We start from the raw sequence: 57671 nt of genomic DNA, 5'->3' as shown, positions 1-57671 counted from the left end.
GTGATAGGCATTGGCTATCGCACTGCAACACAAACTGGAGTTACCAATGCGCAAGGCGAGTATGAATATATCCCTGGTGAGACGGTGACGTTTTTTATCGGTGGGCTTGAGTTCCCACCAACGGTAGCGATTGGTGTGGTGACGCCGCTGAGTATTGCCGCGACAGAAGATGTGACCAACTCTTCAGTTGTTAATATGGCGAGATTGCTGCAAACCCTAGATAAAGATGGTGATGCCAGCAATGGTATTACTATCACTCAAACGGCTATCGATGCTGCGGAGCCCGTGGATTTCAGTTTAAGTACAGCAGATTTTGCTGCGTCATCGGCTGTACAAGCAACCATTGAAAATGGTGGTCAGGACACAGCTGTCACCGCGCTAATTTCTGAAAATGCGGCACTGGAACATCTTTCTGGTGAACTGAGAGACAATGAGGTACAGGTCGGTATTGTTGGCGCATGGGATCAGTTAGATGATAACAGTGGTAATGCTGTTAATGAGTTGCTTAGCTTTGTTTTCTTTGATGATGGAACTTATATCCATTTAGAGGTTGATCTAGAAGAAGCGGACGATGAAATATCAGGAATGGAGTGGGGAACCTATGAACGTGATAGCGCGACCGGTCGAGTATCACCGACTCAAACCTTTGATGAGAATGGTGATACTGGCTTAACTGATTTCACTACCGAGGAAGGTGCGCCAAGGCTGTTTGCACAGGTTGCCGATGGTCAGTTAGTGTTTGACATCGATGAAGATGCAGATGGGACATCTGATGGTACGATCTCATTTAATTCGTTGCCTGATGATGGTGTTATTGGTACCTGGGTCGTTAGAGATCGTAATGATGGGGATGCAGATGAGAATGACCTGTTGATGTTCATTTTTTATAACGACGGTACTTATGTGCACGCTGAAGTAGACTTCGATGATCAAAGTGAAGAGTCTGGGATGGAGTGGGGCACTTATGCGATTGATAGTGAGACCAATCGTATGACGGTGACCCAAACTTTTGATAGCAACGGTGATACAGGCTTGACAGACTTTGCCGAAAATCCTGAACTTGGACTATTTGTTAGTGTTGAAGACAATGTATTAGTGCTGAGTGTTGACGAAGATGGGGATGGGGTCGTAGAAGAAACGGTTAACTTCATTCGCCAATAGGCTTATAGAGTTAATGTTAAGCACCTCTGTGGCTTATTGAGGTGCTTTTTTGTTTGTGCAATAAACTTATTTTACCTTGTTGTGACGTTTAACGAGATTGTCGGTAACATCGGCAAGGCTTAGGTCTTGGTCTTCAAGCAATACCAATAGGTGGTAGATGAGATCCGATGCCTCATCGATTAACTCTGCTTTGTCATGAGTCGCAGCAGCTAACGCGGTTTCTAACCCCTCTTCGCCTACTTTTTGAGCGATACGCTTAGTGCCACGCTCAAATAGATGGGCGGTATAGCTAGATTCTGGGTCATCACCTTTACGAGAAGCGATCAGTTTGCCTAAGTTGTCGATAAATGGGTGTGCATCCCCGTCTGGCCAGCAACTTTCTCGCTCGAGGTGACAGGTTGGTCCATTTGGGATCACCTGCACCAATAAGCTATCATTATCGCAATCCGTGTCGATAGCCACTAAATTTAGCGTATTACCAGAGGTTTCACCTTTGGTCCACAAGCGTTGCTTGCTGCGGCTAAAAAAAGTCACGTGCTTAGTGGTTAAGGTTTTAACTAACGCTTCCTTATCCATATAACCCAGCATCAGCACCTTACCCGTTAAATGGTTTTGTATTACCGCAGGCAGCAAGCCTTGCTGTTTGTCCCAATCAAGTTGACTAAAATCTTCGATGTTTTTCATTGTTTATCCTTCAATTGGGTTAGACGCGCATAGGTATCGCGTTGCTGATGAGGTAACGTTTAAGTGCCTGAATATCGATAATTCCCTTATGGAATACGCTAGCGGCGAGGGCTGCATCAACGTTAGCCTCGGTAAACACACGCTTAAAATGTTCCATGGTGCCAGCACCGCCAGAAGCGATAAGGGGAACATCGCAGATGGCGCGTACCATTGATAGTTGTTTAATGTCATAACCTTGGCGCACACCATCTTGGTTCATGACGTTCAGTACAATTTCTCCGCAGCCACGTTTTTGAACCTCTTCAACCCAGTCTTGGGTATACCATTGGGTATCTTTAGTCGCGGCTTCATCACCAGTAAACTGCTTAACCTTGTAGCTATTGCTGTCAGCGTCATAGAAGGAGTCGATACCAATAACGATACATTGGCGACCAAACTCATCCTGCAGGCGATCGATTAGACTAGGATTGCTTAAGGCTGGTGAGTTAATCGAGATTTTATCGGCGCCAAAGGCAAGTTTTTCTCGCGCTTGAGCAATCGTTTTTATTCCGCCCGCAACACAGAAGGGGATATCAATCTGCTCGGCAACCCGGCTCACCCAACTTTTATCAACCACACGGTCGTGCGCGCTGGCGGTAATGTCATAAAACACCAGTTCATCGGCGCCCTCAACGGCGTAACGTGCGGCCAGGGGGACTATGTCGCCGACAATTTCATGGTTACGAAACTGGACGCCTTTAACCACTTTACCTTCGCGGACATCAAGGCAGGGGACTATGCGTTTGGCCAACATTGGATAGCCTCCTCGACACTAAAGTTTTCAATTAATAGGGCTTTGCCGATAATAATACCGTTGGCGCCACTGTCTCTTACTGCGGCAACGTCCTCGAGATTAGCAATACCACCAGACGCTTGCCATGTAATATCGGGATAAAGCTGCGCGATCTCTTGGTATAATTCGGTGTTACTACCTTTCAGGGTGCCATCACGACTAATGTCGGTCACCAGTGCGTGTTTTAGGCCATAAGGTGTAAAGGCTTCCACTAAGGACTCTAAGGTTTTACCGCCACCCGATTGCCAGCCTGACACGGCAACGATTTTCTCGCCCTCTTCATTGATATTGACATCGAGTGCTAAACAGATGGCGTCGCTACCATATTTGGTAAACCAACTTTGCACCAGTGCCGGCTCTTTGACCGCGAGTGAGCCTATCACCACTCGTTTGACGCCAATCTCCAGCAGCTCCGCTACTTGGGCTTCGCTGCGAATGCCGCCGCCCACTTGAATATTGGCTTTAAGCCCGTTCACTAGTTCAGCTATCAATGCTGTTTGGCGTAGGTCGGGATCTTTGGCGCCTGTAAGGTCAACGATATGTAGCCACTGGGCGCCTTGTGCTTGATAAGATTGCAACTGTGATAGCGGGCTTAAGGCAAAGGTGGTTTGCTGGTTGTAGTCCCCTTGATAGAGGCGAACCACTTGGCCGTCGATAAGATCGATTGCGGGGATAATCATTGGGCAACCTCCGATCTTTGTAGATTTAGACTGTTACTGGTCATTTTCATAAAGTTTTTCAGGATCTGAGCGCCAATGGCGGCACTTTTCTCTGGGTGGAACTGCACGCCCATAAAGTTATCCTTGGCGATGGCCGCACTAAAGGGCTCGCCATATTGACTGCTAGCAATGGTGTATTGGCTGATCGGAGCACGATAGCTATGCACAAAATACACATAACTCCCCGGCGCTATACCACTAAAAAGTGGGTGCGCCGTTGTAGTGATTTGATTCCAACCCATATGGGGCAACGGCAAACCTTGGCTATCGAGCTCGCCGATAGCAGTGTCTATAATGCCAAGACATTGGCAATCGTTAGTATCGCTGCCTCGTTCCGTTGACTGCGTCGTTAACAATTGCATCCCCAAACAAACACCTAGTACTGGCTGCGTTAAGCCTGTAATGGTATCGATTAGCGCTTTATTATTGAGCGATAGCATGGCCGATCTTGCCGTACCAACACCAGGTAGCACTACTCTAGTGGCCGCTTTAATGGCGTCAATATTATCGGTGACGGTCACATTGGCCTTGATTCGCTCAAATGCATAGCGCACCGAACTTAAGTTGGCGCAATCAGTGTCGATTATGACGGTGGTGTCTTGAGCGGTTGTCATAGCACACCTTTGCTCGATGGCAGCGCATCGCCTTCAATCTTAACCGCTTGGCGTAGGGTACGACCGAGCACTTTAAATAAGCTTTCTACTTTGTGGTGATCATTGTCGCCGTTGGTGGACAAATGCAGAGTACAGCGCAGACCATCAGCAAATGAGCGGAAAAAATGTGGCACCATTTCGGTGGCCATCTCGCCCACCATCTCACGTTCAAATTGGCCATCAAACTTGATGAACGGCCGCCCTGATAAGTCCAGCAGACAAGTGGCACTGGCTTCATCCATAGGGATGCTGAAACCAAAGCGAGCGATACCGCGCTTGTCACCTAAGGCTTGTCTTAGTGCATCACCAATGGCTAAGGCGGTATCTTCGACGCTGTGGTGATCGTCAATCTCTAAGTCTCCATCGACGCTTACATCCAGCTTGAAGCTGCCATGGGTGGCGATTTGATCTAGCATGTGGTCAAAAAAGCCAATGCCTGTATTGATGTCACTTTTCTGTTGGCTATCTAAATCTACCGTGACGCGGATGTCGGTTTCTTTTGTGGTGCGCACAACGGTTGCAACACGATTAGTGCCCAAGAGGTCGTCGGCAATGGCATCCCAATTAAGGTTTTCACGGTTATATTGCAGCCCTTTAATTCCCATGGCGTCAGCAAGGCCTAGGTCAGTTTCTCTATCGCCTATGACAACAGAGCCAGTAAAGTCGACACGGCCTTCGGTAAGGTATGATTTAACTAAACCCAGTTTAGGCTTACGACAACTACAGTTTTCATCATTAAAATGTGGGCAGATCAGCACGTCATCGAACACTACCCCTTGGCTGGATAATATCTGCATCATCATGTTCTGCGGCGCGTCAAAATCATCTTTAGGGAACGACGGGGTGCCTAATCCATCTTGGTTACTGACCATGACTAGACGATAGCCTGCACCTTGAAGCTTAAGTAGCGCGGGGATCACTTGCGGTTCAAATACCAGCTTGGACAAACTATCAACTTGCTTGTCGGTGATTGGCTCTTCGATGATGGTGCCATCTCTATCGATAAAAAGGATCTTTTGTTTCATCTTTATTCTACCTTCAATTTCAATTCTTATTCTGTGCCACTAGTTAGGGTTATATGGGTCAATATCTGTGCTTCTCGGCGATTAATCAATAAGCAGATTGATTAACGTATCCGTTTGTTCATCACTGGCAAAACTAAATCGAATGCTGTTGGCTAGAACGGGATCTTTATAGGCTCGCGCGACAGCGCCGCCTTGCTTAAGTTTGTTTTGGATCTCGGTGACATTGTCAAAGGTCGCCAATACAAAGTTGCCATTGGCGGGCAGGACTTGAGCGCCGATGCGCAGCAAGGCTTCACTGAGTCGTAAACCATTTTGTTTAAGTTGGCTAACCTGTTGTTTCATGGTGTCGATGCCTTGTGGGCTTAGCGCCTCGCAAGCAAGGTTGGATACAGGCAAAGGCACTGGGTAGGGCGCGATGACTCGCATCACCATCTCAATGATCATCTCATTGGCGAGCATAAAGCCACAGCGAGCGCCCGCCAGCGCAAATGCTTTGGATAAGGTGCGCAGCACGATGAGATTGTCAAACTGATTGATAAGGTTGGCAACACTGTAGTCGGGGCAAAACTCGATATAGGCTTCATCGACAACGACGAGAGCATCAGGCAGTTTTGCGATCACCTGCTCGATCACCTCTGGGTTAATGACGGTGCCAGTGGGATTGTTGGGATTACAAATAAACACCAACTTGGCATCATCAACTTGCACATCGATGTCGTTTGGCAGTTGATATTCATCATTAAGACGCAGGGCATTAACACCGACATTAAAGGTTTGTGCGCTAATGGCGTACATGCCATAGGTCGGGCCAAAACAGGCAATGCTATCTTTGCCTGGTACACAAAAGGTACGAATTAACAGCTCGATAGCTTCATCAGCACCGCGACTGGTGAGGACTTGACCGGCAGTCACACCTGCATATTTGGCATAAGCATTAATAAGTGCGGGTGGCTGACATTCAGGATAGCGATTGAGGCCGTCGATATCACTATTGTTAAACGGTGACTCATTGGCATTGACCCAAACCTGTCCTTCACCACCAATGCGGCGCGCAGACTGATAGGGCTGCAGCGTCAGCAGCTCTGGGCGTGCTAGTCGCTCGGCAATAGTTAACTTCTGCTCCATAATTAAGCTCCCTTATCCGTACTTGTTGCCGCTTCAATGCTAAGCAAACGCACCGCGATAGCATTTTTGTGGGCATCGAGTTGCTCGGCGCTGGCAAGCGTCATTACGCTTTGGCCTAGTCCCATTAAGCCCTCTGCACTGAGTTCTTGCACGGTAAAACGACGGCAAAAATCGGCAAGTGATAGACTAGAGACGGCCCTGCTATAACCGTAGGTGGGTAACACATGGTTAGTGCCACTGGCATAATCGCCCACCGACTCTGGTGTGTAGGCCCCTAAAAATACCGAGCCCGCAGCGCGAATTTGTCTGAGCAGTTCACGAGGTGCACAGGTCTGAATAATTAAGTGTTCTGGGCCATAACGGTTGGACACTTTCGCGGCTTCATTCATATCGCTAACCAGTAAGGTGCGGCTGCAACTTAGCGCCGTCTTCGCGATATCGGCTCTAGATAACAGGGCAAGTTGTTGTTGCAGCGCTTGATTGACCTCATTAGCGAGTTTTTGGCTGTCGGTGACCAGCATCACTTGCGAGTCTGGCCCGTGCTCCGCTTGAGACAATAGGTCGGCGGCGATAAAATTGGCGTTCGCGTCTTTATCTGCGATAACTAAGACCTCTGAAGGCCCAGCTGGCATATCGATACTTACCACACAGCGACTATCTTGGGATACTAGACGTTTAGCTTCGGTGACATAACGATTACCTGGGCCAAATATTTTATCGACAGCAGGTATCGACTCAGTGCCCAGTGCCAAGGCGGCGATGGCTTGGGCACCACCGACTTGAAAAATCTCTGTGATCCCACATGCATTGGCTGCATAGACAATGGCATCATCAATGGGTGGTGGACTGACGAGCACACGTTGCTCACATCCCGCAATTTTGGCTGGCAGTGCGAGCATCAATACCGTAGATATGAGCGGCGCACTGCCTCCAGGAATATAAAGCCCTACTTTCTCAATGGACTCACTACGAAGCTCGCAGCGCACACCCGCTTGAGTTTCAACATCAATGCCTTGAAAGGCTTGTGCTTTATGGAAGGTCTCTATGTTGCCCATAGCTTGTGCTATGGCGCTCTTTATCTCATCGCTGACTCTCGCGCAGGCGGCTTCTATCTCCATGCCAGACAGTGCAAGTTCATCCAATTTGACGTTGTCAAACTGTTTTGAAAATTGCTTGAGCGCGACATCACCCTCGTTAGCCACTGTATCAATAATGTTTTTGACACTCTGCTCTAGTGCCAAATCGCCAACGAGGGGAGAGCGCTGCAGTGCTTGTTTTTGCTCACTAAGGTTTAACGCTCCCCAATTGAGTTGTTGCATCTCGACCTTCATTGCATCGGTACTCGTATTTAGCGTCATAGTGTTAACCCATCATTTTTTCGATTGGCATGACAAGGATTGAGCTTGCCCCTAACTTAGTGAGCTCCTCCATGGTGTCCCAAAACAGATCTTCTGTGCTTACCGCGTGGATGGCCACACGATTGGTGTCATCGTTCAGTGGCAGTACGGTTGGATTTTCAGCGCCTGGGAGCAGTGCAACAATTTGGTCAAGGGTTTCGGTAGGCGCGTGCAGCAGAATATATTTACTCTCTTTGGCTCGTACAACGCCATTGATGCGAGAAAGAATCTTGTTGATTAAGGCTTGTTTGTCGGGAGTTTGCTCTTGCGTCGACTGAATGATGCAGGCCATAGATTGGTAGATCACTTCAGTTTCGTACAAACCATTGGCTTCGAGTGTTGCGCCTGTTGATACCAGATCGCATATGCCATCAGCAAGCCCTGCACGAGGCGCGACTTCAACTGAGCCTTTTAACATACAGTCTCGGTAGTTAATGCCTTTTTCCTGCATGTAGCGGCGTAACAGGTTCGGATAAGAAGTCGCTATGCGAAGCCCCTCTAGTGAGGTCGCGTCTTGATAACTAAATTCGGTTGGTACAGCAAGTGATAATCGACACGCACCAAAATCAAGTTCTCTTAACTTAAGGCATTCAGCAGGTTTACCGATGGCTTGGCGCTCAATTTGCTCCTCTTCGAGCACGTTTTCGCCGATGATGCCTAGATCAACGACACCATCCATGACTAAGCCTGGAATGTCATCATCGCGTACGCGGAGTAGGTCGATTGGCATATTGTCTGAGTGTGCGATAAGGCGCTGTTCGTTAACGTTAAATTTAACGCCACAGCTTTTTAGTAGCTTTTGAGACTCTTTAGATAAGCGGCCTGACTTTTGGATCGCGATACGTAATCTGTTTGACTCTGACATAACTGACTTCCTCTGTGTTGATTCAATAAAATTAATTGTATAAAAACAAAATCTTAAACTTAAAACTAAAAACCCCCGGAATTCCTTCCAGGGGTTTTTGATCTCATTTGAATCAACCGCCAGAAGGAAATAGTCCTCCGGCAGTAAGCGTCCGAAGGCTACCGCATATGATGGTGATGATGGATAGTATTCAAACGCTGGGTCATATTCTTTTCTCGTATCGATAATTTAGTATTTGGACGATGCTTTCGCCTAAGTTGTATTTAAACTAATCAAGACTGGATGTTTATGCAACCCTTATTTTACTGCATTGAAAAATATTCAGCTTGTTTGCGTAAACTTGTTATCCAAACCCCTAACTTGGTAGCGGCCTCAACTTGTACTCATAGATAAAACACGGATAATGCCTGCATCACTTTACATCAGATAGAACATGGACCTAGATTGACCAGCAGATTAACCCAAGAGGTACAGCAGATATTTGCTAATGACGGCGTCATTGCCCAACTAGTGAGTGGCTATAGCTGCCGACCTCAACAGCAACAAATGGCATCGTCAGTGAGCGAGGCCATTTGGCATGGTCAAAATCTGGTTGTGGAGGCGGGAACGGGGGTGGGTAAAACCTATGCCTACCTTGTGCCCGCGCTGTTAAGCGGTAAGCAAGTGATTGTCAGCACGGGGAGTAAAAACTTACAAGAACAGCTGTTTTTTAAAGACTTACCCGCACTGCAGCAGATGCTCGATATCAAACTGAAGGTTGCGTTACTGAAAGGGCGTAGTAACTACCTGTGTCAGCGCAATATGGAACGCCAACTCAGCGGCGCTGATGTGATGGATAGCCAAGTGTTAGATGATCTTTTGCGGATAAATCAATGGGCTGGGCAAACCATCGATGGTGATATTGGTGGAATAAATACGGTTTCAGAAAACTCAGCGGCGTTGCCGTTAATCGTTAGCTCAAAAGAGACTTGCATTGGTAAAGCCTGTGAGCATTATGAGCCCTGTTTCACCCGTAAAGCCCGGCAAAAGGCGATGGAAGCCAAGATTATTGTGGTCAATCATCATCTATTTTTGGCCGATAGTGTTCTAAAAGAGACCGGGTTTGCCGAGCTATTGCCCGATACCGATGCGGTTATTTTCGATGAGGCTCACCTTCTGCCCGATATTGCTGTGACTTATTTTGGTCAGCAACTGACTATCAAAAGTTTACTTAATCTTATTGAACAATTTGCCAACCTTTATCGCCAATCTATGGCGGACTCGCCGCAGATAGCAGCCATGACGGCGCGCTGTTTAACCCAACTTGAACAATGGCAATCTTTAATGTTTGCAACAGAGCAAGTGGATTGGCGTTACTTACTCAGTAATCGAGAATTGATGGCCGCCTCATGGGGATTGCTAGAGGAGCTAACTGCCTATAAAAATATGTTGTTTGGATACCTTGGCCGTAATGAAGAGTTCGATGATTGTGTTGAAAAACTCGATGCTTACTTAAGTAAATTGGCGGTATTTTTCCAATGTGACAATCACAATAGCGCGTACAGCGTCGAATATGGCTATCGACATATCGTGCTGCGTATTTCACCTATCAATGTGGCCAAAGAGTGTGAAGCACTGTTTCGAACTGACACCAGTTGGATCTTTACCTCAGCGACCTTACAAATTAATCGTGATCTTGGCTTATTTACCAAAGCGCTTGGGCTTAATACTGCTAACACCTTGATTTTAGATAGTCCGTTTGACTATGGCCGCCAAGCACTATTTTGTGTACCTCGTCATCTCGGGAGCGTCAGCCAACATGATAACGCCACTAAGCAGCTGGTTGATGTGGCGATAAAAGCCATCAATGCCGCTAAAGGTCGTACTTTCATGCTGTTTACTAGTCATCGAATGCTCAATCAGGTGGCGCAAGCGCTGCACGGTCGAGTGCAATATCCTCTATTAGTGCAGGGCCAGGCTGGTAAACAAACCTTGCTGAAAAAGTATCGTCAATTGGGCAATGCGGTCTTGTTGGGGACGGGGGCATTTTGGGAGGGGGTGGATGTGCGCGGTAAACTGTTAAGCTGCGTCATTATCGATAAACTGCCATTTATGTCACCCGATGACACCTTGTATAAGGCAAGGGCCGAAGGGGTAATGCGTGAAGGGAACGATCCTTTTATGAGTTTGTCCTTGCCGCAAGCGGTTATCACCTTAAATCAAGGCGTAGGTCGATTGATACGTGATGAAAAAGATCGCGGTGTATTGATCTTGTGTGATAACCGTATCGTTAATCGCCCCTACGGACAGGCATTTATCAACTCTTTGCCACCCATGCGCCGCACCCGCAATTTGGACAATGCGGTTCGTTTTTTAGAACACATTGATTAAGTTCGTTTCCAATTATTCATCTTGATTATTGAGCTAACGACAAGCCATTTAGGCTAGTGAAACAGAAAAAGTAACCCTGTTTCACTATCCCTATCACTATCAATTACAATAACTATCACTAAAACTTTAGTGCAGTTTCATTCTTGGGCGCACGACTCGCATCACTTTTTCTGCTACCCATAGGGCGAAGGTTTTAGGGACGCCATGAATCGCTTTTTGGTGCATGCGATAAAGGGAGATATACATAAAGCGGGCAATTTTACCTTCTACAAACATGCTGTTTTTCGTGAGGTTGCCCATTAAACTACCCACTGTACTAAAACGTGATAAGTTTACTAACGACCCATGATCGATATATTCATATTCATTCAAACTTTTACCATTGATTTCATTAAGAATATTAGCTTCGACACATTGAGCCATCTGATGGGCGGATTGCGCTCGCGGTGGCACAAAACTGCCATCAGCTTGCTTACAGGCGCAGCAGTCACCGATCACATAGAGTGAGTCGTTGGTGAGACTTTGCAGTGTCGGCTTGACCAATATCTGATTGGCGCGATTAAGCTCTAATCCATCTATCTGTCTAATGAACTCTGGCGCTTTAACGCCTGCCGCCCAAAGCATGAGGTGTGCATCGATAAGTTCAGATTCTGAGGTTAAAAAGCCCTTGGCTGTGGCTTCGCTGATACGGGTGTTTTGCCTGACTTCTACCCCAAGTTTGGTCAGCTCGCGAGTGGCTGATGCCGCAATTCGCTCTGGTAGTGCAGGGAGGATGCGAGGCCCAGCCTCAATCAAACTAATGCTGAGTTTATCGGCGGTCATTTTGCTTAAGCCGTAGACTTTAAGCAACTCGGTGACATGATATAGCTCTGCTGACAACTCAACGCCAGTGGCGCCGCCGCCAACAATGGCAATTTTTAGCGCGCCGAGTTCATCCGATTGATGGACTCGGGTAAAGCTGTCTAACAATGCGTCGTGAAATCGATTAGCCTGCTGGTGGGAGTCTAAAAAGTAGCAATGCTCTTGTACTCCAGGCGTGCCAAAATCGTTACTTACGCTGCCTACAGCGAGTACCAATTTATCGTAACTCAATTGTCTGCTAGGTAATAGTGATTCGCCGTTGGCGTTAACTATGGGGGCTAAAGAGATACATTTTTGTTTTAAATCGATATCATTGAGTTCACCCAGTTGAAATTGGTACCCATGCTTTACGGCGTGAGCTGAGTAAACTACACCATCGAGATCGGCATCAAGCGAGCCTGTTGCGACTTCATGCAGTAGAGGTTTCCAAATATGGGTACGGTTTTTATCGATTAAGATAATCTCAGCGTGGCCTTTTTTACCCAATTTGTGTCCCAACTGGGTGGCAAGGCCGAGTCCACCGGCTCCACCGCCAACAATGACAATCCTTACTTGCTCACTACTCATACTCGTTTCCTGTGTGATTTTAGGTCGTTACTCAACATGATTTCTATGGCTATATCGGGTTTGAATTAGGCCTGCAATAACGATTAGCACGCAGCCAACCAATTGATCTACTGTAAGATATTGTGAAAACAGCGTCCAGCCGAGCAGCACTACTGTAACCGGTTCCATATAGGCTAAGGTGCCAAAGGTTGCAGTGGGCAGCTCGCGTAATGCTTTAACAGCCAGCAAGATAGCTAAGAAACCAGGGAAAAACCCGATCAATAACAGCCAGCCCCACTGTTCAATGCTGGGAACCACTGCTTGATTAAGCGCAAAAGGCAGTAAACAGCATGCGCCTATAATGAGCTGGACTAAGGTACTTTGATAGGGAGTAGTGTGTATTGAGCGGCGATTAACCAGCATAAAACTGCTATAGCTAAGCAGCGCTAAAAGTGCGAAGCCATAGCCTCGCCATTGCTGTGGATCGTCTGTTAGCGAAGATAGACTAGGTAATATAAAGACCACCCCCATGAGTGCCGTAACAATAGCGGAGAGGGTAAACCTATTGAGCTTTTCTGCAAACAAGAAATGTGCCCCTGCGGCGGTGAACAGTGGTGCTAAATAGATCACCATCACCGCATTGGCCATGTTGATATAGTTAATGGCTTCAACGTAAAACACCATGAATCCAGCCAGCATGGCACCGTTAATAACATTGTGTTTACTGGGGCAGTGAAGAATTTGGCGATGTTTGCCTGTGATAACCATATAAGCTAATAAACACACGGCGCCGATGAATAGGCGGTAAAACGTTACGGTTGTGGCATCGAGCATGCTTGCTTGTGCCAGCGCACCAATTGTACCCATTAGCACCGCAGAGCACAGTGCAAAGACTATAGCGCCTTGATGCCAAACCTTTGAGGCGTTCGATACTGGTGAGCTATTCAATGCGGTTCCTTGATGTAAAGTAAAAAAACAGCTTTGCTGATGAGTATCATCAAGCTGTTGTACGTATTAACTATGGTTGAATCGCCAATGGCTACGCTGATATGGTAGCGAGTAATTGCTGTTATTAACATGGGTTTTTATTTGGAGCAGATATGTCGGCATGGAGGTTGGCCACTCACAACGAGGTGAGTGAAATATGGCAAATTCGAACACGCGCCATACTAAAGGGGTGTGCGAGCCACTATTCGCCCGACTTATTGGTGCGATGGAGTGGTGTCGAGATGCCTGTGCATTTCAGCAATGTTTTATTGAATAATCAGGCGATGGTATTGGTAGATGACAGCGACCAATTGATTGGTTTTGGCTTTATTGACCGCTCAAGTTCGAGCCTAGAAGCTTGTTTTGTCGATCCCTGTTTTATCGGTGAAGGTCATGGGAAATGCCTAGTCAGGGCTCTTGAGGCTCAGGCTATCGATGCTGGCTTAAACGCCTTGTCCCTGTCTGCATCACTTAATGCCGTGGTGTTTTATCAAGGGCTAGGCTACACGTTAGGGAATTTTTCACCTTGGGAGCATCCCGCAGGCTTTACGATAGACGCCTATGCCATGTATAAATCCTTAGTTTAAGGTTCGCTATATCGCGCGCGACTTTGTCACTAAGTTTTTGGCTATACCTTAGCAAGTTTTACGTTATAATCGACTCATTATTAGATGGTGGTCGTAGAGACGCGTACCGTTGCTGTCGTGGCTTGCTTTTTTGTGAAAGGCCTACCTCGATCTGACGCACATTGTTATACGTCCCAAAAATTTGGTTTGATTTAATGCCTGTAAACACAGATAAGCTTGCCCCTCTGACAATTCTTGCGCTCGATACCTGTACCGAGTCGTGTTCGGTTGCGCTGCGCCATCATGGACGAATCTATGCCCAGCAAGCGGACGCACCACGTGAACACAGCCAGCGTCTGTTACCTATGGTTGATGCCGTACTTACTGAGGCGCAACTTTCCCTGAGTGAAGTAGCCTTAATTGCCTATGGCCGCGGCCCAGGGAGTTTCACTGGTATTCGTATTTGTACCTCAATGACCCAAGGTTTAGCTTTAGGACAAGATCTTCCCGTTGTGGGCATTTCTACGTTGCAAGCGATGGCGCAAGCGGCGATGGATGAGCAAGGTGCTCAACAAGTGGTTGCCGCTATCGACGCGCGTATGGGCGAAGTGTATTGGGGAGAGTTTGTCTGTGAAGCAGGCATTGCCACGTTAGTGGGCCGTGAGCGAGTCTGTGCCCCTGATGCGGTGAGCCGCGATTTAAATTATCACTGTGAAGTGGTGGCTTGTGGAACAGGGTTTGACGCATACCCTGAGTTGGTTATTGACGGTATGACGATATCTAGCTTAGCTAAGTTTCCTGAGGCCAAGTATATGTTGACCTTAGCAGCGCTTGCTCATAGCAAGGGACTGTCGACCGATGTAGACGGTCTTGCTCCGGTATACCTCAGGGATACGGTTACCTGGAAAAAACTGCCTGGTCGCGAATAAATTGGTGTACGCTTAATTGTGGGCCAAGTGAACAACGGCAACATTGTTGTTAATAGGAGATGTTAATCGATGCAAGTACATACCGGGTCTGTCCTCCCCAGTGCTATGCACAGCGCAACAGCCATAAGTGATGCTATTGCGCCGGTTAACCATTCTCGTCCTGTCCTAGAAGCTGAACAGGCTCGAGCGCAGCAAGCACAACGACAACAAGTGTCTGTCGATGCTGAGGGACTAAATCGACAGACGGGCATTATCGCTAAGCAAGACTTGGATGCTAAACTGGATGCCAAGCTTGAATATGAGCGCAATACCCAGGCTAAACAGGGCGCCATATCAAGCTATTTGTTGAATGAACATGCGGAACAGCGTGAAGCGATCTCGCAAATGGTGGGTATCGATACCTACGCATGATCGATAGTTAACCATCATTAACAACGACCCACAACGCTATTTCCCCCTGCTTATTGGTTATAAAGTGTGGGGAATGTTACTACTTCAACATGAATGAACGGATACCTATGTCCATCGATTCACATCACACTCAACCCATGCACTCCCACCGCGCTCAGCACCTTAAAGCCTCAGGCTTACCCAGTCGAAGCCAATTTTTTATCGAGTTATTACTGGCAGTGGTATTGATCCGACTGCCATTTATCAGCGTGCCGTTTAAGTGGTTAGAGAGCTACTTTCATGAGCTATCTCATGGTTTGGCCACACTCTTTACCGGCGGCGCGGTTAGCCATATCCAACTTTTCCCTAACGGTGCTGGCCTCTGCTTTAGTCAAGGCGGCTGGCCGATTCTGATTGGTTTTTCAGGTTATTTTGGTGCAGCACTATGGGGCTATCTCATTTTTAATCTGGCGACATGGACGCGTGGGATTAAAGTGAGTTTAGCCTGTTTAGGTGGGGCTGTATTATTAACCGTCCTGTTTTGGGGCCGCGATCTGCTCACCATTGCTATTCTTGCTATGCTAGCCATTGTGTTTCTATTGCCGCTTAAATTGAGCCACAGTAAGGTTTTGACCATCTCGTTACGCATTATCGCCTTAATGGTGATGCTGAACGCGTTGGCAAGCCCAACTTATCTGCTGGGCTTAGGTCAAAAAGGTGATGCGGTGATGTTATCTCAGCACACTTGGATCCCAGCATGGATTTGGGTAGGAGTCTGGCTCTTAACCAGTTTGTTGATGTTGTGGTTATGCTGGCGACGAGTTGATGCGAATGCCGAATCAGCTACAAGGCGCAAATTGTAAATCAATGTTATTTTAAGTTTTATTTAGTCTTATAGACTGTTAGGTTTAGACTTTTCAGGGAGAATAATAATGAAGAAACAGACAATAGCAGCCGCAATCGTGTTCTCATCACTCTTGAGCAGCAATGCATTGGCACACGGTGATCTCAATCATGAAATGAGCGCCGCGTTAGGCAATGAATTAAGGCAAGCTAAAAACGTCACGCGCGACCAATATCGCCATCCTGGTGAGACATTGGCCTTTTTTGATATAAAACCTACCGATACCGTAATCGAGCTCTGGCCTGGTGGGCGTTGGTATGCTGAAATATTAGCCCCCTATTTAGCAAAAGAGGGCCACTATATTGGTGCAAATTTTGATGCGAACCCACCAGAAGATGTTAAGGCTCCTGCCTATCGCGTGCGCTTGGGTAAAGCACTTGATACCTGGATTAACGATAACCAAGACTCACTTGGCAAGGCATCTACCTTTGCTTTCGATCCGCCTCGTTTAATCAGTATGGGTGATAATAACAGTGCCGATGCAGTGCTGACTTTCAGAAATCTTCATAATTGGGCGATGGCTGGTCAACTTGAAGCGGTATTGGAATCTGCATATCAAGTGCTTAAACCCGGAGGGGTGCTAGGTGTCGTTGAGCATAGAGCAAAAGCAGGTATGGATGCCAAGTCCGGTTATATGCTGCAAGATGAGATGGTTGCCCTTGCTGAAAAAGTAGGCTTCTCATTGGTAGCTAGCAGTGAGATCAATGCTAATGCGGCAGATACTAAAGATCATCCCAAGGGGGTTTGGACCTTACCACCGAGTTTACGTTTAGGTGATCAAGATAAAGAAAAGTATTTGGCCATAGGTGAGAGTGATCGCATGACCTTAAAATTTGTGAAAAAATAACGATAAATGCCTGACAACAGATCTGCATTATGGCAGTCTAGCGGCCCCGAAAATGAGGTAGTCATCGCGCTACCTCATATTCGTTTGGGGGCCAGATTGTGGGGGGATGACGGCAAACCTTTGCTGCTCGCACTGCACGGTTGGTTAGACAATGCCAATAGTTTTGAACCATTGGCTGCGCACCTCAAGGATTATCAGCTGCTGGCCATAGACTGGCCTGGTCATGGTTTTTCGGCCCATAGACCCGGTGCATATCCGCTGCACTGGATTGATTACCTTTATGACTTAGAGATGCTGATTGACCACCTGTCTAGTCAAACATCGATTCATGCCGTAATAGGGCACTCCTTAGGAGGCATTGTCGCATCGGCCTACAGTGCAGCATTTGCTAATAAGGCACCTTATTGGGTGTTTATTGAGGCCGCGAGTCCATTGGTTGAATCTGCGGATAAGAGCAAAGCACGATTAGTTCGTAGTTTCGCTATGCATCGTAAAATGGCTCTTAGCGAACGTCAACAACCGTTGTATACCACCTCTGATAGCGCTATTACAGCGCGCCATCGTTTGACAGGGCTGGACAGGGTCTGGTGCCAATTATTGATTGAGCGCAATATGCAGCGAGTAAATGGGGGCGTGCAATGGCGCAGCGACCCAAGGTTAAAGCTAGACTCTCCAATGCGTTTAAACCTCGAACATGTGACGGGATTGATGCGCGATCATCAAGCCAATGTATTGCTGATAAGCGCCAATGAGGGTTACAAAATAGCGCCAGATATCGCAGAGCAAGTTAAAAGTTGGTATGGAAAATTGTCGCATGTGGCTCTTGATGGTGATCATCATCTGCATATGGGCAACAGTAAAATGGTCGCTGAGCAAATTAATGCATTTATTGCGTGATTTAGCTCGAGACAATGAATCGTAAAAGGATGATAAAATTGGGCTAGGATTTTTGCTCTAATTATGTGATGATGATCAAAATTAAAACGCCCGTATGATTTTTGGGCGTTACTTACAATATTTATAAGTCAGTGTTTAGTTTCCCGTTTTGGAAATGATTAGCGAACGGATGCGTTTGCAATAACTCTGCTTGGGGATTTAGGAGAGACTAGTGGAACAGCTTTGGACGAACAATTTACCCGACGATGTGCCATCCGTTATCGATGCAGAACAATACAGCTCATTGATCGATCTGTTTGAAAGCTCGGTAAGCAAATATGCTGATCAGCCTGCTTTTGTCAATATGGGTGCCATGCTGACTTACCGTAAACTTGAAGAGCGAAGCCGAGCATTTGCGGCGTATTTGCAAAACGAGCTTAAGTTGGAGAAGGGCGATCGTGTTGCGATTATGATGCCAAACCTGCTGCAATATCCCATTGCTCTGTTTGGTATTTTGCGTGCAGGCATGGTGGTCGTTAACGTTAATCCGCTGTATACCCCACGTGAACTTAAACATCAGCTAAATGATTCTGGTGCCAAGGCGATTGTCGTGGTGTCTAATTTTGCCCATACCCTAGAGCAAGTCGTTGATCAAACGTCTGTAGAAAGCGTGATATTAACCGGTCTTGGTGATCTGTTGAGTGCGCCAAAACGCACCTTAGTTAACTTCGTGGTGAAGTACATTAAGAAAATGGTGCCTAAGTATCACTTGCCTCATGCCCTATCGATGCGTCAATCATTGTCTAAAGGACGCCGTTTGCAATATGTTAAACCTACGGTGACCAAAGATGATATTGCCTTTTTGCAATACACTGGTGGTACGACAGGTGTATCAAAAGGTGCCATGCTAACGCACGGCAACATTGTTAGTAATTTATTACAGGCCGATGCGGCTTATTCGCCACTATTAGTCGATGGTAAAGAGTTTGTGGTGACGGCATTGCCGCTTTATCACATCTTTGCTTTGACGGTTAACTGTTTGCTGTTTTTGCACAAAGGTGCAAATAATCTATTGATTACTAATCCGCGTGATATTCCGGCGTTTGTATCAGAATTAAAGAAGCATCCTTTTACGGCATTAACCGGGGTAAACACCTTATTTAATGCGTTAGTGAATTCAGAGGAGTTTAAAGGGCTAAACTTTGACAACTTGAAGCTGTCAATTGGCGGTGGCATGGCTGTGCAGCGAGCGGTAGCGGATAAGTGGCAAGGGATCACTAAGACTAAACTATTAGAAGGTTATGGCTTAACTGAAGCCTCACCATTGGTGACATGCTGCCCTTATAACTTAGCGGGTTACAATGGGTCAATTGGCTTCCCTGTGGCCAATACCGATATGCAAGTTCGTGATGAGGAAGGGAATGTATTAGCCCAAGGGGAAACCGGAGAGCTGTTTGCCAAAGGGCCTCAAGTGATGAAAGGCTACTGGCAACGTCCTGAGGAAACGACGAAAGTCATTGACGCCAACGGTTACCTAGCAACTGGTGATATTGGCTATATGGATGAGAAAGGTTTCTTTTTTATCGTCGATCGTAAAAAAGATATGATTCTGGTCTCTGGATTTAATGTATTTCCAAATGAGGTCGAAGAGGTCGTAGCACTGCATCCTAAAGTGCTTGAAGTTGCCGCCGTTGGTGTGCCCCATGAAGCAAGCGGTGAGCTCGTAAAGATTTTTGTGGTCGCTTCTGATAAATCTTTAACCGAAGAGCAGCTTATTAAGCACTGTCGTCATCATTTGACGGGATATAAAATTCCTAAGCTGGTAGAATTTAGGGATGAGTTACCTAAAACCAACGTCGGTAAAATCTTAAGACGTGAGTTACGCGATGAGGCCAAATCTGCGTAATTATAATATTTAGGTTCCAAACGACCATTTGGTTATCTCAAAACCGGCTGATTAAGCCGGTTTTTTTATAGCTAAAAAAGAAGTGCTGGGGAGATAAGATTGTTAACGTTTCAATATATTGAAGATGATGCAAGTTTAGCGAAGCTTGTTGAGCAATATCGTCAGGCGAGTGTCTTAGTGTTAGATACTGAATTTGTACGGACTCGGACCTATTATGCACAATTAGGCTTAATTCAAGTCTACGATGGTCAGTCGTTAGCGTTAATCGATCCCGTTGCGATAAGTGATCTTAGTGGTTTTTGGGCGCTGCTTGAACGAGATGACATGGTCACTGTACTGCACTCCTGTAGTGAAGACTTAGAGGTATTAGCCCGCTATGGCCAATGCCAGCCCAAAGTGTTGTTTGATAGCCAGATTGCTGCAGCACTATGCGGCTTAGGCCATGGGCTAGGTTATGCAAAGTTGGTGGAACATTGCTTAGAGGTGTCACTGGATAAAGGCGAGTCTCGTACCGATTGGCTAAAGCGCCCACTGTCTGATGCACAGTTGCATTATGCGGCTAACGATGTTGAATATCTCTATCAACTCTATCCACAATTAGTTGATAAGCTCAATGCAACCGATCGCTTAGCATGGGTTTACGAAGAAGGAGAACGGATGACCCAAGGGCGGCTCGATGCCCCTGATGGTGAGACGGCTTATCTCAAAGTTAAAAATAGTTTCCAGTTGTCGCCTAAGCAGTTGGCCTACCTTAAAGTGTTGGCAAAATGGCGCTTAGACAAAGCATTAGAGAAAGATTTAGCGCTTGGTTTTGTTATTAAAGATCATGCCCTGATTGCGTTGGCGAAGAAACAGCCGAAAACCAGTGGCGATATCTTCAGAATGACCGAACTGACTGAGCAGGAAAAGCGTGTCCACGCTAAAGCCATTGTCGCTATTCTGGCTACGGCAGATCTGGATAATTTACCAAAAGCGATTGATGTGATCGCGTTAAAGCCAGGTTATAAGTCAGCGTTTAAGACGATTAAAACTGCGTTACAAGCCGTTGCAGAAGCGCAAGATGTCCCAATGGAGCTGATTGGTTCTAAGCGTCATATCCATGAGTTTTTGCAATGGATTTGGGACGACAAAGCTGGCGAAAAGCCACTTTTACTGAGCGGCTGGCGCAGTGAACTAGTGGAAACAATACTTATGTCTCTTGAACTCTAACAACAAAAAAGCCCTCTTATGAGGGCTTTTTAATTTTACAAACTGTCAGTTATTTCTCTGGCAACGTCACATTAAGCTCAAGTACTGAGAGTTTATCGTCATTTTGATCGAGTTGCACAGACACTTGGTCGGTGTCGATCTGCACATATTTACGGATCACCTCGATGATCTCTTGCTTCATTGCAGGAAAGTAATCGGGTGCATCACGCTCACCACGTTGGTGTGCCACGATGATCTGCAGCCGCTCTTTTGCTGTGACGGCCGTGGTGGGTGCTTTTTTTGTTTTAAAGTAATCGAGTAGAGACATAATTAGCTACCAAATATCCTTTTTAGGAATCCTTTTTTCTCTTCGTTGACGAAACGCATCTCAACCTCTTCACCAGTAAGACGTGCTACTGCATCGCTATAGGCTTTACCTGCATCACTTTCTTGATCTATGATCACTGGGATACCTGAGTTTGATGCTTTTAACACCGCTTGAGATTCTGGGATGACGCCCAGCAAGGGAATAGCCAAAATTTCCTCAACATCAGCGACGCTCAACATCTCACCTGTGGCAACACGAGCTGGGGAGTAGCGAGTCAGCAATAGGTATTCATTTACAGGCGCTAACCCCTCTTCTGCACGCTTAGACTTACTCTGTAACATGCCTAAGATTCTGTCTGAGTCACGCACTGAGCTGACTTCTGGGTTTGTGGTAACGATTGCAGTGTCGGCAAAGTAAAGTGCCATCATCGCACCGGTCTCAATACCTGCAGGCGAGTCACAGATAATGTACTCGAAATCTTTACCTAAATTCTCTAGGACGCGTCCGACACCTTCTTTGGTTAACGCATCTTTATCGCGAGTTTGCGATGCAGGCAGTACAAAAAGGTTTGGGGTACGTTTATCTTTAATTAGCGCCTGGTTGAGATTCGCTTCACCATTAATGACGTTGACAAAATCGTAAACCACACGGCGTTCACAGCCCATAATCAGGTCGAGATTACGTAATCCGATATCAAAATCGACAACGACGGTTTTATGCCCTTTTAATGCCAGCCCAGTTGCGATTGCCGCGCTTGAAGTGGTTTTACCCACTCCACCTTTACCTGAGGTGACAACAATAATTTGTGCCATTTATAATATATCCTTTTGTTTTTATAGCGATAATGTTTCGGCGGTGAGCGCGTCACCCGCTAATCGAATACAACCGCTTTTACTCGTGGCGTGAGCCTGAAGATTTTCGGTTAACCAATATTGTCCCGCAATGGAGACAAGTTCGGCATCTAATGATTGCGCGATAATTACGGCGTTTTTATCACCATTGGCTCCCGCCATCGCTTTACCTCTTAGATTACCGTATATGTGTATGCTGCCGTCAGCAATCACTTCGGCACCGTTCCCTACGGCACCAACAATGATCAGGTCACCATTTTGCGCATAGATCTGTTGGCCTGAACGAACATTCTGTCTAACGATTTTAGTGGTTTTTGGCAATTGGGGCTGAGTTTCACTCTGCTTCCCCGATTTGATGATGGCTAAGCCTAGCGCTTTTGCTTGCTTGATCAACGCTGTTGGTGCACTTGTCACGCCAACAATAACCAGTTGGCGGGAAATCAGTAAATCTTTTAGCCCAGCAAGGTTATAGTTTGCATCTGTGATGGCGCCAAGATTGACCACGAGCGGAGCGCCAATAAAAAACTGTGGGGCAATGGCCAGCTTACTATCGAGCTCATTGGCTACCGCTGCTAAATCAGTATGATTGATATGGATCACTGACAGCGTAAAAGAGGAGCCTTTTAATTCGAGGCTAGGTTTCTGCATTCCTAAATTTGCTCTTTATAAATTAAACCGACTAAAGCCAGTTCGTTATTATTATAATCCCAATGGCCCATGTTATAGTGTGCCGTATTAGCTGGCAAGTTGAATAAACTGGAAATTTACCTCGATATGATCTGTGCTGTATATAAGAGTCGATTAAAAGCGGATAGCTACCTTTTTGTAGAAAAACGCAATGATTTTGAGCGAGTGCCTGAGGCGTTGATGGCGATGTTTGGCGCACCGCAATTGGTGATGATGTTGCCTTTAGATAAACGTCAGCATCTTGGTTTAGCGGATATAAACAAAGTTAAAGTTGAACTAGAGCAGAAGGGGTATTATCTTCAATTACCTCCACCTCCTATTAATCTACTCGAAGAATACAAAAAAGAGATAGGTTATAGTAGAGACTAGTTGGCAATTAGGATAGTGCATGTTTTTAAGAATCGTAATACTGACATCGTTAATCATTAGTACTAGTTTAACGACGACCCAGGCGCAGGAGCGTCAGAGTTTTGATGACTACCTCAACGAGCTAAAAGCGCAAGCGCTGCAAGAGGGGGTGGCACAGGCGACTATCGATCAGCTATTTCCTCAAATTAAATTGTTTAAAAAAGCGGTGGTCAATCAAGATGAAGCATCATCGCCGCAAACCCTCGAACAATATCTTCCCAATGCGGTCTCTGAGTCATTGGTTGCGAACGCTCGACAGCTGTATGCGGGCCACAAAGCTCAGTTTGATAAGTTAGGTAAACAATATGGGGTACAACCTCGTTTTGTGATCGCGTTTTGGGGCATAGTTTCTCAGCTCGGAGCGGATGTTGGCGATTATCCTGTATTAAGTGTGACCGCTTCTCATGCTTACCGAGACGATGATGCTGCGTCAAATCTATCTCAGTTTTTTGAGGCATTAGCGTTAATAGAGTCCCGTGGGCTCAAGTATCATAACTTACTTAGCACTTGGTCAGGTCGTATGGGCTTTGCTCATTTTACAGTGAGTGAGTTTGCAAAGCATGCAATTGATGGTAATGGCGACAGTGCTATCGATATTTGGACCAACCTTGATGATGCATTTGCCTCAACGGCAACCTTGCTTAAAAAAGCGGGATGGAACGATCAGGCAACTTGGGGGCGACAAGTTCAAGTCCCAGCTGACATAGATAACAACCTGATTGGCATTGAGACTAAGCGAACGTTCGCTCAGTGGCAGGAAAGCGGCGTGACTCGCTTCGATGGCTCAGCCTTACCGAATGTACCTGGTATGCAAATGTCACTTATCATGCCTGAGGGGATTAGTAGCCGAAAATATTTGGTGTATGACAATTATAGGGCGCTATTGAGCTATAACCCCTCGGACTATTTTGCATTGTCAGTCACCTATCTCTCCGAGCGGATAAAGTATCCGGCCATTAAATAGTGTACACTAGCCTGCGTTTGCAGGCTTTTTTATAGAATCGAGAATCATGTCGTTTTGGAAAGAAAAAACATTAGCCCAATTGACGAGCGAAGAGTGGGAGTCGCTGTGCGATGGGTGTGGTAAATGTTGTTTAAACAAGGTTATCGATGACGAGACCGAAGAACTCTACTACACCAATGCCGCGTGTAAGCTATTAGATCCCATTCAGTGCCAATGTCAGCAGTATGAGGAACGTTTTACCTTGGTGCCAGGCTGCACTAAGGTAACGCTTGATAATATTGCATCCTTAACCTGGTTGCCTGATAGTTGTGCTTATCGACGTATATACCACGGGCGAGACCTACCAAGTTGGCATCCTTTACTTGCCGGTGACAAACAGCAGATGCATGCCAAAGGGATGTCTACTCAGAATAAGATAGTGAATGAGACCAAAGTTAAATACTTAGAAGATCATATTGTGTTGTGGCCGCTTAAAGATTGCGACTAACAAGGTCTTGAACATTGGAAACAAAAAACGCCCAGTTGGGCGTTTTTTGTTGAGAGTTATCTGCTCATGTCATAGCATTTGTTTAACTCTTTTTGCCTTTGTGACCGATAAAGCAGGCAGAATAAATAAAGCTAGGGCGAGCAGGTAACCGGTAAAGGCGACCACCATCCATTGTCCCATCGTGACACCGAACATCTCCCAAGGTACATCACTGCACATACCTGTCGGCATGAATACCGATGGCAGCCACTCGTGTAGTGGCATCCAGCTAGGGAATTCTGGCAGGAAAGAGCAAGTGGAGAATGGTGATGGATTGGTTTGCATCTCCACCAATTCAAGCGCTATCTGTAGTCCCCATGAGGCGCTAATACCCCATAACAAAATACCTGCAAACCTAAATAAGCGATTAGCATACCCCAGCATGCCGATAAGGCCCGCTCCTAATATACCCATTACAGCAACACGCTGGTAGATACACATGACACAAGGGTCTAACTTCATGACGTATTGAAAGAAAAGGGCACACAGCTCTAACGTCAATGCACTGGCAAACAGGATAAGCCAGGCTAGGCGAGATTGTGCGAATCGGGTTAATGCGCTCAAAAAGATTCTCCTATAAAAAAACGCCTCTAACTACTAGAGGCGTTTTTAAGACTTTACGAAACTACAATAGTTCAGTCAATCAACAAATTAATGACCCGATGCGGCAGCACCAGCAGCTTCCGCTGCAGAGTGGTGGATTAACATATGAGAGTCATAGAAATACTGTGTCATGTCACTCAAGAAGCCAGTCTCAATGGTCAGAACACCAACGATGGATAACACGATAGTGTATGGCAATGCCATCCATACCATACGCCCATAAGATAGCCTAATTAATGGTGCTATAGCCGAGGTGAGTAAGAATAGGAATGCCGCTTGTCCGTTTGGCGTGGCGACTGAGGGTAGGTTAGTACCAGTGTTAATCGCAACGGCAAGTAAGTCGAACTGATCGCGAGTGATCTGACCATCTAACAGTGCTGCTTTCACTTCATTAATGTAGACCGTACCAACAAATACGTTGTCACTAACCATAGATAACAAGCCGTTAGCAATATAGAAAATCACTAACTGTGTATTACCTTCATAGCTCAATGCCCACTGAATGACTGGTGCAAAAAGCTGCTGATCAATAATCACGCCTACAATGGCAAAGAAAACGGCCAACAGAGCCGTGAACGGCAGGGCTTCTTCAAATGCTTTACCTAAGGCGTGTTCATTGGTGACACCATTGAAAGCTGTAGTAATAATGATCACCGATAGACCAATAAGACCCACAGATGCCAAATGGAACGCGAGTCCGACGATTAACCAAACACCGACTAGCGCTTGAATTAACAGCTTCATCTTATCGTGCTTGGTGCGGCGTACATCTTCATATGACGCATAATCAGATAAAATCTTATGTACCGCTTCTGGTAGTTGACGACCATAGCCAAAGACTTTGAATTTTTCTACCAAGAAGCAGGTGGCTACGCCGGCAAAAAATACAGGTATGGTTACTGGGCCCATACGCAGCGCAAATTCAGCAAATTGCCAGTTGGCTTGGGCGGCAATAATCAAGTTTTGTGGTTCACCGACCATGGTACAAACACCACCCAGTGCAGTACCGACACCAGCGTGCATTAATAGGTTACGCAAAAAACCACGAAATGCTTCTAGCTCATCTTCACAAAGAGAGTGTCCTTCACCATGTGAGTCTGAGGTGTGGTCGTGATCATCTGAAAAGTTCTTTCCTGATGCAACTTTATGATAAATAGAGTAAAAACCAACCGCTACTGCAATGATAACTGCAATTACGGTTAGCGCATCGAGGAAAGCAGATAGGAACGCAGATGCGACACAGAACATCAAGGACACAACCACTTTCGAGCGTATCTTGGTGATCATCTTAGTGAAGACAAACAGCAATAGCTGTTTCATGAAGTAGATACCTGCCACCATAAAGATCAGCAGTAGTAAAACTTCTAAGTTGGCTTCAATCTCATGTAATACTTGGCTGGGCGATGTCATCCCAATAAATACAGCCTCAATGGCGAGCAAGCCACCAGGTTGTAGCGGGTAGCATTTTAATGCCATAGCTAAGGTAAAAATGAATTCAATAACCAACAACCATCCTGCTACAAATGGGTCAATATAGAAAACAATTGGGTTGATCACTAGAAATGTTAAAATTGCGATTTTGAACCACTTAGGAGAATTTCCTAAGAAGTTATCAATAAACGCCTGACTCATGGTCACAGGCATGGCACCCTCTCAAATGTATAATTATTTTTTGATAGAAAGTTAACGAACAGTTCGCTGTTTGGTTCAGTGTAGCTTAATGATTCAATTAATTTAATACCTTTGTGTGATCTAATGTATAAAAACTGATGTTTACTGCAACATCTGTGTCATAGATATTGATGTTGCGCTCATTTTTAACCGTATTGCGATCCTAATCTTTGATCTAAACGAGGAATGTAACAGATTAGGTTTCCATTTTTCGTCGCTCTGGTATGATCAGTGCACAACATAACTCTCATTAATTTGGAATAGTGGCCTGATGACAACTGTCCCCCAAGCACCTTCTAAGCCCAAAGACAAAGATATTATTGAAGCAAAAGGCCCAGCGAGCTTTGCTGAGAAGTACATTGTGCGTTCAATTTGGGAGGGGAAATTTCCACCCGGCTCAATCTTACCTGCAGAGCGTGAACTCTCTGAGCTTATCGGTGTGACACGTACCACTCTTCGTGAAGTTTTGCAGCGTCTTGCGCGTGATGGTTGGCTCACTATTCAACATGGTAAACCAACTAGGGTTAACGATATTTGGGAAACCTCTGGTCTCAATGTATTAGAAACCATTGCAGATCTTAATCCTGCAGGTGAACCAGTTTTATTGGAGCAACTTCTCTCTGCACGAACCAATATCAGCGCCATCTATTTTAAGGGGGCGGTTCGCTATAACCCCGATAAAGTGCTTGAAGCGCTTTCGCAGTTAGCCAGTTTAAAAGATGATGCCAAAGCTTATATTGAATTTGACTATCAGCTACACCACACATTGGCTTTCCATTCAGGTAACCCACTGTATGTACTGATTTTAAATGGTTTCAAAGGCTTATATAGCCGCGTGGGTGAAGAGTATTTCGCTATCGATAAGGCTAGGGAGCTTGCACTCGATTTTTATCAAGCGCTAGAAGCACTGGCTAAAACCCAGAATCATAACGATGTACCGGTATTAATGCGCAGTTATGGCATTAACAGCGGTAAAGTTTGGCAGCGTTATAAAGCTAATTTAATGCAAACAGCCGAAAGCGTGTAATAGCTATGATGGTAAAAAAGCCGCTTAATTAAGCGGCTTTTTTGTGGATGAGAGTTAATCAATATCGAAGCTATAATAGATATCTAAAGTTTGTTCCACTGTACCTGAAACACTTTCTAAATAGAGTTGTGACATCAAGTAGTAGCGAACTGTCATCTCATACCCTGGATTGAATACGCCGACACCATATTTCACCATGAGGTTTTCACCTATAAACCCACTGATGGCGACTTTACCATCATCATTTGCATCTAACTGGACGTTTGAAATACCAAATTTTTCAATTATCCCAGTGGCAGAATTACTCAAGTTATTGACAGTCCCGCCACCTAATTGATTGCCCAAAGTTAACGCTGCACCCATCATCAATGCGCTATTTTGATCTTCACTGTTACTATTAAAGCCAGTACCTTTAATAATATAGGAGAGGATCTCTGCTTGTTCTTTAGTGGGTGAAGAGAAAAGGCTCACTACAGGTTTTAGTGGGGTGCCAGTAACCCTGACTCCGGCAATAACATCATCTTCCTTGATCTCTCTGGTGGCTTCGATATTAAGGTTAGGTACCTCCATTGGTCCGATAAACTGAACTTCACCTGCTTTGATATCGAGTGTTTGCCCCATAAACTTATAGGTACCGTTGACAACCTTTATATCGCCATAGAGCAGCGGCGGTTTTAACGCTTCTTGGCGCAGATTTAATGTACCTTGCAGCAATCCTTTAAGGCCCATGCCATCAATGGTTAATTTGTCGCCAACGTTAATGATTAAATTGCTGGTGATGGCGGTTGGATGACGGGCTAACTCTTCACTGGCAATACTGTCCTTAAAGACTACATCGCTGGATTCAGCTACACCTCCTTCTGGTAACTGCACGATATTGATACTGCCTGAAGGTATATCGATTTGGCCGCTAATATTGACCCTGTTAGGGCCGAATTTTACCGCCACTGACGGTGACACATCTAAAATTGCCATTGGTGGCTGAATGATAGCGAGTTGTTTACCATCTATTTCAATCAGCCCGTTTAATTCATCATTTTGCCAATCTAAAAAGCCGCCAATCGCTGCTTTGCCTTGACCCATAATCCAGTTACCCGAGATTTCTGCCTTTTGGCCTGACAATGCCACCGTAGCGTTGATTTGGTCGAGCAGTGTGGGGTTAGCGGCGGCAAGTAGTTGTCCATCCTTGAGTGTGATTGCACCTGTGATATCAGGATCTGCCAATGAACCAGATAAGGCTAATTCGCTGGAAATCATGCCCTGTATGTTTTCCAGTTGCGGGATAAAATCAGACAGTGAATGGAGGTTGATGTTAGCGGCATCGATATTGCCAGCCAAGTGGTGCTCAGGTGTCACACCAATGGTTATTTTGCTGGATACGCTAGCAAACCGTTCGGATTCAAACTGAGTGTCGATGGCCAATTGTTCTTCATCTAACTGGGCATCTAGGTTTAGGTAGTTATATTTTGCGACAACAAGCTGTTTGGTGGTTTTGAGTGACACTGTTCCTTGTTCTAAAGCAAGATTGAGCTTAGCTTGTGGTTTTTTGCCTTGCTGCCATTTAAAAGATGACTTTAACAATGCTGATCCCTGCCAAACGGTATCTTGGGGCAGCAAGGGTGTTAAAAGTGTACCAATATTGCCGTTGAACGCCATTTCAGTGCTGCCATTTTCGCTTAATTCGATAGCGTCTTGTAGGCATAAATTGCCTTGTTGGTGTTGCCAACAAAATGGCGAAATTGCACCGGATAGCTTTTTATTATCCCACACAATATCAATAGGTTGTTCCAGTTGCCAAGGCCCAAGAATTGAATCGAGATTTAGTCGGCTAATGTTAGCATTTAACAATTGCTTTTTTTCATCAAAAGTTGATCGAATTGACGTGACCAAGTGCAGATCACCAAAGGTTTGCAACCCCAGTTTTTGATTATTTAAATCGCCTTTTACCCCCAAGGTCATGGAGGACAAGGAGAGATCATTTAACGCCATATTCGACGACTTCAGTGATAGGGCAAATTGATGCTCATCCATTGGACGATAAAACCCTTTCAAGGTTGCTTTTTCTACCGCGATATCGGCAAACAATAGTTCGATTGTTTCAGCATTAATAGATACTTCAGGATGCTCATTTTCTCCAGAGATATTGATTTTGGCATCAATGGCACCGGTGGCATTAGGTAACCAAAAGCTCAGTGCCGGAACGGTGAGTTGACCATTGAGTGCCCACTGCTCGGTGACGCTGCCGCTGACCGCGAGGCGAGACTCTAAGGCATCGACAATCAAGTTATCTGCATCAAGGTGCCATTGATTGTCTAAACGTATTCCTCCCTTTACCGTTAAGGGGTATTGATCAATTGATCCGGTCAAATTGGCCTGTTGTAATCCTATCCGCCAGGTTTTCTTGTCAATTAGGCCATCAGTTTTCAGGTGACCACTTATCAATGTCGTAGGCAGCGGTTCCTCTAATGGGAGTGATAGTGGCTCGAGATTTAGCTTGTCAGTATCGACAATTGCGTTCCAGGCGATGGCGTCACCAAAATCAAATGTTCCGCTGACTTTTGCGTCGCCCATGTCACTATTGATAGCCAGTTTAGCGATTTGTAGTCTATGATCTTGGTGCTCCAGCTGGGTGTCGAGGGTAAGCCAGGGATGAAAGGGCGTCTTTAGTTCTGCTTGCAATGATGCATGCTGCTGCTTAAGGGACCCATTACTATCCAACACAAGTTGTTTGGCTAAATACTCGGGACTATCCAATGGCCAACTAAGCTGTTTACTGGTTAAGTTAAGCTGATAGGGTAAGCTGGCATCGGATAAATTAATGTTGCCAAGTAAGGTGAAGTCACTCTGGCCTTTACCTATGGCGTCTAGGTGTAATTGATTAAAGTCGCCGTTAAGGGTTAGTGCAAGCTGCTGGGCTGATAACCCTGGTATCTCATTAATTTTATTAACGTCTGCATCAGCGTGAATAGTCATTGGATAATGGTTATTGAGACTGATATTACCATCAAGTTTAACATCGCCGTATTCGTGGCTAACCGATAAGCTGTCAACGGTTACTAAGTAACCCACATAACTGCCTTGTAGGCTGATGGATACAAACGTATCTTGGCGCGTCCCAAGATGCAGTTGGCTATCTGCTAACCGAGCATCATCGATGAATATAGGCATAGGAATGGCTACCTGTGGCATGGTTGCCAGAGGCCATTCGGTATCAAGTTCTGAGGGATTTTGCTCGGGCGTTGCCTTGTCTGTTGCCAATGGTATCGACACGAACAGGCCATTACTCTTTAACTGGTTAACCCGCAACCCCGTTTCTAACCAACTGGCAGTGCCCTTTATATGTGCGGCATTGAACTGCATCTCATTAACGCGCACTTGGATATTCTTAAGTTGAGTTTGTGTCAGCACAATGCCAAAGGGAAGGGTTAAAGTCTCATTCGTGTCTGGCCCATTACTTGGTATACCTTGGTTGATTTCGCTCTCATTGCCGTTATCTTTGCTTTCAGCAGTGGCGTTATTAGCTTGGGTACCAATGAGGTCAGTGTCGATGTTGACGATGACTTTATTTGCATTTAACGCATTCACACACAGCTGTTTTTGAATCAAGCACAGCGGTTGCCAGCTGATCGCTAACCCTTCAACTTCAACGTCAATCCCAGACATATGCCAGTGCCCATAAGCAAGTTCTAGTTGTTTATTTAAACGACCTGACTGATAGGTGACTGACAGATTGGGGACAAAGGTGTCTGCGAGCATTACCGCTACTTGAGTACCAAAAGGTGTGCCCAGCATTAAGGCAATAAGGATCAATAGTAGTAACGGCAGATAAAGGATGACGCGAAGCGTATTTTTTATCCATGTTGTCAAACGAGGATACCAAGGCTTGGTCGCTTTGGCCGTTGGTGTCAGCTCGTCATGGGGAGTTGGCATCGGCTGTTGACTCATAGCTCTGCCCCCATGGTGAGGTGGATGCGCCAAGAGCGATCAACAGTCTCTGTCTCTTTGAGTCCAACACCGAGATCGAGCTTAATTGGACCGATTGGCGATATCCAATGAATACCGCCACCAACAGCTACAATAGGTTCAATTTGGTTAACATCAAATGCATTACCCGCATCAACAAAGGTGGCTACACGCCAAGTTGGCGTAACATAGTATTGATACTCCAAACTACCGACCATTAGATAGCGTCCACCGACCACCATACGAGCGAGCTGTTCTTCGCTATTGGTGTAATCGATATAGGGGCCAAGCTCTTGGTAGCTATAACCACGAATGCTTTGGTCACCGCCCGCAAAATAACGTAGTGAGGGGGGAATATTGGCGAGATCTGATTCTGCGGCAATATTGGCGGCAAGGTCGAGTCGTGACACTATGCGGTGCTTTTCAAAAAAGGTATCAATCCACTTAAACTTTGCTTGTAATCGAGTCAATCGAATATCTGAGCCTAAGTTAGGATCGGCATATTCCAGTGAGTAATGTTGGAAAAAACCTGATTTAGGGTCGAGAGAGTTGTCACCGCGATGGGTTTTAGAAAGGCTACTACCAAGGAGCACCATCTGCGTATTGTAGTCAACGTCTCGCTGCGTGTAGGCTTCTTTTATGCCGTCAATGGAGTAGGTAAACAACCAATTATTATCGAAGCGCTTTTGACGGACCACCCCCGCGGTGGCTTTGGTTGACTCAAGTTCGCCCGTGTTAACGTAATCGCGTTTGTTTGGGTCATACACCTGGGTGACACCATATTTATCTCGTAAGATACCCACACGAAGCTTTAACTGATCATCTAATGGGTGAGTCAATGGAATGGTATAGGTTGTCAAAAACTTAGGCCGATCTGGCGACCATTCAAGGCTGGTTTCTTGCGAGTGCCCATATTGATTCACTTGTGGTGTGCGCCACGTTAGTCGCAGCCTAGGCTCAATTCCGCTGTTAGAGCTGTTGCCTATTTCGGCACCTACGCCTATCTCAAATGAGTGGCTAGGGCGGTCAGTTACGCCCACTTTAATCGGAACTGCTTGCCCCTCAATTTTGTCAAGTTGGGGTAGCACCTTGATATTGGTAAAGTAACCCGTATTGATTAGCTCGCGATTAAGGTCGCCCAGCTTTTTGGTGCTGTAAGTGGTACGTGGCTCAAATGGGATCAGCTGATCGAGAAATCCATCGACTAAGCTATCTCCCTCAAACGTCACTTGGCCTATGTGGTAACGAGGGCCGGAGTCATAATGGAGTGTGATTTGCGCCGTGTTGAGATCGCGGTTGATGACGATACTATTGGCACTGTACTTACCATCAAAATAGCCTCGTGCAAGAGCAATTGTCAGCAGCTGAGTTTTAATCTCTTCGTAAACGCCGTGATTAAGTATGTCTCCGGGTTTGACGTTGAGCCCTAAAAGCCACCGATTGACCACCGCATCTTGTAGGATCTCACCACTGAGTTGGATATCAACCCATTGCAGCTTCGTAGGCTCTCCAGGTTTGACTGTAATAGAAAGTGTCCAGACGCCTTTTTCTGGGCTACTGAGTTGTTGATTAACATTGGCGTGATAGTAGCCTAAAGAGTGCAATGCCGCATTGATGTTATCTTCAGCATTAAACACAAAAGCGCGACGCTGTACATCAGAGGTTGGCAGCGTGCCTAAGTGGGCATTGATATTACGCGCCAACGCGTTATTGGCGCCGGCAACTTCAACATTTAACCAGTCGTTTGCAGCAGCTGAATATGCGACTAAAGCTAGGCTAAATATCAAACTCTGCATTGCCAACTTTGGTGCGGAAAATAATCGCAAGTAAAAGCTCTATCTATTTGAAAGTTTTATTATCCTTTATTGTCGCAGATTATTGGCCCCAAGCAAGATGAGGATTGTAATTATTGGCGATTATAGGTACAAAGAAGCCATCTATAAGGCAACCTGCGATAATAATAACGATGAAGAAAACTAACTACCTTGCTTTGATCTCACTATTGAGTAGCCTGGCCGCTCCCAGTGTCGTCGCGGCAGAACAGCCTTTTTCTATCGCGATCCATGGTGGTGCTGGCACCATTTCTAAGGCTAAGTTAACGTTAGAACAGCAGAACGCCTATCGTGCAAAACTGACTCAAGCGATTGATGCAGGATATAAGGTATTAGAAAAAGGCGGCGATAGCCTTAGTGCTGTGACAGCAGCCATCAACATATTAGAAAATAGCCCACTGTTTAATGCTGGGCTGGGTGCTGTGTATACGTTTGATGGTGCACATGAGATGGACGCGTCCATTATGGATGGAAACTCCATGAATGCCGGCGCAGTTGCTGGGGTTAAGCACATTAAAAACCCCATCGATTTGGCTCGGGCAGTGATGGACAAGTCTCCGCACGTGATGTTGTCTGGTGGCGGTGCAGAAGAGTTTGCATTAACACAAAATTTTAGTTTAGTGCCTGTCACTCATTTCGATACCGATAGTCGCTATCAACAGTTGCTAGACGCTAAAGCTAAAATTAAGGCTGCGGAGCAGGGCGACACAGCGGGCCTCGAGCAACAGGCGAGTCTCAACTATATGGATTTAGACTATAAATTTGGCACCGTAGGTGCGGTGGCGTTAGATAAACACGGCAACCTCGCCGCGGGTACCTCCACTGGTGGAATGACGGCAAAGCGCTTTGGACGGATCGGTGATTCTCCCGTCATTGGTGCAGGTACTTATGCAGAGAATGGTGTTTGCGCTGTATCGGCAACGGGACACGGAGAGTACTTTATCCGTTACCATGTTGCAGGTGACATCTGTGCTAAAGTTAAGTATCAACAAAAGTCGATTGTTCAAGCGGCCGATGAAGTGATTAATCAACGGCTTATCACTGCAGGTGGCACTGGTGGTGTTATCGCAATCGATCAACGTGGCAATATTGCTACCCCCTTCAATACTGAAGGAATGTATCGCGCGACACGCAAGAGTGGCGAAGAAGCTCAAGTGATGATTTGGCAAGATAATTAATTGGTTTTTCCCAATTAATGTTTGATGTTTTTTTTGGGGAACTTTCCCCACCCTAAAGGGCTTATTCTCTATGTTAGTACCCAAAATACCTAAAGATGAAAGCACTCGGCTTGCCACCCTTAATGCTTTACAGGTTCTTGATACCTCACCGGAAGAACGTTTTGATCGCGTAACGCGTCTCGCAAGGCGCTTATTCGGGGTTAATATTGCGCTAGTGAGCTTGGTCGATGAAAACCGACAGTGGTTTAAGTCTGCCATGGGGCTAGATGCGAAAGAGACACCCAGAGATATCTCTTTTTGTGGCCATGCAATATTGGGCGATGAGCTGTTTTATATTCAAGACACCTTATTGGATGAACGTTTCGCTGATAATCCGCTTGTCACCAGGGCACCGCATATCCGTTTTTATGCTGGACAACCTTTACGGGCCGCAAATGGACAGAAAATCGGTACCTTGTGCATTATTCATGACGAGCCTAAAACCCTGACCCACGAGGATATGGAGACCTTGGTTGATCTTTCGAGCATGGTGGAGCATGAGTTGGCTGCAATTTCGTTGGCAACCCTTGATGAATTGACAGGTATAACCAATCGACGTGGTTTTTGTATTTTGGCTGACAAAGCGTTGACCATGAGCCGCCGAAGGGGGCTATGCAGTAGTCTAGTTTTTATCGATCTTGATAGTTTTAAACCTATAAATGATCAATATGGTCATCAGGTGGGTGATGAGGCATTACGTCTATTTTCGCAGCAGATGGTTGATACATTTAGAGATTCTGATATTTTGGGCAGAGTTGGCGGCGACGAATTTATCGTCCTGCTTAGTGACAGCACAATGCGCTCAGCGATAGAGGCGATTGATCGTTTTAACCTAGATTTGAACAAAAGCCTACAACGAGAAAAAGCACCTTATCAATTAAATTTTTCCTATGGTGTTATGGAGATCCCAGCAGATAGTGATATCGCTTTAGATACTGCCATTGAAGAAGCCGATCAGCGCATGTACCTGCAAAAGTACGGTAAAAAAGTTAACCATAATTCAAGCAGGACTAAAGGCCAACCGGGCCTTGATTAGTTTAGCCTAGAAGCAATTGGCCAAATATAAAGCCAAGCAAGACTGAGGTGCTGATAGTTACCACGCCTGGGATGAAAAAGGGATGATTAAACACCCACTTTCCTATACGTGTTGACCCCGTGTCATCCATCTCTACTGCGGCTAAGAGCGTTGGATAGGTCGGTAGTACGAACAAGGCACTTACGGCTGCAAACGACGCAATTGCAGTGAGTGGTGCAACACCGATAGCTAATGCAGCAGGCATTAATGCAGTGGTGGTTGCACCTTGAGAATAGAGTAACATTGAGGCAAAAAAGAGTACCACTGCTAGCAGCCAAGGAAAGCGACCGAGTAGTTCCGATGACACTGCTTTAATCTCTTCAATATGACCCGCCACAAAAGTATCACCTAACCATGCGACACCCAGAACACAGATACAAGCGCTCATGCCCGATTTGAATGTGGCTGCATCAGGGATCTTGCTTGCATCAATTTTGGTTAGGGTGACGATAGCGGTGGCGGCAGTCAGCATAAAGACCATAATGGCGTCATTACGGCTCAAGCTTGGATGGGTAATTAATGCTACTGAGTCGGAAATGAGTGTAGCGTAAACCACCACACTAATAATCGCGACAACAAAGATTGCGGTGGCCAGTTTCGCAGAGGGTAGGATGTGACGACTCGTGACCGCATTCGTTGTGACTAACCCTTGGGCGAGACGTTGTTGATAAACCGGGTCTTCTTTAAGTTCACAGCCGATAAAATTGGCGACAAAGGCACCGGCCATACAAGCCATAAATGTTGATGGTATGGCGATAGACAGCAGTGTTAGGTAACTCACGCCATTATTTTCCAAAATACCAGAAAAGAACACGACTGCCGCAGATATAGGCGATGCCGTAATGGCGACCTGGGAGGCGACCACAGAGATTGAGAGAGGACGGGACGGCCTAACACCTTGCTCTTTTGCCACTTCGGCAATAACCGGCAAGGTAGAAAAAGCTGTGTGTCCCGTACCAGCAAGCAGTGTCATCAAATAGGTGACCATAGGGGCATAAAAGGTGATCTGCTTAGGGTTCTTGCGTAAAAAATTCTCTGCTAACTTTACAAGCCAATCAAGGCCGCCAGCGACTTGCAATGCCGAAATAGCAGCAATAACCGACATGATAATCAGGATCACGTCGACAGGAATGTGTCCCGTATCGACGCCCAGAAATAGTGACAGAACCAGTACGCCAGCGCCGCCAGCTAACCCTATACCAATGCCACCCATTCGAGCGCCGAGATAGATAAAGGCAAGTACAATAAAGAGTTCGATAGCAATCATTAGCACTCCGGTGCAAAGTAAAAGGGAGTCGCATTTAACAGGGAGGGCGAGTAGTAGATGTTGCCTATGCGCGATAACGTCATTTTACCGGTTTTGTCTTTACTGTAGCGCTTACTAATTCATTTTATCTGCAAGCTGTGAACTGACTCACTGCGTGGCGTTGAGGGATTGGTGGTTGTGCACAAAAAAGTTTTAATTGCTATCTGGCCAGTAGTTTTTCTATTATGGATTGATGGCTGATTAAGCGAGGAAGATGTGGCGAAGTTTGATGTATTTGGTACCACAATGATTATAACGCGCCGTGATCGGGGATGGATGTTAGCGATTGAGTCAGGATTAGGTATGCGCCGTCCTGTGACTGATGTCGTGATCGCCCATTTGCTTGTTGAGGCTGAGTTGGCTCAATATTTGGCCGATATTTACCATGAATCGGCAAGTATTCAACATCCAGACGTGATAAAGCTCGCTTAGCGGCAAGCAACAACGCTATTTCCAAGGATAAGGGATGATAAATAAACAACGCTCGGACGTTTGGCACTGGTTTAGCCACGGTCACATTAGCCCAAACGATTTCAAAGCCGCGATGTCAGTGGCATCGCCACACCCAAGTATTCAGCAATGGCGTAAGCTAATCGGTTATTTATTACTTTATCTTGGCGTACTATTGCTGAGCGCTGGGGTGATTTTTTTTATGGCGTTTAACTGGAACGCCTTAACTAACTTGACCAAATTTGCCTTGGTTGAATCGCTATTGTTACTGTTTATTGTTGGCTTCTATCTGTTCAATCGACAACAGCGAAAGCAAACGACACCAAAGCGTGTGGAAAACCATTATGGCTGGACACTGGCTAACGCAATGTTATTGGGTGCCAGTATCATGGTGGGAGCATTATTGGCGTTAGTGGGACAGACCTATCAAACTGGCGCCGATCCCTGGCAGTTGTTTGCTACGTGGGCGTTACTGATTTTACCTTTTGCCATCATCGCAGGGTTTGACCTGTTATGGTTACTCGTCCTTGTGTTACTCAATGTTAGCTTAGTGCTCTATTTCCGTACTTTCTCCGGCATGTTTAGTTTTATATTTGAAGATATCGAGCAAATCGCTGTGTTTGCTTGGTGTAATTTAATGATGCATGGCGTATTTACTGCGTTGAGGCGGGTTAAATGGGCAGGTCGGTCACATTTTTGCAGTCCGAGTGTCGAAACAACGGCACTATTTGTCTCGGTATTTGGTTTAACGTGGATGATGATTTGGGTTGTTTTTGAGTTCAAATTTAATCTTAGGTTTGCTTGCTTGGGCCTGTTTTATCTACTGACTATGGCGGGCGTGTTTGGCTGGTATCGTTACCGCTTGCCCACCTTATATCCACTGACGTTGGTGTTGACCAGCCTTAGTGCTGTGATAATTGGTTTATTATCCAGAGGGTTATTAGATTCAAACGATCCCGTCGGTGGCTTTTTTATGCTAGCGATGGTGGTCGTGGGGTTAACCAGCGGCTGTTTAATTTGGCTAAAGCAATTGCAGAAACTGTTCATTGAGATGGCCTGTGTTGACACTGAGGTAACCCGCCATGAGCCATAATATCACCCAGCGCAAATTATGGCAGAGCTTGTCAAATCAAGGGCTACTCAATGGCGACACGTTACCCGAAACAGAGTTGTCGGTACCTTGGTATATCATTGGGGCGCAAATGCTTGGCGGCTGGATAGCGGCACTTTTTCTATTGGCCTTTGTGCTGGCGAGTGCTTCATCTGTTGCCGACATCACTGAGTCGTTTATTAGCCTTGGGACGTTGTTGTGTTTAGGGTGTTTAGTTTATTACCGTATTGGCGCTAATCGTCAAGAGTTTGTATTACAGATGGTGTTTGCCTTCAGCCTTTGTGGCCAACTGATGCTGCTTTGGGGGATATATGAGCGTTTAAATGCCTTTGATGATACGCTGATCGCCTTAATCTATCTGTTAGTGTTTGCCCTACACTGGCTGGTGATTCCTCATAAGATTAATCAATTTGTAGCGGCACTATGCATGGTGCCTAGTCTGTTAGCCATTTTAGTCATTAATCAGTGGACGGTGCTAGTACTGCCACTGCTAGTGGTTTTACTTATGCTTATCTGGCTGAGCGTCTACCGCTGGCCTCAGCATTATCAACGCCTTAGGGTATTAGGGTATGCGGTTGGGATTAATTTGTTGATGGCAAATGTCTCCATGACTGAGATGGGACAAATGATGAATCTGCCCAAGGTGTTGATGACGTTTGATGCAGCGATGAGCCAATATATGGCCATCACCATGATCTTGTTGTCGGCGCTTTGGCTTATTAGACAAGTCTTAAATCAGCTCAATACTCATGCTAAAAGTAACGGGGCGATGTTAGCGAGAGCCAAGTTTACCACTATCTTGGTTGCGATATTTATTAGTCTGCTTTCCATTGTGATGAGTGGAGTTAGCGCTGCAATATTAATGTTGCTGTTAGGCTATTTTTATAACGAGCTTAAGTTGGTGGTGCTTTCTGTGTGTGGCTTAGTCGCTTTTATCGGCCTTTATTATTACTCGCTGCATATGGATCTGTTTGATAAGTCGTTGTGGTTAATGGCGAGCGGCTTGCTGCTGTTAGCCCTCAGATTTGCTATGGGTGAGAGCGAAACAGTAGAGCGGGAAAGTACAGGGAGTGAGGTCAAATACCATGAAGGTGAATAAATCATTGAAATTAGATTATGCATCCGTATGGGTGGTGGTAACAGCTTTGACGATACTCGCGCTGATAAATGTCAATATTTACCAACAGGAACAGTTATTGGCCGGTGGCGATGTGGTGATTTTTGAACTTGCTCCAGTTGATCCTCGCTCATTAATGCAAGGGGATTATATGGCGCTTAATTACCGCATAGCGGCTAGCCTTCGTCAGACTGTCAAAGAGGAAAATGAAGACGGGCTATTTGTTATCAACATTGCTAACCAAGGTGTGGCGCAATTTGTTGGGCTCTACCAAGGAGAAACATTACAGACAGATCAACGACTCATTCAATATCGGGTGCGAGCAGGTCAAGTGAAACTTGCCAGTAATGCGTTTTTCTTTGAGGAGGGCAGAGCCGATGAGTTTGCGTTATCTAAATATGGAGAATTTCGCGTTGATCCGGCGGGAAAATTGTTGCTAAGTCAGATGTTGGATAAAGATTTTAATCCTATCTAAGCGCTGTTGCGTTGTAAGCTTTGTTACGGTGGTAGGATGACCATTATCCCAATGATGGGGATTGTTTAAACGTAATAAAGAATACTTGTTGTTTTAATGCTGTCGGCCTGCCGGTTGTAAACAATATTTTTTATCTTTAATTTCAGTTGACTGCTATGCGTTGAGGGTGGGTGTACATCCAATTTTTGGTAAGTGTTTGTTTGAATGCGATTAATTACCTCCCTAAACAAAACGGGCTAAACAGCCTGTTTTAAGTCAAAAACAGTCTTAACAATAATCATTTCTATTATCATGCGTTTGCCTATTACTACCCTGTTTATACGGATTCGCTGACGCTTTTCTACGTCCGACTTGACTACAATTAATGCGTTACTCAAGATGAGGTGAATAGTAATGGACAGCTATCAGCGGATTTTGGTTGTGGTCGATGAACATGACTTTACCCTAAAAGGGATCTCTCGAGCAGCTTATATTGCGGGAAAGAATCATGCAGCTGTAATTGTTATGTTGCTGGAGCATGGCAACACGGTGAACCGTTTGCTTGATGCCTTTGAGGTGAAAACGGAGATAGGCAAACCTTCGACATTAGAAGAGAAGTACTATTGTTTGCATGAGTTTACCAAAAAGGCTGCACACACTGGCATCAACATTTCGATGGCATCAATCAGTTGCCATAGCAGCGATGACGTACTGCAATTTTGTTTAGATTTTAAGGTCGATGCTGTGGTGGTATCCGCATCGCGGCATAAGATGTGGGACTGGTTGACGATTAAACCACTGGATTTACGTTTAGTGCGAGAGTCTGACCAACCGGTCTTCGTGGTAAAGGATCATCCTTGGCAGCCAGGTGGGCATATTTTGTCCTTCGTGGAGCCTTGCTGTGAAGATGAAGACCACAAATCCTTAAACAGTACTGTATTGCAAACCTCAGCCCACTTTAGTCACTTGCTACAAGGAGACTGTCACTTAATCGATTGCTTTTATGGCGATAACCCCAGTATCTCTTTTCATCTTGAAAATGACCAGAGGACCAATCAGCAGCACCACATAGAAAAACTCTCAAACTGTTTGAGCCAGTATCATTTAGACTCAAGGGGTGGTAATGATAACAATTCGTTGCTTCATGTGGCTAAAGCCTTGCCTGAAGATGCTATAGAATCTGTCGCTAAGGAGGTAGATTCTGAACTGGTGATAGTGGGCGACTTTGGTCATCAAGGATTGCTCAATAACATGTGCGGCAATATCGCAGAGCTAGTGATTGACAGAATTAATTGCGACCTATTAGTGGTGAAGCCACAAAGCATGCATTAACCGCGACCAATAAGCTAGATACGCCGCTGGCGCAGCCAATACCTTGACTGCGCAGCACGATTAACTTACTACTTTTTGACCCATTTACCGTCTTTAGTTTGGATATAGTGGCCTTTTTTAGTCGCCGCTATTGCCTTCTCGGCTGCTAACTTGGCGACATCCTCAATACTAATACCATTCTTAGTGGCGATCTTCTGATAGTGGGCTTTACGTTTAGCATTTACGGTTGTGGCTAAATCGCTGCTCACACCACTGTTGACCACGAGTCCAAGATAACCGTTGGTTTGCTCACCGACTAAACCTTGGCTTTTAGCATCTTGAAGCGAGATCGCAAAGGCATTAATACTGAGCAATAAACCTGCCGCGAGTACAAGTAGTTTACGTTTCATTTTTATCTCCTTATACCTATGTCGGTTTAAAATAGTTCGTCATTATTAAGCAGTGCGTCGAGTTCTTTATCGACTTTAATCTTAATTTCATGCTCAATTTTAACATTGAGATTAATGACGATAGGTTTATCGGGTGGCTCAATCTTTACGGTTGGCGTACAGCCAAACAGGGTGACGACAGGCAGTAGTATGATAACTGCATAGGGCCATTTGGGTAGTCTCTTCACGGATAGTTCCTTTTATCTGCTAAACAGGATTGCTGCTATCGTTATGATTGATAGCGTAACAGGGCGAATATGACTGTTAGCTGAACAGTGTTATTGGCTAGCCATCGCTTCTTCGATTTGAGTTTGCAACCGATCACCAATTTGTAAACTTTGAAGTAGTTGTAGCATGTTTTCCTCTTGAGAGTAGTTCAAGTGAATCGGGCGTTCAATATCTTTTGCTCGACCTTTTACATTGACCATAAGCTGCGCATCACCATTTGATTGCATATCAAAGGAGCTGGATAATTCGCTGTAATTGAGCTCTTCCAAGGCGGCAAAAGCAAAATCCAGGTAGGGTTGTGACAGGCGCATCTGTAACACGGCAGGGTTGTTCTCGACCTTAATCAAGCCACCAGGCGCTCTTGCGGCAAGCCGGCCGCCTTCTATCGATACTTGACCGTTTGTTAGTTCAACTGGCAGTACGCCATCAAAAAAACCATCGGCATAGATACCGACTTGTGGTTGAATGGCTAATAAGGCTTGCAGGTCTATCGCTTGTAGCACCAGATAGGCTTCTGATCCTCCGTTCAAATTGAGATTGAACTTAGGCAGGAGTACGCTGCCGCCTAATGTGTTGGCGTGCGCTTTAATATCGATCTGCGCTTTTCTTAGCGGGGAAATCGGGGAGTAATCAATTTGTGGTGTCACGGCATAATTGCTCTGTGCTAATGCACCTTTATTTGCCTTGAACGCTGAACCCTCCAGTGAGATCTGTGTAGTGGCTTCTAGATCGGTTAATAGGACCCCTGGATTAAACGCGGCAACCTTCAGCTGCAGTGCATCACAGCCAAGCCGCGTAATATTGCCGAGTAAATCGCGACTAGAAAGGCTGCAATCTCCACTAAAACTTGCTTGTTCTAATGGAAAATTATTGATTGACCCCTGGCTTATCTCAACCTTGGGCGTCATCTTCATAGCAAGTGCGAGGCCGCTTTGCTGCCATCTCAGTTGATAGTCGCTGGTGATGCTCATATCGCCAATTAAGTCGGCTGGTAATTGGGTTGCAAACCAAATGTTAGACTGGGTAAGTAGTTGGTTAATATCGCTATTGAATGAGAGTTGACCATCCAACAGCGCCACCGTTTCCTTGCTGGAAAAAGTTAATTGGTGAGCGCTATTGAATTGAAGGGTGTCGGCCTGCCACTGTTCAGTGGTACTAAGCCTAAATTGCTCATTGGCTGGTCGCCAACTCAATTCTTGTGACAAGGTTGCACCGGTTAAACTCAGAGTCTTGCGATTTTTCTGTTTATTGCGCTTTTTATAGTGCTCGGTGGCGGTAACATTATCGAGCTGATAGGTTAGCGAGGTTTGCCCCGGTTGATGGAGCAACGCTGTGATGACATGTTTAGCTTGCTGGGCGTCAGAGTCATCTTTTATCGAGTTGAGTGAAAAGCCTTGGCTATGCACCGATGCGCTATCTAGCTGCAGTTCCGTTTCTCTCGGCTGATTTTCGCTATTGGTTGTGTGCCGATAGATTGAGGTATTACTGGCCACAACACGCATTTCTGGGAAGCTAAACTGTGGCGGTTGTTGGTCTCTATAACGGTTAGCAAATCTGAATTCATTTGTGCTTTGAAAAGTCACTGTATCGCTGCGTAGGCTATCATCTTTTGGTGTCAGTGCATTCCGGCTGAGTAAATGCGGTGATTTGGTCGTCATCGTCATAGGCAGTATCGACAGTTGCTCAACGCCCTGTAGACCCATGGTAAGCGATGCGCCAGCAAACTGCATAGTACTCAGTTGGCTAGTGAGTATTGATTGAAAATCGGATTGACTGGAAGATCCTCCATGACGATTATCACTGCCTAGTGGCGATATGGGCCGACCAAACTCAAATTGATTACCTTCAAGGATTACAAGCAGTTCACCGACCTCTGCGGTTAGTGATTCAGTTACGGTCAGTCGAGTTGCTTGCATAAGCTGCAGGGAGATTTGTTGAGCGGTCACCGCGATGTTCGGCCGCTGGTAAGCGGGTGACTGGAGTTTAAGTTCGCTGCCTGGCGCTATGGTTAGCGCGTACATTGCCGATGTGGGTTGACCTAGGTTGTTAAGACCTCCAGTGAATATCAATTCCCCATGAGTGGCAAGTTTGAGCTGCGCCAGATTAAAGGCGTCATCTTGATTATTGCAGGTCGGCTGGGTATTGAATTGACCGCTATCAAGCGCGGACAGACATAGCGGTGCTCCCTGTTTGAGGTTTAATGACCACTGGCTATTTGCATGACGGCTATTGTGCGTATGGACATAGCGGCTATCGGTTAGCTCAGCACTTAGCGAAAAATCAGCTAATGTGACCTCGGCAATGGCGCTGCCGAGCGTCAACTGGGCGTTAGCCATTCGATAGAGAAGCGGCGATTGTAGTGCTAGGTGAATATTAAGCGATGAAGACCCCGTAAATTCTGTCGCTTGTTGAGCATCTTTTATGCGTTGAAATAGGCCATGCAGGCCAGTTTCATCTAATGGTCTGAGCAAGCCTTGGTACTGCTCTTCAGATAGCGCTAGTTGCAGCGACAGAGGTTGTAGCGCCAAGGTTAGGTCAGTGATGGGCCCATTAAGTGTAAAGCTGATGGGGCCTTCGGCTTGGGGATGTGCTGATTGAGGTTGCAAGTCTAGTGGCGTTTGCAGTGACGTGCCAGCAATCTTGTCCACTGACATAGAGAGGTTTGACAGCTGGTGGGTAGAGGTTAATTGAGCGGTGGAGATATCTAATGTGGCAGACGTGGCAAGATCGCCAGTTAATGCCAGGTGGTGACGTTCAACCGTTTCCTTTAGTGCGATCAGTGGTCCCAGCGGACCTACAGGGTTAACAGTGGGGAGTTGAGCGATTTGATTGAGCAGCCCTTGCAGTCTCTCAAGAGATAGCGTGCTGTTTAACGCCCATTGATTGGGATTGAGACTAACCTCAAACGCCAATAAAAGCTGTCCTTGGTGACTGAGTGCGCTGGTCACCCTCCCTTGGTCGTCCAAATTTAGGTAGTCCATATCCAGGCTGAAATCCATAGTGTTGATTTCTTTGACCTCAAAATGGGTTGGGCCGATAGCGATTTGTGGTAGATGGTTGAGATCTAACGACAGGGTCGGCCCACTGCTTGAATCTTGTGCCGATTGCGGGTTTAACAGTGTCGGGTTTAATGCAACTGAGATATTACCTAGTGCAATGGTTTCGATATCTTTTAGACCCATATCTAGCCAAGATGGTTTTTTCGCCAGTGTTAACTGCAGGCCGTCAATATGAATTTGGCTGTCGTTAACGTCGAGGGACAGCGTGTCAATGCGCAAATGACTTAGGGACGATAAAGAGAGCGTGATGGCAGTGACTTGGCTGCCTTGAGGCATAAGATAACGATTAGCAACTGCTTGGGTCAGATAGCTCATATTGACAATCAGAAGGCTGCTCGCGATGCCAACAGTGATAAAAAATAGCACTGTTATTAACATTAAGCGTTGAGTCACGTTAGAAAAGCCCTGCCGCATCTATCCCTATCTCTTGAGAAGTTCCATCCTGTAGCGTGAATTCTATCATTCAATCCAGGTGAGAACTAATGGCTTTAGTCCTGAAGGGACGATCAGTGTTGTGGTGATGCTAGACGGCGCATCGACGAAGTAAATATTGAAAGAAAAGGCCTCGTCATGAGGCCTTCAGTTGCGTTCAGTGCGCCCATTTTTTGGATTATTTGGCCCAGCTAATGACGGTTGTTAAGGTGTGGGAGCTGCTTGGTGCTAGCGTGACCTTATCTTCTAGGACATTAGCGGCTTCATGGCACACCATGGTGAGGTAGTCGTCGCTATTAAAACGTGATAAGCGTTGAGATTTGTCTATCCAAGGGTTCCATAATACGGCTGATTGACTGTTTTCTCGGTGCACGTTAATTATACCCTGCGGGGTATTAAGTTGCTGTACTTCACCTAATTGGGTGTAGACGCGATCAGTCTCTTTGTTAAAGACGACTTCGTCTCCATCTTGTGAGAACGGACCTTCGCCAAATTCAATATACTTTGATCCTGCAAAACCCGTTGCCTTGAGCTGATGAATATCCTCAATTGGAAAATAGGTGTGTAAAGCTTGGGTAAGACTCACCGGGTAGTCAGTGAGATTGGTGTTCACTAGGCTTACTTTTAAGGTGTCAGTCAGGTTAAAGATTAACTCGACTTTTGTATTGTGAGGCCAATAGAGCTGGTCCTCTTCACTTATGGTAAGACTGAACTTGAGCTCTACAGCTTGATTTTTCATCTGTACAGAGTCGAGTGACCAGATGCGAGTCCGAGCAAATCCATGTTGTGGCCAATCAGGTGTTTCACTCATACCAAACCAAGGCCAACAAACTGGGATCCCGCCACGAATACCATTACCTGGCTGATAATCATCGGCGGGCGATACCCATAATAGTGGCGGTTTACCCACAGGTTGGAAGTGATCTATCTGCGCACCTTGCATAAATATTCTCGCTTTACATAGCGAGGTGTCAATATCGACATACTCTAAACCATTTGGATGTTGTTTGGTGGTGACAGAACCCATGCGCTAATCCTCATTCCTGAATGCTGGCCAATGACCGGAATATTTTTGTCTACTTTACAGATTTTTGTGTAAAAGCATAAGTATCGGTTTGGTTGATTTTGCGGTTTCCCTGTTCTTAGCGGAAAACAAGGTACTTTTGTGCTGCATTTTTGTGCGTACTTGGTTACAGTGGTCAGAGCAGTTTTTGTTTCACCCTAATTTCTACCCAGTTAAATAGTTATTCAAATAATAAAAAGGATTATGGAATGCCTATCTATCAAGCTCCCCTACGAGATTATCAATTTGTCTTAAATGAACTTCTTAACATCTATCAGCGTGACGACCTTCAAGGATTTGAAGAGATTGATGCTGAACTTGCCGATGCGATATTGCAAGGTGTCGCTGAATTTACCACTGACGTGATGTTACCGCTCAATGGTAGTGGTGACGTAGAGGGATGCAAAATTGTTGAGGGAGAGGTAAAAACGCCTACTGGTTTCAAAGCCGCCTATCAGCAGTATGTTGAAAATGGTTGGGCAACGTTAACCAGTGATCCTATCTATGGCGGCCAAGGCTTACCTGAAGTCGTGGGGATTTTTGCCACAGAGATGAAAACTGCCACCAACATGGCGTTTGCTATGTATCCTGGGCTAACCCACGGTGCCTATGCAGCGATTCATGCCCACGGCAGCGATGCGCTCAAGCAGAAATATCTTGAGAAGCTGGTCTCCGGCGAGTGGACGGGTACTATGAACCTGGCTGAGTCTCATGCGGGAACCGATCTTGCGCTGCTACGCACTAAAGCTGTACCCGTTGGGGAGGGAAATTACGCCGTAAGTGGTGAAAAGATATTTATCTCATCTGGCGACCATGATCTGACCGAAAATATTGTTCATCTAGTGCTAGCGCGTTTGCCTGATGCGCCAGAGGGGGTGAAGGGCATATCGCTTTTTGCAGTGCCTAAATACTTGGTTAATGATGATGCAAGTCTAGGTTGTAGAAATGGGGTTGAGGCTACGGCGTTAGAGCACAAAATGGGCATCCATGGTAACTCGACATGTGTCATGGTATTTGATGGCGCACTGGGTGAATTAGTAGGAGAGCCGCACCAAGGACTGCGAGCGATGTTCACCATGATGAATGAAGCCCGCCTTGGGGTGGGCGTTCAAGGTCTTGGTGTATCAGAGATTGCCTATCAAAATGCATTGGCCTATGCAAAAGACCGCCTTCAAGGCCGTGCGCTAAGTGGTGTTAAAGCTCCTGCGTCTCCTGCAGATCCCATCATTGTGCATGGTGATGTACGTCGGATGTTGATGGCACAAAAAGCCTTTAATGAAGGGGCTCGGGCATTGGTTGGTCAGCAAGTCTTATGGCTTGATGAGTCCCATCGCCACCTTGACTCGGGTCAGAAGAAACAAGCTGCAAAATTGGCAGCCCTGTTTACCCCGATTGTAAAAGGGTTTATCACCGATAGAGGATTTAATGCGTGTGTAGATGCTCAACAGGTATTTGGTGGTCATGGTTATATTCATGAATGGGGCATGGAACAGTTTGTTCGAGATAGCCGTATAGCGATGATCTATGAGGGAACCAACGGGGTACAGGCATTAGATTTAGTCGGCCGTAAGCTGCTGTCTGACCGTGGTGAGGCGTTGACGTTATGGTCAGATATGGTTAAACCATTTATCGCTGAGCATATTAACAATGAAGCAATGAAACCCTACTTGTTACCTCTGATGGATGCTTCTACTGATCTAGAAAAAGCCACTGGTTTTATCTCAGGTCAGGCCGCGACAAATCCTGATATTATCGGTGCAGCTTCTATGCCCTATATGCAGATCTTTGGCATTACTGCATTAGCTTGGATGTGGGCTAGAACGGCGGCAGTGGCTTTGCAAGCACTGGAAGAGGGTGTTGAGAATGAAACCTTTTATCGCGCTAAACTCACTACTGCAGAGTTTTATATGAATTACTGGGCGGTGCAAACACGCAGTTTGCGCAAGCAAGTTGAAAGTGCAAGTTTGCAATTAATTGGGCTGTGTGAAGACGATTTCTAACGCTTGCAGAATAATGGCACCTCAGCCTTCAGAGCGGTGACAATGTTGTTAGAGGCTCTATGTTTTCTTAAACGAAAGCAGCCGATTGTTGGCGGGCATGTCGATATCTGACAGTAAATTTAAGCTAGCTGAGTGGGCGAGTTCTCTGACCCACTCAAACTCTCGTATTCCACTGTTAACATTTCTATGCTTTAACCAGATGTCGAACTGGCGATTACTGTCACTGGTATATTGGTTGTTGTAATTAAACGGACCGTAAATACACAGGAGACCGTTGCGTTCAAGATGCTGCTTAACGCCGTCAAAAAAGGCTTCGACCATTGTTTCGCTCATGATATGCAAAGTATTGGCGCTGAATATGGCGTCAACGGCGTTGGGATCCAATGACCAGGGTTGAGTGACTTCTAATGCTATTGGTTGTGCAATATTGTTCGATCCTTCTAATTCAATGCGCAGCGACAGCGGCTCAATATATTGCACTTGATCGCTAGGTAGCCAAATAAGTTGGGGCAGGTGTTTGGCAAAGTACACAGCATGTTGGCCCGTACCGCTGCCAACTTCTAATACGCGTTTAGTGGTTGAAAAAAGGGATTGCAGTTGAGGTAAAATTGCCTGTTTATTGTTTTCGCATGATTGCGAAAAGGGAAGCTGTTGAATGTCACTCATAGGTAAATTGGTGCTTATTGTTGTTATTTGTCCTTTATTTAACCTTAATGCGCCACAGGCCTCAATAAAAAGTGATGGCGGATAATAAAAAAGGCTCCTAAAGGAGCCTTTTCACAGGTGTTACAGCGTTACTTTGCCGCAGGCTCAGTAGTGAGATCGATGTTGTAAATCGCAAAGCCAAACTCATCGGTAAGATCACTACGCTTAGTGAGCTTACGTAACTGTTGTTCAGCAATAAATTTATCTGCCAGTTCACTGTCTTGAGTTTCAAAACGAACATCAAGTTTCGTGGCGGTGTTAATCGTCACGAAGTCCCAGTTGTTATCGGCAGCGGGATTAACTTCGCCATTAGCTTCAGTTTCTACAGTGATGTACTCAGCCAGGGCTTCACGGTTGCTATCAGGCAATTCCATGACGACATAATCAGAACCTGTGCCCGCAAACTTACCGCCAAATGCGCGGTAGTTATTTGATGCAATAATGAACTCTTTGGTCGCAAGCGCTTCACCAGTAATGATGGTGCCATCTTCCTCTTGGAAACTTAAACCGACAATACGGTTTGCATCCGCATTAACCACTTTACAGTTGCCATCGAACTTAGTTGGCTGGGTAACATCAATTTTGTAGGTAACGCCATCAATCACATCGAAATTGTAGGTACGATGTGTGTCCCAGTTAATCAGATATTGTGGCTCTGTGCTATTTGGTGCAATTTGATTAAATTGGTTGGCACTGCATTCTAGCCAATCTTTTACCTGAGCACCGGTCACTTTTACGGCAACCATAGTGTTTGGGTAAAGATAAAGATCGGCGGCGTTTTTATAAGTTAAATCACCAGCAGGCACTTGTACGTAACTGTCTGCGTCAGCCGCCGTGCTATGACGTCCGCCCGCTTTAAACGGCGCAGAGGCGCTAAGTACTGGAATGTCTTTTAGTGCGTCAGTCAGATTTTGCTTCACTTTTTCAATTTGGGCATTAGAGACAATTTGCACGCTTGGATCGTCTTGCACTAAAGTGAGGAAGCTATACATGTCAGCCGATGCCTTACCAATAGGTTGGTCGACATAAGCGAGCGTGTTGGCGTGATCCATAGCAACAGCATCACGAATGCCGTTATCGGCCTGAACTAATTCAGGTTGCTCGGCATTTTTGTCATAGATAGGTTCAGCTTTTGCGGAGCGGTCGATAACCATCCACTTGCCATTTTTCATTTCAAGTTTGATATCTACCACGCCTAGGTTGTCACCCCAGCGGCCAGGCATTACAGCTGCGACGCCGTTAATGGTGCCTTTTTCGAGATCGGCATTAGCCAAACCATCAAAGGTTGCTGATGGGAAAACTGAGTGACTATGGCCAAAAGTGATGGCGTCAATGCCATCAACGAGTGACAGTGCATAGGTAGCGTTTTCATCGTTAACATCAACTGGGTTGGTTGGTGAACCTACCCCTGAATGAGGGATAGCGACGATAACATCAGCGCCTTCCTCTTTCATTATAGGTACAAACTTTTCAGCCGCTTCGACAATACCCATAACCGAGACTTTGCCTGAAAGATTTTGCTTGTCCCACAGTAAAATTTGCGGTGGCACAAAGCCGATGTAGCCGATCTTAACAATCTGTTGGTCGCCATTGCTGTCGATAACCACTTTTTCTTCAATGAGATAAGGTGTAAATAGGTTGTCCCCTTTCTCTTTACCTTCCCAACAATCAGCTTCACACAATACGTTGGCGTTAATATAAGGGAAATTTGCACCAGCAATTGCTTCGCTTAGGAAATCTAAGCCATAGTTGAACTCATGGTTGCCGATATTGCCCACAGAGTAGCCTAAGGTATTCATGGCTTTGTAGGCTGGGTGAGTACCACCTATGGTGTTGTCACGTTTGAAATTATTGGCAACATAGTCACCCATAGGGCTACCTTGGAGTAAGTCGCCGTTGTCCACAAGAACGAAATTACTGACGTCGCTGCCTTTTTGTTTTATTAGGCTTGCGGTTCTGGCTAAGCCAATGGTTGGATCGTATTTCGATTTGTAGTAATCGTAATCCATGATATTAGTGTGCAGGTCACTGGTTTCTAAAATGCGTAGATCAACCTGAACTGCCGTGGTGTTGTCGTCATTATTGTCTGATCCACATGCCGCTAAGCCGAGTGATGATGCGATAACAACTGCTAAAATTTTTTTATTTAACATATCCATTCTCTTTTTTGTTTAGACCCCAAGAGGTAACTAAAGACCTCTTAAACTGCTAATAGCGCTATTTTGAGTATAATTGTCTATTAACGGTTGCCGATTATAGCGTCTCATTGTTTGATAATTGTGACGAACCCCAGAGTTTGCATGTATCATTTTGTAACATCGATTAACAATTAGACAATATCATTAGTGTGGTCAAATAGTGGGCGTAAGCGAGAGTTTGTGCGGAATAGGGATAAAAAAAAGCGCGCTATAAAGCGCGCTTTGAGTGACTAATCTGAGCCTATTTAGACAAAAGGCCTCGGCTTCTTAGTAGCGGCTCGATGCCTGCTTCTTTACCGCGGAATTGCTTGTAAAGTAGCATAGGATCTTCACTGCCACCTTGAGATAGTATATTGTTTCTAAAGGCATCTGCGGTTGCTTTATCGAAAATACCATTCTCTTTAAAGGCTTCAAATGCGTCAGCCCCCAAAATATCTGACCACAGGTAGCTGTAGTAACCGGCAGAGTACCCACCAGCAAAGATGTGTGAGAAGTAGGTACTGCGGTAACGCGGTGCAATTTCACCAATTAATCCCATCTTATTCAAAGAATCAGCTTCAAACTGTGCTGCATCTTTTGGCGTGAAGTCAGTCAATGTGTGCCAATCAAGGTCCAGCTTAGTCGCAGCCATATATTCAACCGTAGCAAAGCCTTGATTAAACTTGCTGGCAGCTTGGATCTTTTTCACTAATGCTTGTGGAATCACTTCACCTGTTTTGTAGTGTTTGGCAAACTGCGCTAACACTTCCGGCTGAGTCATCCAGTTTTCCATCACTTGCGATGGGAACTCCACATAATCGCGCGGTACAGATGTTCCCGCCTGTGAGCGGTATTCGACATCAGATAGCATGCCGTGCAGTGCATGGCCGAATTCATGGAATAGGGTGCTGGCTTCATCAAAGGTTAACAAAGAGGGCTCATCACCCACAGGACGAGGGTAGTTTAGTACGTTTACGATGATAGGCGTAGAGTCTACACCGTTCATGTTGTATTGCTGACGGTAGGCATTCATCCAAGCGCCACCGCGCTTACTGTCACGCACATAGTAGTCGCCCATAAAGATAGCCATCAATGACCCATCTTTATCAAAGACTTCCCAGGTACGCACTTCATCATTGTACTTAGGTAGATCGGTGCGCTCTTTTACCGTGATGCCGTACAGACGATTAGCGGTATAGAATACGCCTTTAAGGGTGTTTTCTAATGAGAAGTAAGGGCGTGTTTGCTGCTCGTTAAAGCTATATTTAGCTACACGGATCTTATCTGAATAGTACCACCAATCCCACGCTGCGAGTTTAAAGTCGCCACCTTCAGAATCGATAAGCGCTTGCATATCTGCCACTTCAGCCTTGGCTTGACCCAGTGCTGCTGGCCATACTTTGTTTAGCAGCTGATAAACATTTTCTGGTGTTTTGGCTGTACGCTCTTCGAGGACGAAATGGGCGTGGGTTTTATAGCCCATGAGTTGAGCACGCTCTGCGCGAAGTGCTGCCATCTCAGCCAATATTTTCTTGTTGTCATTGGCGTTATTGTTGTTACCGCGCTCAATATAACCTTTGTAAATTTTTTCACGTAGATCACGATTATCGGCATAGGTCAAAAACGGCGTAATAGAAGGACGTTGGGTGGTAAATACCCATTTGCCTTCATGACCACGTTTTGTGGCAGTTTGGGCTGCAGTATTAATCACATCTTGTGGCAATCCGGCGAGGTCAGATTCACGCTCAACTACCAGCTCAAAGGCATTAGTTTCGGCCAATAGGTTGTCGCCAAATTCAAGGCTTAATTTACCAATTTTTTCATTGAGTGCGCGTAACTTCACTTTGTCAGCTTCGCTTAAGTTAGCGCCGCCACGGGTGAATGATTTGTACGTATCTTCAAGTAATTTATGCTGGGCAACGCTTAGACCTAAACTTTCTTTTTGGTTATAAACAGTTTTAACGCGCTGAAACAGTTTGTCGTTAAGCAGAACATCATCACCAGCTGAAGAAAGCATTGGTGAGACCTCTTTCGAGATAGCCTGTAGTTCGTCGTTGGTATCGGCGCCTGTCAAATTATAAAAAACGCTGGCAACTTTGGTGGTTAATTCGCCTGAAAACTCCATTGCTTCAATCGTATTGGCGAAAGTTGGCGCATCTGGATTATCAATAATCGCTTGGATCTCAGCTTTGTGCTGGGCGATACCGGCTTTGAATGCCGGAAGGTAGTGCTCAGGCTTAATCTTGTCGAAATCGGGGATACCCATATAAGTGTCATAAGGCTTAAAAAATGGGTTGGTCGCGTTATTGTCGATAATTTGCTGTGCAACCACATTGGGTGCAATGTTGCTGTCATCGTTGCTAACGGTATTTGAACTGCATGCGCCTAGCGCAAAGGTCAGTGCCATCGCTGACACAAGTGGCTTAAGGGTCAATCCCTTCATACTAAAATCCCCGGTTATTTGCTTGGAATCGATAGCAACAAGTCATTGTTGTTGCACTATTGTGTGGTCAATATTGGTGTAACACTCACGTCAAAAATGCATTTTGCCTGACGTTAAACGGGTTAATTATCATTGTTCTTACAGAGAAAGCCATCAAATTTGTCTTTTGTTTGTAACAAATGTTGTGAGTTGGTCGTTTTTTAGTTCTAACAGGGCTTTTTTGTGGCAATATGCGGCGATTAATCATTAACAATAATACCTATCCTTTTATGATTACTCATCATTTTAGCCTTGTAAAGGCAGCTTTGCTGACAGCTTTTTTTAGTATTTGTATCAGCCCCGCGACGAAAGCGACAATTGAACATAACCATGCTCCCATCTCTACTCTGGCGATAGAAACGGCCGAGCTTGCCGTGAGCCAATATGGTAATGAAACAGTCAAAAGTTTAGCAAGTTTAGTACGTTACAAAACGGTTGCCGTAGATGGCATGACACCCGATACCAATCCTGAATTTATTGGCTTAAAAAGGGAATTAAAAGCCCTCAGTGAAACATTAGGGTTAGACTACGCCGATCATGGTTATGTGGTACTGATTGGGCTTGGGGAAAGTAAAGATAAGCTTGGCGTTATCACCCACGGTGATGTGCAACCTGCTGATGCAAACCTGTGGCAAACGGATCCTTTCGAACTGAATAAGATTAGCATGCCTGGGCTGTTGATTGGTCGTGGCACCGAAGATGATAAAGGGCCCATTGTCACCGCAATGTATGCAATGAAGACCATTAATGATCGCGGGCTTAAATTAAATAGACGTATCGAATTAATGGTCTATATGGCAGAAGAGTCAGATTGGGATCCACTAAAAGCGTTTTTAGACACATTTACCCCTGCAGAGATTAACATCACCATTGATGCTGAATATCCAGTGGTGACAGCGGAGAAAGGCTGGAGCCAGATAAAATTTATTATTCCTAATGTTGCCGATGCGCAGGTAGGTTCTGCTAGCCTAGTTGAGTTTACGGGTGGTGTATTTGCTAGCCAGATCCCCCAGCAAGCAAGGGCTGAAATCGTCAATATAGATGCCAAACTGGTCACCCTGCTTAAGCACCGCGCTGAAAAACAACCAGGGGTGCAATACCAATTTATTCAACAAGGCAACCGGTTAACTGTTCTAGCTGACGGTAAGTCCACTCACTCTTCAACGCCCGAAGATGGCGTCAATGCTGTCACTCATCTGGCTACGTTGCTGGCAGGTTATCATTGGCCTGCGACCACAGCGGCGTTGACCCAGCGATTTGTCGCACAGATGATTGGTCTTGGGCTCTATGCCGAGCAGTTTGGCGAGATTGGTTACAGTGATCCCTTTATGGGGAAAATGAGCCTTGCACCGACAGTAATAAAAGCGCTGGAGCAGGGGACTGAAGTCACCATTAATTTGCGTAGACCCTTAGGTAAAACAGCACAAACGTTAGATGAACAGACATTTATGGCATTAAGCGATTGGCAACAGGCTAACGATATTGAACTTATTGATATCGACACCTATTGGGGTGAACCTAAGTTAATGGATAAGGCACCGCATCTGAATACTTTATTGTCAGTATTTGGCCATTTTGCTGACGTTGAAAACCCGCGACCGGTTGCAATTGGCGGCTCGACGAACAGTAAGCTGTTTCCTAATGCACTTAGTTTTGGCCCCGCCATGCCTGGTGTGGAATACACAGGTCATAGTGAACATGAATTTATCACCCATGAACAATTTATGCTTAATCTCAAAATGTATACCGCAGCCTTTGTGGAGTTGGCTGTGCAAGCAGAATAGTGGAATATAGCGCAGTTTATGGCTGCGCGATTTATTCCGCACTACATCACTATTTAATATCCCGCTGTTTTGCTGCCGGCTCTTCGTGGATCCGAGGCGCCGAAGATACCCTCTTCCGTTACCATGATAGATTGGGTAGCGCCGATTGCATTTTTTACCTTCACTTTATGCCCCTTCGCTTCTAATAAGTTTATTGTATCGCGATTAAGGCTCTTTTCGGCTCGTAGTTCATCCGGTAACCACTGATGATGTATACGGCTGGCATAACTGGCTTCTGCAATATTCAGCTTGTGATCAATGACATTCATAATAATCTGTAGAGTAGTATTGATAATTCGCGAGCCCCCAGGACTGCCTGTGACGATAAAGGGTTTACCCGCTTTCATTACGATGGTTGGGCTCATGGAGCTCAATGGACGTTTACCTCCCTTCACCGCATTGGCATCACCACCAATGAGGCCATAGCCATTTGGCACACCTGCTTTAACTGAAAAATCATCCATCTCGTTATTGAGTAAAATCCCCGTTCCCTTAGCGACTAACCCTGAGCCATAACTGAAATTCAGTGTGTAGGTATTTGCTACCGCATTCCCCCATTTGTCTACAACAGAATAGTGGGTGGTTTGTGGGCTTTCATAACCTGCAATTTTCCCAGGTGCAATTTCACTGCTGGGTGTCGCTCGGTTAATGCTAATGCTTTTGGCACGACTGTTGGCATAGGTTTTACTGATAAGTTGACTGATGGGCACGTCAACAAAGCCGGGATCGCCTAAATATTCGCTACGATCGCTGTAAGCCCGCTTCATCACTTCAGCCATTAAGTGAAGCGTATCGGCACTGTTGTGCCCCAATTTTTCAATCGGGTAGGGCTCAAGCATATTGAGCATCTCGATAATATGAATCCCCCCTGATGACGGCGGTGGCATGGAGACCACTTGATAGCCTCGATATTGGCCGCTGATAGGTTGTCGCTCTATCACCTTGTATTGTGCCAGATCATCGAGGGTCATAACGCCACCCGCTTCAGTAATCGCTGCCACAATCTTTTCTGCCGTGTCGCCAGTATAAAACCCTTTGCTGCCTTGCTCACTAATCAAAGAGAGTGAGTGAGCAAGCTCAGGCTGAAATAAGGTGTCTCCAATGGCAAAATTGCTGCCATCTGCTTGATAAAATATTGCCTTGGAACTTGGCCACTGTGCGATTCTGCGTTTAAGGCCCGCTAAGGATGTTGCTAGATCTGGGGTCACTAAAATGCCTTTTTTAGCCAGTTCAATGGCAGGGGCAACGACCTGCGACATGGTCATGGTGCCATACTGTTTTAACGCCAACTCCATGCCCATTACTGTGCCAGGTACGCCAACAGCAAGCCCATGTTCACGGCTTAACTTTGCCACCGGATCCCCATTTTCGTCGAGGAAAATATCCTTATGGGCACTGGCTGGTGCCACTTCACGATAGTCGATAGCCAAGGTTCGTTTCTCCTTAGCAAGGTGAACGAGCATGAATCCGCCCCCCCCCAAATTCCCTGCGCGTGGCAGGGTGACGGCCAGAGCAAAACCA

General features: G+C 45.7%; 49 protein-coding genes and 1 other annotated feature (2 of these 50 cut by a window edge). Of the genes, 23 read left to right on the top strand and 26 right to left on the bottom strand.

The annotated features are described in order from the left end of the window. Window positions 1–1161, top strand: the 3' portion of a protein-coding gene (locus tag L876_RS0100945) for a hypothetical protein (RefSeq protein WP_028762061.1). The gene continues 141 nt to the left of window position 1, outside the view; only the last 1161 of its 1302 coding nucleotides appear in the window; the start codon falls outside the window, past its left edge; it ends in the stop codon at window positions 1159–1161. A gap of 66 nt (window positions 1162–1227) precedes the next feature. Here the strand turns inward: L876_RS0100945 and hisIE are convergent, their stop codons facing one another. The 8 genes from hisIE to hisG form a co-directional block, all read right to left on the bottom strand. Then, the gene (gene hisIE, locus L876_RS0100940; protein ID WP_028762060.1) at window positions 1228–1845 is read right to left on the bottom strand and encodes a bifunctional phosphoribosyl-AMP cyclohydrolase/phosphoribosyl-ATP diphosphatase HisIE; all 618 of its coding nucleotides are present in this window, start codon (window positions 1843–1845) and stop codon (window positions 1228–1230) included. A gap of 19 nt (window positions 1846–1864) precedes the next feature. Further along, window positions 1865–2638, bottom strand: coding sequence for an imidazole glycerol phosphate synthase subunit HisF (hisF, locus tag L876_RS0100935; RefSeq protein WP_028762059.1), 774 nt, complete (start codon window positions 2636–2638; stop codon window positions 1865–1867). After that, a complete protein-coding gene (gene hisA / locus L876_RS0100930; RefSeq protein WP_028762058.1) occupies window positions 2620–3357 on the bottom strand; it encodes a 1-(5-phosphoribosyl)-5-[(5-phosphoribosylamino)methylideneamino]imidazole-4-carboxamide isomerase in 738 nt (245 codons plus the stop codon). The genes hisF and hisA overlap by 19 nt, the downstream gene beginning before the upstream one ends. After that, window positions 3354–4010, bottom strand: a complete 657-nt coding sequence (hisH, locus tag L876_RS0100925; protein ID WP_028762057.1) for an imidazole glycerol phosphate synthase subunit HisH — start codon at window positions 4008–4010, stop codon at window positions 3354–3356. The genes hisA and hisH overlap by 4 nt, the downstream gene beginning before the upstream one ends. Further along, a complete protein-coding gene (hisB, locus tag L876_RS0100920; protein WP_028762056.1) occupies window positions 4007–5074 on the bottom strand; it encodes a bifunctional histidinol-phosphatase/imidazoleglycerol-phosphate dehydratase HisB in 1068 nt (355 codons plus the stop codon). Before hisB ends, hisH begins: the two co-directional genes overlap by 4 nt. Window positions 5075–5155: 81 nt before the next feature. After that, complete coding sequence (gene hisC, locus L876_RS0100915) at window positions 5156–6199, bottom strand: histidinol-phosphate transaminase (protein ID WP_028762055.1); 1044 nt, start codon at window positions 6197–6199, stop codon at window positions 5156–5158. A 2-nt stretch (window positions 6200–6201) separates the two neighbouring features. Continuing rightward, on the bottom strand, window positions 6202–7518 hold the full coding sequence (hisD, locus tag L876_RS0100910; RefSeq protein ID WP_028762054.1) for a histidinol dehydrogenase: 1317 nt from the start codon (window positions 7516–7518) through the stop codon (window positions 6202–6204). A gap of 43 nt (window positions 7519–7561) precedes the next feature. Further along, on the bottom strand, window positions 7562–8461 hold the full coding sequence (hisG, locus tag L876_RS0100905) for an ATP phosphoribosyltransferase (RefSeq protein ID WP_028762053.1): 900 nt from the start codon (window positions 8459–8461) through the stop codon (window positions 7562–7564). Window positions 8462–8523: 62 nt separating this feature from the next. Beyond that, window positions 8524–8644 (bottom strand) — a sequence feature (His leader region). Between the two features lie 261 nt (window positions 8645–8905). Between hisG and yoaA the strand changes: the two genes are divergently transcribed. Beyond that, complete coding sequence (yoaA, locus tag L876_RS0100900; RefSeq protein WP_028762052.1) at window positions 8906–10831, top strand: DNA repair helicase YoaA; 1926 nt, start codon at window positions 8906–8908, stop codon at window positions 10829–10831. Window positions 10832–10957: 126 nt separating this feature from the next. On the opposite strand, the gene L876_RS0100895 is transcribed toward yoaA, so the two are convergent. Beyond that, entirely contained in the window at window positions 10958–12259 is a 1302-nt protein-coding gene (locus L876_RS0100895; protein WP_028762051.1) for an NAD(P)/FAD-dependent oxidoreductase, read from the bottom strand. A gap of 27 nt (window positions 12260–12286) precedes the next feature. Then, window positions 12287–13186: a DMT family transporter gene (locus L876_RS0100890; protein ID WP_245687031.1), complete on the bottom strand. Its 900-nt coding sequence runs from the start codon at window positions 13184–13186 to the stop codon at window positions 12287–12289. A gap of 152 nt (window positions 13187–13338) precedes the next feature. On the opposite strand from L876_RS0100890, the gene L876_RS22255 reads away from it, so the two are divergent. From L876_RS22255 to rnd, 8 genes are all read left to right on the top strand, one after another. Beyond that, window positions 13339–13812: a GNAT family N-acetyltransferase gene (locus L876_RS22255; RefSeq protein ID WP_081730608.1), complete on the top strand. Its 474-nt coding sequence runs from the start codon at window positions 13339–13341 to the stop codon at window positions 13810–13812. A gap of 194 nt (window positions 13813–14006) precedes the next feature. Next, entirely contained in the window at window positions 14007–14720 is a 714-nt protein-coding gene (gene tsaB, locus L876_RS0100880; RefSeq protein WP_028762048.1) for a tRNA (adenosine(37)-N6)-threonylcarbamoyltransferase complex dimerization subunit type 1 TsaB, read from the top strand. Window positions 14721–14789: 69 nt separating this feature from the next. Next, the gene (locus L876_RS0100875; RefSeq protein WP_028762047.1) at window positions 14790–15131 is read left to right on the top strand and encodes a hypothetical protein; all 342 of its coding nucleotides are present in this window, start codon (window positions 14790–14792) and stop codon (window positions 15129–15131) included. A 107-nt stretch (window positions 15132–15238) separates the two neighbouring features. Continuing rightward, window positions 15239–15973 (top strand): M50 family metallopeptidase, encoded by a 735-nt coding sequence (locus L876_RS0100870; RefSeq protein ID WP_081730607.1) that lies wholly within the window; start codon window positions 15239–15241, stop codon window positions 15971–15973. A gap of 69 nt (window positions 15974–16042) precedes the next feature. Next, entirely contained in the window at window positions 16043–16861 is an 819-nt protein-coding gene (locus L876_RS0100865) for a class I SAM-dependent methyltransferase (RefSeq protein ID WP_028762045.1), read from the top strand. Between the two features lie 6 nt (window positions 16862–16867). Beyond that, on the top strand, window positions 16868–17758 hold the full coding sequence (locus L876_RS0100860; protein ID WP_028762044.1) for an alpha/beta hydrolase: 891 nt from the start codon (window positions 16868–16870) through the stop codon (window positions 17756–17758). A 211-nt stretch (window positions 17759–17969) separates the two neighbouring features. Continuing rightward, the gene (gene fadD, locus L876_RS0100855; protein WP_028762043.1) at window positions 17970–19643 is read left to right on the top strand and encodes a long-chain-fatty-acid--CoA ligase FadD; all 1674 of its coding nucleotides are present in this window, start codon (window positions 17970–17972) and stop codon (window positions 19641–19643) included. Between the two features lie 99 nt (window positions 19644–19742). Continuing rightward, a complete protein-coding gene (gene rnd / locus L876_RS0100850) occupies window positions 19743–20852 on the top strand; it encodes a ribonuclease D (protein WP_028762042.1) in 1110 nt (369 codons plus the stop codon). A 49-nt stretch (window positions 20853–20901) separates the two neighbouring features. Here the strand turns inward: rnd and minE are convergent, their stop codons facing one another. The 3 genes from minE to minC are packed head-to-tail and all read right to left on the bottom strand — an operon-like array spanning window position 20902 to window position 22658. Beyond that, window positions 20902–21159 (bottom strand): cell division topological specificity factor MinE, encoded by a 258-nt coding sequence (gene minE / locus L876_RS0100845; RefSeq protein WP_028762041.1) that lies wholly within the window; start codon window positions 21157–21159, stop codon window positions 20902–20904. A 2-nt stretch (window positions 21160–21161) separates the two neighbouring features. Next, window positions 21162–21971, bottom strand: a complete 810-nt coding sequence (gene minD, locus L876_RS0100840; protein ID WP_028762040.1) for a septum site-determining protein MinD — start codon at window positions 21969–21971, stop codon at window positions 21162–21164. Between the two features lie 21 nt (window positions 21972–21992). Further along, a complete protein-coding gene (gene minC, locus L876_RS0100835) occupies window positions 21993–22658 on the bottom strand; it encodes a septum site-determining protein MinC (RefSeq protein WP_028762039.1) in 666 nt (221 codons plus the stop codon). A 126-nt stretch (window positions 22659–22784) separates the two neighbouring features. Here minC and L876_RS0100830 point away from each other — a divergent pair, with 126 nt between their 5' ends. Genes L876_RS0100830 through L876_RS0100820 form a run of 3 tightly spaced genes read left to right on the top strand, consistent with a single transcriptional unit; the run spans window position 22785 to window position 24556 of the window. Next, window positions 22785–23066: a YcgL domain-containing protein gene (locus L876_RS0100830; RefSeq protein WP_028762038.1), complete on the top strand. Its 282-nt coding sequence runs from the start codon at window positions 22785–22787 to the stop codon at window positions 23064–23066. Window positions 23067–23085: 19 nt separating this feature from the next. Next, on the top strand, window positions 23086–24069 hold the full coding sequence (locus L876_RS0100825; protein ID WP_028762037.1) for a lytic murein transglycosylase: 984 nt from the start codon (window positions 23086–23088) through the stop codon (window positions 24067–24069). Between the two features lie 46 nt (window positions 24070–24115). Continuing rightward, window positions 24116–24556 (top strand): YcgN family cysteine cluster protein, encoded by a 441-nt coding sequence (locus L876_RS0100820; protein WP_028762036.1) that lies wholly within the window; start codon window positions 24116–24118, stop codon window positions 24554–24556. 69 nt (window positions 24557–24625) lie between these two features. Here L876_RS0100820 and dsbB read toward each other — a convergent pair whose 3' ends face one another. Then, window positions 24626–25159: a disulfide bond formation protein DsbB gene (dsbB, locus tag L876_RS0100815; RefSeq protein ID WP_028762035.1), complete on the bottom strand. Its 534-nt coding sequence runs from the start codon at window positions 25157–25159 to the stop codon at window positions 24626–24628. Between the two features lie 87 nt (window positions 25160–25246). Next, complete coding sequence (nhaB, locus tag L876_RS0100810) at window positions 25247–26842, bottom strand: sodium/proton antiporter NhaB (RefSeq protein WP_028762034.1); 1596 nt, start codon at window positions 26840–26842, stop codon at window positions 25247–25249. 298 nt (window positions 26843–27140) lie between these two features. On the opposite strand from nhaB, the gene fadR reads away from it, so the two are divergent. Further along, the gene (gene fadR, locus L876_RS0100805; protein ID WP_051412832.1) at window positions 27141–27896 is read left to right on the top strand and encodes a fatty acid metabolism transcriptional regulator FadR; all 756 of its coding nucleotides are present in this window, start codon (window positions 27141–27143) and stop codon (window positions 27894–27896) included. A 54-nt stretch (window positions 27897–27950) separates the two neighbouring features. Here the strand turns inward: fadR and tamB are convergent, their stop codons facing one another. Both tamB and L876_RS0100795 read right to left on the bottom strand, forming a co-directional pair. Further along, window positions 27951–31841 carry an autotransporter assembly complex protein TamB gene (tamB, locus tag L876_RS0100800; protein WP_028762032.1) on the bottom strand — a complete coding sequence of 1297 codons (3891 nt, stop codon included), beginning with the start codon at window positions 31839–31841 and terminating at the stop codon, window positions 27951–27953. Further along, entirely contained in the window at window positions 31838–33655 is a 1818-nt protein-coding gene (locus L876_RS0100795; protein ID WP_051412843.1) for an autotransporter assembly complex protein TamA, read from the bottom strand. Before L876_RS0100795 ends, tamB begins: the two co-directional genes overlap by 4 nt. Window positions 33656–33825: 170 nt before the next feature. Here L876_RS0100795 and L876_RS0100790 point away from each other — a divergent pair, with 170 nt between their 5' ends. Next, the gene (locus tag L876_RS0100790) at window positions 33826–34869 is read left to right on the top strand and encodes an isoaspartyl peptidase/L-asparaginase family protein (protein WP_037427691.1); all 1044 of its coding nucleotides are present in this window, start codon (window positions 33826–33828) and stop codon (window positions 34867–34869) included. A 70-nt stretch (window positions 34870–34939) separates the two neighbouring features. Continuing rightward, window positions 34940–35944, top strand: a complete 1005-nt coding sequence (locus L876_RS20835; protein ID WP_051412830.1) for a GGDEF domain-containing protein — start codon at window positions 34940–34942, stop codon at window positions 35942–35944. Window position 35945: 1 nt separating this feature from the next. Here L876_RS20835 and L876_RS0100780 read toward each other — a convergent pair whose 3' ends face one another. Continuing rightward, the gene (locus tag L876_RS0100780) at window positions 35946–37250 is read right to left on the bottom strand and encodes an anaerobic C4-dicarboxylate transporter (protein ID WP_028762029.1); all 1305 of its coding nucleotides are present in this window, start codon (window positions 37248–37250) and stop codon (window positions 35946–35948) included. 255 nt (window positions 37251–37505) lie between these two features. On the opposite strand from L876_RS0100780, the gene L876_RS0100775 reads away from it, so the two are divergent. From L876_RS0100775 to L876_RS0100755, 5 genes are all read left to right on the top strand, one after another. Then, window positions 37506–37721 carry a DUF7661 family protein gene (locus tag L876_RS0100775; RefSeq protein ID WP_028762028.1) on the top strand — a complete coding sequence of 72 codons (216 nt, stop codon included), beginning with the start codon at window positions 37506–37508 and terminating at the stop codon, window positions 37719–37721. 34 nt (window positions 37722–37755) lie between these two features. Continuing rightward, window positions 37756–38832 (top strand): DUF2157 domain-containing protein, encoded by a 1077-nt coding sequence (locus L876_RS20830; protein WP_051412828.1) that lies wholly within the window; start codon window positions 37756–37758, stop codon window positions 38830–38832. Further along, window positions 38822–39949, top strand: coding sequence for a DUF4401 domain-containing protein (locus L876_RS0100765; protein WP_028762027.1), 1128 nt, complete (start codon window positions 38822–38824; stop codon window positions 39947–39949). The genes L876_RS20830 and L876_RS0100765 overlap by 11 nt, the downstream gene beginning before the upstream one ends. Further along, entirely contained in the window at window positions 39936–40442 is a 507-nt protein-coding gene (locus L876_RS0100760) for a GDYXXLXY domain-containing protein (protein WP_051412827.1), read from the top strand. Before L876_RS0100765 ends, L876_RS0100760 begins: the two co-directional genes overlap by 14 nt. 393 nt (window positions 40443–40835) lie before the next feature. Further along, the gene (locus tag L876_RS0100755) at window positions 40836–41753 is read left to right on the top strand and encodes a universal stress protein (protein ID WP_028762025.1); all 918 of its coding nucleotides are present in this window, start codon (window positions 40836–40838) and stop codon (window positions 41751–41753) included. Window positions 41754–41821: 68 nt separating this feature from the next. Here L876_RS0100755 and L876_RS0100750 read toward each other — a convergent pair whose 3' ends face one another. The 4 genes from L876_RS0100750 to L876_RS0100735 form a co-directional block, all read right to left on the bottom strand. Further along, window positions 41822–42142 (bottom strand): YdbL family probable chaperone protein, encoded by a 321-nt coding sequence (locus L876_RS0100750; RefSeq protein ID WP_028762024.1) that lies wholly within the window; start codon window positions 42140–42142, stop codon window positions 41822–41824. A 26-nt stretch (window positions 42143–42168) separates the two neighbouring features. Further along, on the bottom strand, window positions 42169–42336 hold the full coding sequence (locus L876_RS0100745; RefSeq protein WP_373316113.1) for a YnbE family lipoprotein: 168 nt from the start codon (window positions 42334–42336) through the stop codon (window positions 42169–42171). Between the two features lie 123 nt (window positions 42337–42459). Then, the gene (locus tag L876_RS0100740) at window positions 42460–45882 is read right to left on the bottom strand and encodes an intermembrane phospholipid transport YdbH family protein (RefSeq protein WP_028762022.1); all 3423 of its coding nucleotides are present in this window, start codon (window positions 45880–45882) and stop codon (window positions 42460–42462) included. Between the two features lie 196 nt (window positions 45883–46078). Continuing rightward, window positions 46079–46927 carry a D-hexose-6-phosphate mutarotase gene (locus L876_RS0100735; protein WP_028762021.1) on the bottom strand — a complete coding sequence of 283 codons (849 nt, stop codon included), beginning with the start codon at window positions 46925–46927 and terminating at the stop codon, window positions 46079–46081. A gap of 245 nt (window positions 46928–47172) precedes the next feature. On the opposite strand from L876_RS0100735, the gene L876_RS0100730 reads away from it, so the two are divergent. Next, on the top strand, window positions 47173–48963 hold the full coding sequence (locus L876_RS0100730; protein ID WP_028762020.1) for an acyl-CoA dehydrogenase C-terminal domain-containing protein: 1791 nt from the start codon (window positions 47173–47175) through the stop codon (window positions 48961–48963). Window positions 48964–49020: 57 nt separating this feature from the next. On the opposite strand, the gene L876_RS0100725 is transcribed toward L876_RS0100730, so the two are convergent. The 3 genes from L876_RS0100725 to L876_RS0100715 all read right to left on the bottom strand — a co-directional run bounded on the left by L876_RS0100725 (window position 49021) and on the right by L876_RS0100715 (window position 54288). Further along, entirely contained in the window at window positions 49021–49629 is a 609-nt protein-coding gene (locus L876_RS0100725) for a DUF938 domain-containing protein (RefSeq protein ID WP_037427688.1), read from the bottom strand. A gap of 128 nt (window positions 49630–49757) precedes the next feature. Further along, complete coding sequence (locus tag L876_RS0100720) at window positions 49758–51821, bottom strand: bifunctional 2',3'-cyclic-nucleotide 2'-phosphodiesterase/3'-nucleotidase (protein ID WP_028762018.1); 2064 nt, start codon at window positions 51819–51821, stop codon at window positions 49758–49760. A gap of 286 nt (window positions 51822–52107) precedes the next feature. Then, window positions 52108–54288: a M3 family metallopeptidase gene (locus L876_RS0100715; protein WP_028762017.1), complete on the bottom strand. Its 2181-nt coding sequence runs from the start codon at window positions 54286–54288 to the stop codon at window positions 52108–52110. A 269-nt stretch (window positions 54289–54557) separates the two neighbouring features. On the opposite strand from L876_RS0100715, the gene L876_RS0100710 reads away from it, so the two are divergent. Next, complete coding sequence (locus L876_RS0100710) at window positions 54558–56111, top strand: dipeptidase (protein WP_028762016.1); 1554 nt, start codon at window positions 54558–54560, stop codon at window positions 56109–56111. A gap of 53 nt (window positions 56112–56164) precedes the next feature. On the opposite strand, the gene ggt is transcribed toward L876_RS0100710, so the two are convergent. Next, window positions 56165–57671, bottom strand: partial view of a gamma-glutamyltransferase gene (gene ggt / locus L876_RS0100705; RefSeq protein WP_037427686.1) — the 3' portion only. 230 nt of this gene lie beyond the right edge of the window; 1507 of the gene's 1737 nt are visible here — the last part of the coding sequence; the start codon falls outside the window, past its right edge; the stop codon is at window positions 56165–56167.

The organism is Shewanella colwelliana ATCC 39565, from assembly GCF_000518705.1.
Lineage (GTDB): Bacteria > Pseudomonadota > Gammaproteobacteria > Enterobacterales > Shewanellaceae > Shewanella > Shewanella colwelliana.
The sequence above is the reverse complement of the archived record's forward strand: the minus strand, read 5'-3'. Positions and strand labels throughout refer to the sequence as shown.

Bases quoted from the DNA above. Each gene is read 5' to 3' on its own strand.
- hisIE (WP_028762060.1), bottom strand. From the start codon at position 1,845: ATGAAAAACATCGAAGATTTTAGTCAACTTGATTGGGACAAACAGCAA.
- hisF (WP_028762059.1), bottom strand. From the start codon at position 2,638: ATGTTGGCCAAACGCATAGTCCCCTGCCTTGATGTCCGCGAAGGTAAA.
- hisA (WP_028762058.1), bottom strand. From the start codon at position 3,357: ATGATTATCCCCGCAATCGATCTTATCGACGGCCAAGTGGTTCGCCTC.
- hisH (WP_028762057.1), bottom strand. From the start codon at position 4,010: ATGACAACCGCTCAAGACACCACCGTCATAATCGACACTGATTGCGCC.
- hisB (WP_028762056.1), bottom strand. From the start codon at position 5,074: ATGAAACAAAAGATCCTTTTTATCGATAGAGATGGCACCATCATCGAA.
- hisC (WP_028762055.1), bottom strand. From the start codon at position 6,199: ATGGAGCAGAAGTTAACTATTGCCGAGCGACTAGCACGCCCAGAGCTG.
- hisD (WP_028762054.1), bottom strand. From the start codon at position 7,518: ATGCAACAACTCAATTGGGGAGCGTTAAACCTTAGTGAGCAAAAACAA.
- hisG (WP_028762053.1), bottom strand. From the start codon at position 8,461: ATGTCAGAGTCAAACAGATTACGTATCGCGATCCAAAAGTCAGGCCGC.
- L876_RS0100895 (WP_028762051.1), bottom strand. From the start codon at position 12,259: ATGAGTAGTGAGCAAGTAAGGATTGTCATTGTTGGCGGTGGAGCCGGT.
- L876_RS22255 (WP_081730608.1), top strand. From the start codon at position 13,339: ATGTCGGCATGGAGGTTGGCCACTCACAACGAGGTGAGTGAAATATGG.
- tsaB (WP_028762048.1), top strand. From the start codon at position 14,007: ATGCCTGTAAACACAGATAAGCTTGCCCCTCTGACAATTCTTGCGCTC.
- L876_RS0100875 (WP_028762047.1), top strand. From the start codon at position 14,790: ATGCAAGTACATACCGGGTCTGTCCTCCCCAGTGCTATGCACAGCGCA.
- L876_RS0100870 (WP_081730607.1), top strand. From the start codon at position 15,239: ATGTCCATCGATTCACATCACACTCAACCCATGCACTCCCACCGCGCT.
- L876_RS0100865 (WP_028762045.1), top strand. From the start codon at position 16,043: ATGAAGAAACAGACAATAGCAGCCGCAATCGTGTTCTCATCACTCTTG.
- L876_RS0100860 (WP_028762044.1), top strand. From the start codon at position 16,868: ATGCCTGACAACAGATCTGCATTATGGCAGTCTAGCGGCCCCGAAAAT.
- minE (WP_028762041.1), bottom strand. From the start codon at position 21,159: ATGTCTCTACTCGATTACTTTAAAACAAAAAAAGCACCCACCACGGCC.
- minD (WP_028762040.1), bottom strand. From the start codon at position 21,971: ATGGCACAAATTATTGTTGTCACCTCAGGTAAAGGTGGAGTGGGTAAA.
- minC (WP_028762039.1), bottom strand. From the start codon at position 22,658: ATGCAGAAACCTAGCCTCGAATTAAAAGGCTCCTCTTTTACGCTGTCA.
- L876_RS0100830 (WP_028762038.1), top strand. From the start codon at position 22,785: ATGATCTGTGCTGTATATAAGAGTCGATTAAAAGCGGATAGCTACCTT.
- L876_RS0100825 (WP_028762037.1), top strand. From the start codon at position 23,086: ATGTTTTTAAGAATCGTAATACTGACATCGTTAATCATTAGTACTAGT.
- L876_RS0100820 (WP_028762036.1), top strand. From the start codon at position 24,116: ATGTCGTTTTGGAAAGAAAAAACATTAGCCCAATTGACGAGCGAAGAG.
- nhaB (WP_028762034.1), bottom strand. From the start codon at position 26,842: ATGCCTGTGACCATGAGTCAGGCGTTTATTGATAACTTCTTAGGAAAT.
- fadR (WP_051412832.1), top strand. From the start codon at position 27,141: ATGACAACTGTCCCCCAAGCACCTTCTAAGCCCAAAGACAAAGATATT.
- tamB (WP_028762032.1), bottom strand. From the start codon at position 31,841: ATGAGTCAACAGCCGATGCCAACTCCCCATGACGAGCTGACACCAACG.
- L876_RS0100795 (WP_051412843.1), bottom strand. From the start codon at position 33,655: ATGCAGAGTTTGATATTTAGCCTAGCTTTAGTCGCATATTCAGCTGCT.
- L876_RS0100790 (WP_037427691.1), top strand. From the start codon at position 33,826: ATGAAGAAAACTAACTACCTTGCTTTGATCTCACTATTGAGTAGCCTG.
- L876_RS20835 (WP_051412830.1), top strand. From the start codon at position 34,940: ATGTTAGTACCCAAAATACCTAAAGATGAAAGCACTCGGCTTGCCACC.
- L876_RS0100780 (WP_028762029.1), bottom strand. From the start codon at position 37,250: ATGATTGCTATCGAACTCTTTATTGTACTTGCCTTTATCTATCTCGGC.
- L876_RS20830 (WP_051412828.1), top strand. From the start codon at position 37,756: ATGATAAATAAACAACGCTCGGACGTTTGGCACTGGTTTAGCCACGGT.
- L876_RS0100765 (WP_028762027.1), top strand. From the start codon at position 38,822: ATGAGCCATAATATCACCCAGCGCAAATTATGGCAGAGCTTGTCAAAT.
- L876_RS0100760 (WP_051412827.1), top strand. From the start codon at position 39,936: ATGAAGGTGAATAAATCATTGAAATTAGATTATGCATCCGTATGGGTG.
- L876_RS0100755 (WP_028762025.1), top strand. From the start codon at position 40,836: ATGGACAGCTATCAGCGGATTTTGGTTGTGGTCGATGAACATGACTTT.
- L876_RS0100750 (WP_028762024.1), bottom strand. From the start codon at position 42,142: ATGAAACGTAAACTACTTGTACTCGCGGCAGGTTTATTGCTCAGTATT.
- L876_RS0100740 (WP_028762022.1), bottom strand. From the start codon at position 45,882: ATGCGGCAGGGCTTTTCTAACGTGACTCAACGCTTAATGTTAATAACA.
- L876_RS0100735 (WP_028762021.1), bottom strand. From the start codon at position 46,927: ATGGGTTCTGTCACCACCAAACAACATCCAAATGGTTTAGAGTATGTC.
- L876_RS0100730 (WP_028762020.1), top strand. From the start codon at position 47,173: ATGCCTATCTATCAAGCTCCCCTACGAGATTATCAATTTGTCTTAAAT.
- L876_RS0100725 (WP_037427688.1), bottom strand. From the start codon at position 49,629: ATGAGTGACATTCAACAGCTTCCCTTTTCGCAATCATGCGAAAACAAT.
- L876_RS0100720 (WP_028762018.1), bottom strand. From the start codon at position 51,821: ATGTTAAATAAAAAAATTTTAGCAGTTGTTATCGCATCATCACTCGGC.
- L876_RS0100715 (WP_028762017.1), bottom strand. From the start codon at position 54,288: ATGAAGGGATTGACCCTTAAGCCACTTGTGTCAGCGATGGCACTGACC.
- L876_RS0100710 (WP_028762016.1), top strand. From the start codon at position 54,558: ATGATTACTCATCATTTTAGCCTTGTAAAGGCAGCTTTGCTGACAGCT.